Source organism: Acinetobacter sp. AYS6, from assembly GCF_025630795.1.
In the GTDB taxonomy this organism is placed as follows: domain Bacteria; phylum Pseudomonadota; class Gammaproteobacteria; order Pseudomonadales; family Moraxellaceae; genus Acinetobacter.
Genome location: NZ_JAOTNV010000008.1, coordinates 115,344 through 173,014, shown reverse-complemented (window position 1 = coordinate 173,014; position 57,671 = coordinate 115,344). Strand labels below are relative to the sequence as shown.

At 40.3% G+C, this 57,671-nt stretch carries 50 protein-coding genes and 1 pseudogene (1 of these 51 only partly in view); 25 read left to right on the top strand and 26 right to left on the bottom strand.

Features of this window, described 5'->3' with window-relative positions:
• The 6 genes and pseudogenes from OD757_RS13580 to lgt form a co-directional block, all read right to left on the bottom strand.
• On the bottom strand, positions 1 to 146 hold the beginning of the coding sequence (locus OD757_RS13580) for a DUF4105 domain-containing protein (protein ID WP_263032199.1). It extends 910 nt beyond the left edge of the window; the window shows 146 of its 1,056 coding nt (coding positions 1-146); it begins with the start codon at positions 144 to 146; its stop codon lies beyond the left edge, outside the window.
• 14 nt (positions 147 to 160) lie between these two features.
• Entirely contained in the window at positions 161 to 670 is a 510-nt protein-coding gene (locus OD757_RS13575) for a dihydrofolate reductase (protein WP_231761974.1), read from the bottom strand.
• A gap of 44 nt (positions 671 to 714) precedes the next feature.
• Positions 715 to 1,557, bottom strand: coding sequence for a thymidylate synthase (gene thyA, locus OD757_RS13570; protein WP_009393073.1), 843 nt, complete (start codon positions 1,555 to 1,557; stop codon positions 715 to 717).
• Between the two features lie 198 nt (positions 1,558 to 1,755).
• Positions 1,756 to 2,110, bottom strand: a pseudogene (locus OD757_RS13565) (hypothetical protein); the annotation flags it as partial.
• 11 nt (positions 2,111 to 2,121) lie between these two features.
• Positions 2,122 to 2,481, bottom strand: a complete 360-nt coding sequence (locus tag OD757_RS13560; RefSeq protein WP_263032198.1) for a hypothetical protein — start codon at positions 2,479 to 2,481, stop codon at positions 2,122 to 2,124.
• A 79-nt stretch (positions 2,482 to 2,560) separates the two neighbouring features.
• Complete coding sequence (gene lgt / locus OD757_RS13555; RefSeq protein ID WP_092707274.1) at positions 2,561 to 3,379, bottom strand: prolipoprotein diacylglyceryl transferase; 819 nt, start codon at positions 3,377 to 3,379, stop codon at positions 2,561 to 2,563.
• A gap of 93 nt (positions 3,380 to 3,472) precedes the next feature.
• Here lgt and OD757_RS13550 point away from each other — a divergent pair, with 93 nt between their 5' ends.
• On the top strand, positions 3,473 to 4,252 hold the full coding sequence (locus OD757_RS13550; protein ID WP_263032294.1) for an NRDE family protein: 780 nt from the start codon (positions 3,473 to 3,475) through the stop codon (positions 4,250 to 4,252).
• 47 nt (positions 4,253 to 4,299) lie between these two features.
• Here the strand turns inward: OD757_RS13550 and OD757_RS13545 are convergent, their stop codons facing one another.
• The 5 genes from OD757_RS13545 to OD757_RS13525 all read right to left on the bottom strand — a co-directional run bounded on the left by OD757_RS13545 (position 4,300) and on the right by OD757_RS13525 (position 10,631).
• Positions 4,300 to 6,633, bottom strand: a complete 2,334-nt coding sequence (locus OD757_RS13545) for a PhoX family protein (protein ID WP_263032197.1) — start codon at positions 6,631 to 6,633, stop codon at positions 4,300 to 4,302.
• Positions 6,634 to 6,842: 209 nt separating this feature from the next.
• Positions 6,843 to 9,023, bottom strand: coding sequence for a PhoX family protein (locus OD757_RS13540; protein WP_263032196.1), 2,181 nt, complete (start codon positions 9,021 to 9,023; stop codon positions 6,843 to 6,845).
• Between the two features lie 175 nt (positions 9,024 to 9,198).
• A complete protein-coding gene (gene tatC, locus OD757_RS13535; protein ID WP_009393233.1) occupies positions 9,199 to 9,969 on the bottom strand; it encodes a twin-arginine translocase subunit TatC in 771 nt (256 codons plus the stop codon).
• The gene (gene tatB, locus OD757_RS13530) at positions 9,966 to 10,400 is read right to left on the bottom strand and encodes a Sec-independent protein translocase protein TatB (protein ID WP_009393098.1); all 435 of its coding nucleotides are present in this window, start codon (positions 10,398 to 10,400) and stop codon (positions 9,966 to 9,968) included. The genes tatC and tatB overlap by 4 nt, the downstream gene beginning before the upstream one ends.
• Positions 10,401 to 10,412: 12 nt before the next feature.
• A complete protein-coding gene (locus tag OD757_RS13525; protein WP_004794775.1) occupies positions 10,413 to 10,631 on the bottom strand; it encodes a Sec-independent protein translocase subunit TatA in 219 nt (72 codons plus the stop codon).
• 253 nt (positions 10,632 to 10,884) lie between these two features.
• Here OD757_RS13525 and OD757_RS13520 point away from each other — a divergent pair, with 253 nt between their 5' ends.
• Positions 10,885 to 11,760 (top strand): AEC family transporter, encoded by an 876-nt coding sequence (locus OD757_RS13520; RefSeq protein ID WP_263032195.1) that lies wholly within the window; start codon positions 10,885 to 10,887, stop codon positions 11,758 to 11,760.
• Positions 11,761 to 11,952: 192 nt separating this feature from the next.
• Here OD757_RS13520 and rdgB read toward each other — a convergent pair whose 3' ends face one another.
• From rdgB to OD757_RS13485, 7 genes are all read right to left on the bottom strand, one after another.
• On the bottom strand, positions 11,953 to 12,579 hold the full coding sequence (gene rdgB, locus OD757_RS13515; protein WP_263032194.1) for an RdgB/HAM1 family non-canonical purine NTP pyrophosphatase: 627 nt from the start codon (positions 12,577 to 12,579) through the stop codon (positions 11,953 to 11,955).
• A gap of 174 nt (positions 12,580 to 12,753) precedes the next feature.
• Positions 12,754 to 13,341, bottom strand: coding sequence for a tetratricopeptide repeat protein (locus tag OD757_RS13510; protein WP_034678999.1), 588 nt, complete (start codon positions 13,339 to 13,341; stop codon positions 12,754 to 12,756).
• Positions 13,338 to 13,931 (bottom strand): methionine biosynthesis protein MetW, encoded by a 594-nt coding sequence (metW, locus tag OD757_RS13505; RefSeq protein WP_009393021.1) that lies wholly within the window; start codon positions 13,929 to 13,931, stop codon positions 13,338 to 13,340. The genes OD757_RS13510 and metW overlap by 4 nt, the downstream gene beginning before the upstream one ends.
• Positions 13,931 to 15,091: a homoserine O-succinyltransferase MetX gene (locus OD757_RS13500; protein WP_009393134.1), complete on the bottom strand. Its 1,161-nt coding sequence runs from the start codon at positions 15,089 to 15,091 to the stop codon at positions 13,931 to 13,933. Before OD757_RS13500 ends, metW begins: the two co-directional genes overlap by 1 nt.
• Before the next feature lie 83 nt (positions 15,092 to 15,174).
• On the bottom strand, positions 15,175 to 16,872 hold the full coding sequence (gene leuA / locus OD757_RS13495) for a 2-isopropylmalate synthase (protein WP_009393014.1): 1,698 nt from the start codon (positions 16,870 to 16,872) through the stop codon (positions 15,175 to 15,177).
• A gap of 458 nt (positions 16,873 to 17,330) precedes the next feature.
• Positions 17,331 to 18,014, bottom strand: coding sequence for a Fe2+-dependent dioxygenase (locus OD757_RS13490; protein ID WP_263032193.1), 684 nt, complete (start codon positions 18,012 to 18,014; stop codon positions 17,331 to 17,333).
• 107 nt (positions 18,015 to 18,121) lie between these two features.
• The gene (locus OD757_RS13485) at positions 18,122 to 20,410 is read right to left on the bottom strand and encodes a TonB-dependent receptor (protein WP_263032192.1); all 2,289 of its coding nucleotides are present in this window, start codon (positions 20,408 to 20,410) and stop codon (positions 18,122 to 18,124) included.
• Between the two features lie 414 nt (positions 20,411 to 20,824).
• On the opposite strand from OD757_RS13485, the gene tig reads away from it, so the two are divergent.
• From tig to OD757_RS13465, 4 genes are all read left to right on the top strand, one after another.
• The gene (gene tig / locus OD757_RS13480) at positions 20,825 to 22,159 is read left to right on the top strand and encodes a trigger factor (protein WP_009390782.1); all 1,335 of its coding nucleotides are present in this window, start codon (positions 20,825 to 20,827) and stop codon (positions 22,157 to 22,159) included.
• Between the two features lie 193 nt (positions 22,160 to 22,352).
• Complete coding sequence (clpP, locus tag OD757_RS13475) at positions 22,353 to 22,958, top strand: ATP-dependent Clp endopeptidase proteolytic subunit ClpP (RefSeq protein WP_003654845.1); 606 nt, start codon at positions 22,353 to 22,355, stop codon at positions 22,956 to 22,958.
• Between the two features lie 105 nt (positions 22,959 to 23,063).
• Positions 23,064 to 24,377, top strand: a complete 1,314-nt coding sequence (gene clpX / locus OD757_RS13470) for an ATP-dependent Clp protease ATP-binding subunit ClpX (RefSeq protein WP_005302193.1) — start codon at positions 23,064 to 23,066, stop codon at positions 24,375 to 24,377.
• A 152-nt stretch (positions 24,378 to 24,529) separates the two neighbouring features.
• Positions 24,530 to 25,246, top strand: a complete 717-nt coding sequence (locus tag OD757_RS13465) for a DUF2846 domain-containing protein (protein ID WP_263032191.1) — start codon at positions 24,530 to 24,532, stop codon at positions 25,244 to 25,246.
• Positions 25,247 to 25,270: 24 nt separating this feature from the next.
• Here the strand turns inward: OD757_RS13465 and OD757_RS13460 are convergent, their stop codons facing one another.
• From OD757_RS13460 to OD757_RS13440, 5 genes are all read right to left on the bottom strand, one after another.
• Positions 25,271 to 25,825, bottom strand: coding sequence for a DUF2059 domain-containing protein (locus OD757_RS13460; RefSeq protein WP_263032190.1), 555 nt, complete (start codon positions 25,823 to 25,825; stop codon positions 25,271 to 25,273).
• Between the two features lie 141 nt (positions 25,826 to 25,966).
• Positions 25,967 to 27,493 (bottom strand): fumarate hydratase, encoded by a 1,527-nt coding sequence (locus OD757_RS13455; protein WP_005302199.1) that lies wholly within the window; start codon positions 27,491 to 27,493, stop codon positions 25,967 to 25,969.
• Positions 27,494 to 27,720: 227 nt separating this feature from the next.
• Entirely contained in the window at positions 27,721 to 29,865 is a 2,145-nt protein-coding gene (pta, locus tag OD757_RS13450) for a phosphate acetyltransferase (protein ID WP_263032189.1), read from the bottom strand.
• A gap of 41 nt (positions 29,866 to 29,906) precedes the next feature.
• A complete protein-coding gene (locus tag OD757_RS13445) occupies positions 29,907 to 31,109 on the bottom strand; it encodes an acetate/propionate family kinase (RefSeq protein WP_263032188.1) in 1,203 nt (400 codons plus the stop codon).
• Positions 31,091 to 31,210 (bottom strand): hypothetical protein, encoded by a 120-nt coding sequence (locus OD757_RS13440; RefSeq protein ID WP_263032187.1) that lies wholly within the window; start codon positions 31,208 to 31,210, stop codon positions 31,091 to 31,093. Before OD757_RS13440 ends, OD757_RS13445 begins: the two co-directional genes overlap by 19 nt.
• A gap of 662 nt (positions 31,211 to 31,872) precedes the next feature.
• On the opposite strand from OD757_RS13440, the gene edd reads away from it, so the two are divergent.
• From edd to OD757_RS13415, 5 genes are all read left to right on the top strand, one after another.
• On the top strand, positions 31,873 to 33,726 hold the full coding sequence (gene edd / locus OD757_RS13435) for a phosphogluconate dehydratase (RefSeq protein WP_263032186.1): 1,854 nt from the start codon (positions 31,873 to 31,875) through the stop codon (positions 33,724 to 33,726).
• Between the two features lie 20 nt (positions 33,727 to 33,746).
• The gene (gene eda / locus OD757_RS13430) at positions 33,747 to 34,376 is read left to right on the top strand and encodes a bifunctional 4-hydroxy-2-oxoglutarate aldolase/2-dehydro-3-deoxy-phosphogluconate aldolase (protein ID WP_009390833.1); all 630 of its coding nucleotides are present in this window, start codon (positions 33,747 to 33,749) and stop codon (positions 34,374 to 34,376) included.
• 185 nt (positions 34,377 to 34,561) lie between these two features.
• Positions 34,562 to 35,920, top strand: coding sequence for a GntP family permease (locus OD757_RS13425; RefSeq protein WP_009390711.1), 1,359 nt, complete (start codon positions 34,562 to 34,564; stop codon positions 35,918 to 35,920).
• 17 nt (positions 35,921 to 35,937) lie between these two features.
• Positions 35,938 to 36,450: a gluconokinase gene (locus tag OD757_RS13420; RefSeq protein ID WP_009390752.1), complete on the top strand. Its 513-nt coding sequence runs from the start codon at positions 35,938 to 35,940 to the stop codon at positions 36,448 to 36,450.
• Positions 36,451 to 36,618: 168 nt separating this feature from the next.
• Positions 36,619 to 38,247: an NADP-dependent glyceraldehyde-3-phosphate dehydrogenase gene (locus OD757_RS13415; RefSeq protein WP_263032185.1), complete on the top strand. Its 1,629-nt coding sequence runs from the start codon at positions 36,619 to 36,621 to the stop codon at positions 38,245 to 38,247.
• 115 nt (positions 38,248 to 38,362) lie between these two features.
• Here the strand turns inward: OD757_RS13415 and OD757_RS13410 are convergent, their stop codons facing one another.
• Complete coding sequence (locus OD757_RS13410) at positions 38,363 to 39,628, bottom strand: glutamate-5-semialdehyde dehydrogenase (RefSeq protein ID WP_263032184.1); 1,266 nt, start codon at positions 39,626 to 39,628, stop codon at positions 38,363 to 38,365.
• A 299-nt stretch (positions 39,629 to 39,927) separates the two neighbouring features.
• On the opposite strand from OD757_RS13410, the gene OD757_RS13405 reads away from it, so the two are divergent.
• The gene (locus OD757_RS13405; protein ID WP_263032183.1) at positions 39,928 to 41,241 is read left to right on the top strand and encodes an alpha/beta fold hydrolase; all 1,314 of its coding nucleotides are present in this window, start codon (positions 39,928 to 39,930) and stop codon (positions 41,239 to 41,241) included.
• 55 nt (positions 41,242 to 41,296) lie between these two features.
• On the opposite strand, the gene OD757_RS13400 is transcribed toward OD757_RS13405, so the two are convergent.
• Positions 41,297 to 42,139 carry a class I SAM-dependent methyltransferase gene (locus OD757_RS13400; protein WP_263032182.1) on the bottom strand — a complete coding sequence of 281 codons (843 nt, stop codon included), beginning with the start codon at positions 42,137 to 42,139 and terminating at the stop codon, positions 41,297 to 41,299.
• A 327-nt stretch (positions 42,140 to 42,466) separates the two neighbouring features.
• Entirely contained in the window at positions 42,467 to 43,486 is a 1,020-nt protein-coding gene (gene nagZ / locus OD757_RS13395) for a beta-N-acetylhexosaminidase (RefSeq protein ID WP_263032181.1), read from the bottom strand.
• 192 nt (positions 43,487 to 43,678) lie between these two features.
• On the opposite strand from nagZ, the gene OD757_RS13390 reads away from it, so the two are divergent.
• From OD757_RS13390 to der, 13 genes are all read left to right on the top strand, one after another.
• Positions 43,679 to 45,862 carry a carboxy terminal-processing peptidase gene (locus OD757_RS13390; RefSeq protein WP_263032180.1) on the top strand — a complete coding sequence of 728 codons (2,184 nt, stop codon included), beginning with the start codon at positions 43,679 to 43,681 and terminating at the stop codon, positions 45,860 to 45,862.
• 137 nt (positions 45,863 to 45,999) lie between these two features.
• Positions 46,000 to 47,289 (top strand): glycosyltransferase family 4 protein, encoded by a 1,290-nt coding sequence (locus tag OD757_RS13385; RefSeq protein ID WP_263032293.1) that lies wholly within the window; start codon positions 46,000 to 46,002, stop codon positions 47,287 to 47,289.
• 24 nt (positions 47,290 to 47,313) lie between these two features.
• On the top strand, positions 47,314 to 47,865 hold the full coding sequence (locus tag OD757_RS13380) for a phosphatase PAP2 family protein (RefSeq protein WP_317619799.1): 552 nt from the start codon (positions 47,314 to 47,316) through the stop codon (positions 47,863 to 47,865).
• Between the two features lie 99 nt (positions 47,866 to 47,964).
• Positions 47,965 to 48,165, top strand: a complete 201-nt coding sequence (gene iscX / locus OD757_RS13375) for a Fe-S cluster assembly protein IscX (RefSeq protein WP_009390748.1) — start codon at positions 47,965 to 47,967, stop codon at positions 48,163 to 48,165.
• A gap of 113 nt (positions 48,166 to 48,278) precedes the next feature.
• Positions 48,279 to 48,710 carry a nucleoside-diphosphate kinase gene (gene ndk / locus OD757_RS13370; RefSeq protein WP_003654870.1) on the top strand — a complete coding sequence of 144 codons (432 nt, stop codon included), beginning with the start codon at positions 48,279 to 48,281 and terminating at the stop codon, positions 48,708 to 48,710.
• A 123-nt stretch (positions 48,711 to 48,833) separates the two neighbouring features.
• Positions 48,834 to 50,069 carry a 23S rRNA (adenine(2503)-C(2))-methyltransferase RlmN gene (gene rlmN / locus OD757_RS13365; protein WP_009390728.1) on the top strand — a complete coding sequence of 412 codons (1,236 nt, stop codon included), beginning with the start codon at positions 48,834 to 48,836 and terminating at the stop codon, positions 50,067 to 50,069.
• 15 nt (positions 50,070 to 50,084) lie between these two features.
• On the top strand, positions 50,085 to 50,885 hold the full coding sequence (pilW, locus tag OD757_RS13360; RefSeq protein ID WP_263032178.1) for a type IV pilus biogenesis/stability protein PilW: 801 nt from the start codon (positions 50,085 to 50,087) through the stop codon (positions 50,883 to 50,885).
• Positions 50,876 to 51,667, top strand: a complete 792-nt coding sequence (locus OD757_RS13355) for a helix-turn-helix domain-containing protein (RefSeq protein ID WP_263032177.1) — start codon at positions 50,876 to 50,878, stop codon at positions 51,665 to 51,667. The genes pilW and OD757_RS13355 overlap by 10 nt, the downstream gene beginning before the upstream one ends.
• A gap of 21 nt (positions 51,668 to 51,688) precedes the next feature.
• Positions 51,689 to 52,804 carry a flavodoxin-dependent (E)-4-hydroxy-3-methylbut-2-enyl-diphosphate synthase gene (gene ispG / locus OD757_RS13350; RefSeq protein ID WP_004698760.1) on the top strand — a complete coding sequence of 372 codons (1,116 nt, stop codon included), beginning with the start codon at positions 51,689 to 51,691 and terminating at the stop codon, positions 52,802 to 52,804.
• Positions 52,801 to 54,093 (top strand): histidine--tRNA ligase, encoded by a 1,293-nt coding sequence (hisS, locus tag OD757_RS13345; protein ID WP_009390769.1) that lies wholly within the window; start codon positions 52,801 to 52,803, stop codon positions 54,091 to 54,093. The genes ispG and hisS overlap by 4 nt, the downstream gene beginning before the upstream one ends.
• Positions 54,094 to 54,120: 27 nt before the next feature.
• The gene (locus OD757_RS13340; protein WP_263032176.1) at positions 54,121 to 54,819 is read left to right on the top strand and encodes a YfgM family protein; all 699 of its coding nucleotides are present in this window, start codon (positions 54,121 to 54,123) and stop codon (positions 54,817 to 54,819) included.
• The gene (gene bamB, locus OD757_RS13335; protein WP_204389103.1) at positions 54,819 to 55,964 is read left to right on the top strand and encodes an outer membrane protein assembly factor BamB; all 1,146 of its coding nucleotides are present in this window, start codon (positions 54,819 to 54,821) and stop codon (positions 55,962 to 55,964) included. Before OD757_RS13340 ends, bamB begins: the two co-directional genes overlap by 1 nt.
• Before the next feature lie 187 nt (positions 55,965 to 56,151).
• Positions 56,152 to 57,561, top strand: a complete 1,410-nt coding sequence (gene der / locus OD757_RS13330; protein ID WP_009390858.1) for a ribosome biogenesis GTPase Der — start codon at positions 56,152 to 56,154, stop codon at positions 57,559 to 57,561.
• Positions 57,562 to 57,671: the final 110 nt, after the last annotated feature.

The following is a 57,671-nucleotide window of genomic DNA, read 5'->3' as shown; positions in this document are numbered from 1 at the left end:
CGGCTACCTAACCAACCGAATGGTTGTTGAACCCAGAGCGCTACGCATACCCAAATACTAGAGAGCACAATAAACAGCGTGAATAGACTATGTAACAGCCCAAAAAGTAGAGCAATAATAAATTCACGTGTTCCGATATTGTGCATAAGCATCCATAGAATTATTTTTTATAAGTGGCAAACTCGAATGAAGTTCCTGATTTTTCATCAACTTGCTGTTCACTCGCAGTTTTATGAAATTCACTCGGTATTGTTGGGTAATGTGCATCACCTTGTACATCTAAGTCAACATGAGTGAGTTCAAGACGGTCTGCAATTGACAAAGTTTGCTTGAATATTTCACCACCACCAATGATGAACAATGCTTGTTTTTCGGTATTTTTTACATCTTCTAAAGCTGCATTTAAAGCATCTTCAATTGAATAGGCAATTTTAACACCGTCAAATTGCCAGTTAATGTCACGGGTAATCACCCAGTTCACACGGTTTGGCAGCGCACGGCCCATAGACTCAAGGGTTTTACGGCCCATCACGACCACACCGCCTTGGGTGATTTCTTTAAAGTGTTTTAAGTCGGCAGAAATATGCCATGGCAACGCATTGCCTTTACCAATACAGTGGTTTTTATCCATTGCCACAACGTGAACAACTTCTACATTTTGCCATGCCATAATCTTATTCTCTAAACCGTAACCTAATGAAATTTGAGTCGTCGTTATACTGCAACGGGTGCTTTAATTGCAGGGTGTGACTCATAACCTACAATTTCAATATCTTCAAATTTGAAATCAAATAAGTCTTTTATTTCTGGATTTAGTTTCAATTGGCAAAGCGGTAAAGGTTCACGTGTCAATTGAAGTTTAGCTTGTTCAAAATGGTTAACATAAAGATGCGTATCACCACCCGTCCAAACAAAATCACCGACTCCTAAACCGCACACTTGAGCAATCATATGGGTGAGTAGAGCATAGCTCGCAATGTTAAAAGGTACACCTAAGAACACGTCTGCACTACGTTGATAAAGTTGGCATGACAACTTATTGTCTTGTACGAAAAATTGAAAAAGCGTGTGACAAGGTGGTAAAGCCACTTGTCCAGCTTCATTCGGGTTCCAACCGGAAATAATTAGACGACGTGAGTTTGGATTGGTTTTGATTTCATTAATTAACCATTTAATCTGGTCAAAACCATCTTGGTTATAAGTACCATCAGCGTTTTTGGTTGCACCGAAATTACGCCATTGATGACCATAGACTGGACCAAGCTCATGTTCTGGACGGCCGAAACGAGCAGTTTGTTCTGCTGTTGCCCATTCGTCCCAAATTGAAACTTTATTATCTTTTAGATATTGGACGTTGGTGTCGCCTTTTAAAAACCAAAGTAACTCAATCACAATCGAGCGGAAATGAACTTTTTTTGTGGTGAGTAAAGGAAAACCTTTAGAGAGATCAAAACGCATTTGATGACCAAATACAGAACGGGTTCCTGTGCCTGTACGGTCGCCTTTGTCACCGCCATTATCAAGGATATGTTGTAGTAGGTCTAAATATGCACGCATAACACTCTCGAGTTCGGATTAATTCCATAAAATAAAAGGGAAAGATAGGTCAGATGATATATAAATACTCAAATGTATAAATACATAAATGTGTAAATACATAAATGTATAAATACTCAAAGATGATACCTGTTGTAGCTCAAGATGAAAATCTAAAAATCGTTCTCTGGCATTTCAAGAGGCGTAACTAGTCAAAACGTTTGGCACGATTTTGATAAATTGAAACAAGAAAAAAGCCAACCAATACAAAGCCTAAAGCTTGTATTGCAAGAATCCATTTATCCTGAACAGGAAGCAGATACATCAAAATAACAACGATAAAAATAGGATAGATTTTGATTAAAAGTCCAAAGCTCGATTTATATGATTTGTTATTTGAAATTTTGCTATTTAAGTAATGTCCAACTTGTAAACCAAAACCGAGAGTCAGGCTAACTACGGTATAAATAGGAGACAAGGGCTGAATTTGATTAGCTGCGTAAATTGCCCCACAAACGGCAACAATAAAGATGAGTTTGATGTGACGTGGTGCGTTGTACCAATAAGCCAACATGAAAACTAAACCTATTTCTTAAAAAGTGATTGAGGTGAAAAAATAAAAGCTGCTAGTGCCATAAACGCGATTCCTTGAACGCCCCAGATCAGCAAGTTCGGCATTGCTTTAACAAAAATAAGGGCAAACAAAAGGGCAATAGGGATCCAAGTAAATAGACGGTAGAGTAAACCAGTTGGGTTGCTTTGAGCGAAATGCAATTTAAAGTAACGACAGATTAAAAAAATTACGCCAGTTCCAGTAAACATCAGAATCGTATCTAAAGGTAAGGGCTGATATTGATAGAGTGCAATACAGATACCGAGAGTAATAATTAAAATCACGAGTTTTTTAAATGTTGGGACTTGCGTGTTAAACCAGAATTCCAGCATGGTGTATCTTCATTTTGGGAGAGTAAAAACTGTAGCATAAAAAAAGAAAAGAGGAGCCGAAACTCCTCTAATTTAGATATTAACTATTCTTTTGTGGACCCCAGTCATAAATTTTCTTTTGGTAGGCATACCACATCATCCAAAGGCCAATCAGCAGCATTGGAATTGTTAGAATCTGTCCTTTGGTCATCCAGCCAAACAGAATGAAACCTTGGTCGGCATCGGGCTGACGAAAGAATTCCATAACAAAGCGGGCAACGCCATATCCCATTAAGAATAGGGCAGAAACGGCCATACGTGGACGCGGTTTTGAACTAAACCACCACAAGATAATGAATAGAATTAAACCTTCACAAAGTGCTTGATAGATTTGTGATGGATGGCGGACCAGATGTAATGGATCTGTCGGGAAAATCATACCAAATGGATAATTTGGGTCAGTTACCGCACGACCATATAACTCTCCACCAATAAAGTTACCAATGCGTCCGAACATTAAGCCAGTCGGTACGCAAGGGGCAATAAAGTCGAGGGTTTGGAACCATGTTTTTTGGTATTTTTTACACCAAAATAACATCGCAACCATAACACCGAGAAAGCCGCCGTGGAAACTCATGCCACCTGTCCAGACTTGGAATAACCAAATCGGATTTTCGAGGAATTTATCAAACTCATAGAAAAGGACATAGCCGACACGACCGCCCAGAACAACACCTAGAGCACCATAGAACACCAGGTCGGAAACCATGTCCGATGTCCAGCCATCACGTTGTTTGGCACGGTAGGAAGCAAGCCCCCAAGCACATAAAAATGCCAATAAATACATGAGTCCATACCAATGGACTTGAAGAGGTCCTAGATGTATTGCGACCGGATCGATATTAGGATAGGTCAGCATTGCTGCTCCTTGATCTTACGTTTTGACAGATTGTAGCGGAATGATGTGAAAAATGTTGTACATTCAATGTGTAAAGATAGGGAACAAGAATCAATGTGTATTGTGGCTTTAGCATGGCATGTTTTGGATGATATGCCCTTGTGTCTTATGTCAAATCGGGATGAATTTTATCATCGTCCAACGGCTTTATTGCATCAGTGGGGACATACCCCCATTGTTGCAGGACAAGATTTGCAGTCAGGTGGCACGTGGATGGGCGTTACGCCTCAAGGTCGATGGGCTGTATTGACTAATTTTCGGGATGGGCGAGATCAAAAGTCTTATGAGACTTCTCGGGGGCATTTGGTTCAGGCTTTTTTAGAATCTGATTTATTGCCGATTCGATTTGCTCAACAATTAGAACAGCAGCAACAGAATTTTGCTGGCTTTAACTTGTTTATGGGAAATGCTGATCAAGCGGTCTATATGAGTAACCGTGGTGAAGCACCTCAAGTCTTAGCCAATGGAGTCTATGTCGTCTCAAATGGTTTGATGTCTGAACATTGGGAAAAAACTAAACATTTACGAACACGCTTTACGCAAGAGTTTTTACCTATGCTTCAGCATCAGACAGAAGAGTTAACTTTACAACATGCGGCTTGGGATATTCTGGAAGATGAGCGTAAGGTCACAACAGCATTGTTACCGAACACTGGCATTCAGCCAGAAATGGAAGAGTTATTATCATCCACTTTTATTCAAAGCCCTGTGTATGGAACACGCTGCTCGAACTTTCTAAGAATGACTAATAATGAATGGGTATGGTTGGAAAAGACTCAACAAGGTGAGCACAGCGGTCAAATTGTACAGCAGCAGATTCTTTTAAATCGATGATAATAAAAATGCCGATCAATGAATCGGCATTTTTAATCTTCTACGAATTAGCCTGCGATCACACCGCCATCTTTACGGGTAATCACAACAGTTGCTGAACGTGGACGTGCAGTTTTATTGCTTGGGTCTTTTTGAGTTGCAGGCCAATTACTATCTGGTGTTGCGTAACTTTTCGAGTCTTCACCAGGGTGTTGAACATTAATAAAAATAGCTTTGTGGTCAGGGGTCATGGCAATACCCGTAATTTCACATTGCTTTGGCCCAACTAAGAAACGGCGTAATGTTGAGTCTGTCACTTTAGCGCCGACTAGCGTTTGTTGGCCATTTGACGTAGTTGCAGCAGCACCATCACCAATTTGGCCCGGTAACGCAGCAAGCATCATACAGTTAGTCACATCGGTATATGCGCCATCATCTGTCTGAATCCAAAGTACACCACGTGGGTCGAACCACATCCCGTCAGGAGATGACAAATCATTGTTGTCTGTCAAACCAGATAAGTTGATGTTTGAAGCCATCGATGCTTCTGCACCAAATAGGTAGATATCCCATTTGAAGGTTTCAGCAGTAGTTTTGTCATCGGTTTCTTTAAAACGGATAATATGGCCGTTAACGTTACCCTTTTGCTCTTTAGTGCCGTTGTAGAGGTCTGTGTAGTTACGTGGGTTTGCAGCATCAGTTGCATAATCTTTACCACGGTTCGAGTTATTGGTGAGGGTGACATAGACTTCGCCGTTTACTGGATTGACCGTACACCATTCTGGGCGGTCCATTTTAGTAGCACCGACTGAGTCGCCAGCCAAACGTGCAAACGTCACAACGTCCGCTTGAGATTTGAATGGGTAAGTAGTGTTACTTTCATTTAAGCCATTTTTGCCGTAGGCAAGTTCAATCCATTGACCTGTACCATCGTTATTAAATTTGGCAACATACAATTTACCTGCGTTCATATATTTGTCGCCAGCCGCGTAGCCGCGATTTACATCTTTGGTATCCCAAACTGCGTTAGAGACGAATTTATAAATGTATTCACCGCGAGAGTCATCACCCATATAAAACGCTAAGGGCTGACCTGCTACAGCACGACAAGCACTGTCTTCATGTGCAAAACGACCTAGTGATGTTCTTTTAACTGGGTTTAGGCGGTTATCAAACGGATCAATCTCGACCATCCAACCGAACGTATTTGGTCCGTTGCGGTAGTCTTGTGTTGCCTGAGCGGCTTTTACATCAGCATTCCAGCGGTCATATAAGTCTTGTGATTCAACTTGTCCAATTGCTGTTTCCCAGCCGTAGCGTGAACTTACGCCTAAATAAATTTGTCGCCCTTGTTCATCAACGTTAGGAATTAGCTCACCATTTTTATCTTTTAAATAAATGACCTTGCCGTCTTTATCTTTTTTAGGAGCACCTTTTTCATCTTTCTCATACAGATAAGGTTCATCTTTTTTAACACCTAAACCGTAACGTTTTAATGCAATTTTTTCTGCATCTGTACGTGCATATTCATCGCTACCTGAACGTTGGAAATAACCAATAAAGTTTTCTTCGGTAGTTAAATAAGTGCCCCAAGGGGTATAACCGTTACCGCAGTTATTATGAGTACCACGAGTTTGACGACCCGCAGGTGAGAAACGAGTAGCAAGCAAACTAGACCCAGCAGCAGCACCTGCAAAATTCATCTCTGTTGATGCTGTAATACGGCGGTTAAAAATTGATTTTTTATCAATTACTACTTTTTGAGTTGTTGCATCTTTTTTGATGTGAACAATAGATACGCCATGCGCATTGGTCTCACGAATCACTTCATCTTCAGGGCGGCGTCCATTAACTTTTGTTGGACCTTTTGGGTGAAGGAAGGTCTGGTTGATATATTCGTGATTCAGCACCAACAAACCTTCGGCTGAAACACTTTCATCAAAGTTGTTTGTTGAAGCATTCAAACCAAAGAAGTGCATACCATCGTGGCAGTCACCAGAGCGGAACTGGAAGCTTGGGCCAGATGGAATATTATTGTCGTCCCATTCGCCAAAAGCAGGGTTGATTGAATCACCTAAAGCATAGATGACATTGGCTTCATAACCTTCAGGTACAGTCACAATATCGTTGTGGTTTTTTGCAACTGCCGTGAAAGTTAATTTTTCTGGTTTTTTATTTGGATCTACAGGTGGAATTCCACCATTGTTAGAACCTGAGTCATCATTGTTATCATTACAGCCTGTTAAAGTAGAGGCTAAAGTTAGAGCTACGGCACCGCTTGCAGCTTTAGTAATTAAACTACGACGACTTACATGTTGTTCTAAAATGTCACGAAAGTGGATATTGTCAGAAGTATTATTATCCAGTTCTTGGTCTTCATGATATGGCGTCAGCTCTGTCATGGGAAATTCCTAAGTAAGTAAATAAAGAGATTGTTCTAAAAGTCTTCATTAGCTTAGTTGGGTAGTGTGACGAGGCTTTGACGTTTTGATGATAGGTTTGTGAAATATTTGATCGTTTGGTTGAAAGTATAAGTCGATTTTTAAAATCGCGGATGATCTAAAATAAAAGAAACCTGCATAAAGCAGGTTTCTTTTTTAAAGAGTAGAAATTATTTTTTTACAACAGATGGAGCAATTGGGTCGGCAGTGATATAGCCAACTGCTGCTGCGAATTTGTTGCTGTAGTTGGTATTAATTGCTGTATCAATTTGCGCAAGTAAATCTGCACTGATACCAGTACGAACACCATTAGTTTCTTTATAGAAACGGTTCCATTCATCACCTGGATGTTGGAAGTTACTCATGATGTAAGTCCAACCGTTTACTTCATCAACTGCGTGTAGACCAGTTGACTCTGCACCTGCTGGTGTAGACAAGATACGGATCAGTTGCTTGGTATCAACATTGTAAGCCCATAAGAAGTTATTTAAATGGTTACCAGAGTCTTCACCGATAAATAACGTACGTAGCTTTTCAGAGAACTTCAAGTTGTCAGGGCTAGCAATCTGTTCTGGGTCAGCAGTGTTACCTAAGCTGTCAAAGCTAATGTCTTTACCTTTAATGAGAAGACTAGATTGGCTAGGTACCCATTCACTGTTAATTGCTACATTTGAGCTGTCTTTTTGGCCGCCTGTCAGTTTATGCTCCAAAATACCACCAGCCGTGATTTTCGGGAATTTAACGTTGTGCTCAGCAAGGTAACCACTACCACCTTCAACCATTGAATCAACAATGTTAGCTAAAGCTGAATATGCGCGTTTATCTGCAATATTTACAGTCGTACCTTCGTTCTTGGTCAATGCCATTGAAGCACCAACGTAGGCTGCGTAGCGGTGTGTCTCAAGGAAAGCCGCTGCAAGTTTAGTTTTGTCGCTGTTATCTTTAAGCTTGAGATAAACACCAGTTTTGCTCAAATAAGTAAATTTAAAACCTTGAGCTTCTAATTCTGCTTTTTGAGCAGCTTGTTGTAGTTTTAAACGATCTTTCGCAGCTTTTGCTAAAACTTGTTGTTCAGGTGTACCTTTATCTCCAGCATCAATAGCATCTTTTTCTGCTGTCGTTGCATCGCTTGGATATTTGGCAATTTGTAGAACCGATTCGAAAATATCAGTTCCTTTGATACCGCTCTTGATTAGGTTTTCAATCTCTACACTTGTTGCATGACCAAGCTTGATCCAAGAGATCTGACCAGTCGTTGTATCTGTAAGTACGGTTGTATATTTTGCAACGTAAAGTGTGCCGGCAGATAGGTCTTTCTCTTTATCTGCAACGAACATGAAGAGACCGCCATTGGTATAGTCATCACCCATTAATACAGTACGGTTATCTGGGAAAACTTGCACAAGCTCATGTGAAATACGGCCTAAACAGTAGTGTTTTGTCACACGACCCGTACCATCTGCATTTACGGTAATTTCTGGTAAATGACCGTAGTTATATGGGTTAGCCGCATTTTCATCACCATAGACATTTTTACTAAATGCTTTAAGTGTTGAAAGTGATTGACCTAACTTTTGGTTGAAAGCATCTGGCTCATATTCTTCACTAGAAAGGTGAGTTCCCCATGGTGACAAGCTTGCACCACAAGTAATCCATAAACCATGTGCACTTGAAGTGTCTACATTGTGATATTTAATTAAAGTCAAATGACCAGTTTTCGGGTCTTGATCTAAAGTAAGCACTGCAATCGGAGATGATAATTTACCGTACGTATCACCACCATTTTGGTCTTTTGATAAATATTCAAACTGAACGACATGGAACACTGGGTTACCAGTTACACCTAATGCTTTCTTATCTGCATCTGTAAAATCTTTGCCAGTCGCTTGTTTGAAGCTAATTAGAGAACTACCATCTGGACAGTCAGAGAAGAATTGACGCTCTTTGCCAGCAACTGATTTATCGATAATTGGCTTATTATTAATGTCAAAATAACCACCCGCGATAATCTTTCCGCCTTTACCATCAGGAACTTCGGTACCTGTTAAGAAGAATGGTTTGTAAGCCAGTTGGTATTCGGTTTTACTGCCATCTTCCCATGAAATAGCAAGCTTTGATGCACATGCTGTCGTTGCAATATCAGCTACAACTGAAGGAGCTGGCATTGAAGTGAACGTTGCATTTTTAAAGTTAATTGGTTTTGTTGGAGTTGTAACGTCTGAATCATCATTACTATCGTTACATCCTGCTAACGTTGCTGCCGTAGCCATCGCACCTAATGGAAGAAAAGGGATCCCCGTAAACCATTTTAAAATGTCGCGACGTGTTGGGTGGTTAGAAGCAGTTGTCATAATAAATCCGTAACTTTTGTGAGTATATTTGTTGAGTTGATTCTATGGACTGTAAATGACACTTTTCTTACATTTTTAAGTCACTTTGAAGACAGTTTATAGGTTCGTAGATTAAAAAGTGGTTGATATAAAAAAGCCTGAACTTTGTATTTCAGGCTTTTTTTGAATCATACTTTTATTCATCAGATTGAGCTTTTCTTTTCTCAAGAATTTTACCGAACAATAATCCAAGTTCGAAAAGCAACCACATTGGGATCGCCAACATCACCATAGAAATTGCATCTGGTGGGGTAATGAACATGGCTACAAAAAAGCATCCCACAATGATAAAACGCCTTTTTTCAGCAAGACTTTTTGTATTTACCACGCCTATTAAAATCAGTAGAAGCGTCGCGATTGGAATTTCAAAAGTTACACCAAAAACTAAAAACAGCTTTAAGCAAAAGCTTAGGTAGCTATTAATATCCGTCATCGGTGCAACAGTTTCAGGCGATACACTAATAAAGAAATGTAAAATTGCAGGAAGCGTAATGTAGTATGCAAAAGCAACTCCAGCATAGAACAAAACAATACTACCGATGAGTAATGGCAGCGCTAAATGACGTTCTTTTTGATATAACGCTGGGCGGACAAAAGTCCATATTTCATAAAGAATAAATGGCATTGCCAGCACAAGCGCGACAAATAAATTGAGCTTAAAAGGCGCCATAAAGGTTGCAGTTACATCTGTTGCAATCATTGAAGATGATGCTGGAAGTTGCAGCCTTAAAGGTTCAGATAATAATTGGTAAGTATTATTTCGAAAGGGCAATAAGCAAAAGAATAAAAATAATGTTACCCCGACAATCCTAAATAAATGACGTCTTAAAACGACCAAATGGTTCATGATTGGCATTTGGTCTAAATTTTCTTGCGTATTTACAGTCGTTGAAGGCAGTTGGTTCATACGGCAATCTTCAATTTAACGGGGGGTGTTTCTAAAGTGTCGCTTTGAGATGCCAAAGGTGTAAATTTGGCAAGAAAGGGCACTTCATAATGGCCCGATACAGGGGAGTACATCGTAGCCTGAGATATCGTTTCAGCTACCTCAGTTTTTTCTGAATTGTCTGAAGTAGTCTGTTTTTGTATTTCTTCAAGTTGTTGTTGTACTTTGCGTTCTAGTGCTTCAATGCGGTTGAGTTCTTCTTGCATTTCTTTTCGAAACTCAGAAAGACGCAACTCTTGATCAATCTCATTTTGCAAATTGGTAATATAACGTTTTAGGCGAACATACCAGCGACCAGCAAAGCGTGCGGCTTCCGGAAGTTTATCGGGACCTAAAACTAAAATTGCAATAATTGCAAAACAGAGTAGCTCTGTCATTCCTACATCAAGCATGGTGGAAAACCTTTAGCTTTTCACTGATGTGCTGTCAGGGGTTTTGACTTGGGCATCAATTGTACGTGGAGTATTCAGAGCAGCAGTTTCGTCTTCTTCACGAACTGATTTTTTGAAGTCTTTTACTGCACCACCTACATCTTTACCGATATTTTTTAATTTAGATGTACCAAATAATAAAATAACGACAATTGCAAAAATAACGACGTGCCAAATAGATAAACCGGCCATGATCTTATACCTCTTTTCAGTTTGCTTTATCTCAACAGGTTGCTATGACAACAATGTGACATTTATATGTCAGTTTTAAGACAATAGCTCTTGGTCAAAATCTCAAAAGACGGGTTTCATAAAGGATGTAGGCAGTTTTTTATTTTAGTAAGAGCTTAAAAAGAGAAGCTTAAATTACTTGAAAAGGAGAGTACATTTCATTTTGAAAAGGTGTAGCATAACAAACTGATTTTGATGGGTGAGAGGAGAAAACGTGGCGTTATTACTGCCAATATTGGCGTTCATCACTGGACTTCTGCTTGCCCAGACTTCTCTTTCAGAAACGATAAAACCTGTTCTTTCAGCTTGGCTTGCACGCTTGCTTATTCCAGTTGTGATTATTTACAACATGGTATTTTATCAGCCGGGTAGCTTGAGTTTAATGCTCTTTAGCTTCGGTTCAGCATTTCTTATTTTCTTTGCTTATTTAGCCTTATTTAAAGACAGATTATTAGCGCTTTGCGTAAGTTATACCAACATGGGCTGGCTCGGTTTTCCTTTTGCTATGGCTCTATTTGGGCCTGAAGCTACGGCTCCTATTGTTGCGCTCTATATTGGTATGTCTCTTTTTGGAAATGCATGGGCTGTGACTGCTGTAACAACTGCACCACAAAGTAAGCTCAACATATTAAAAAAAGTTCTGTCATCTCCACCGTGTATTTCAATTTTTTGCGCGCTTGTGCTCAGGCTTTTAGGGGCTCAACATATCGAACATCCAGCTATACATTGGGTGTATGAGGTTGCTAAGTTCGCAATGACTTTTGCTGGGATGTGTGTTTTGGGAATGTGGCTACGCCGTACTCGAGTGCATTTAAAAGACTTATTCTATAGTATGAAAGCTCAAGCATTTAAGGTGGTGTGTGGTTTTATTCTTTGCGGTTTAACTTATAGATTTCTGCCGATTCCAAATATAAGTCAGCACATTGGAGTGATGTTTTTAATGTTCTGTCTGCCACCAGCAGCCAATATTGTAGCGCTAGAAACACATTATCAAGGGACAGGAAGATCTGCGGCTTATATCGCTTCAGGGACGATTGTGAGTTGTGTGTGTATTGCGATTTATGCTGTGTTTTTACACATGTTCGTCTAATTAATTATTTAATTCTAACCCTACACTTGCTTGTGCGAAGGCGGCATGGATGCCGCCAGTTAGACTGTGGCACAAGGAAGTGCCATCAGTCTAACAAAAGATTTTTGCTTACTTTTCATCTTTGAAAAGTAAGGTTTGCCTATACAAAGTTTAATATGTTTTAACGCTGCATATTGTGGCCATGTGATCAGCTTATTTCTGCAAACGCTCTCTAAATAACTGCATCGCTTGTCCACGATGACTAATCTTATTCTTGTCTTCTTTAGAAAGTTCAGCGCTAGAAACTTGTAGCTCAGGCAACCAGAAGAGTGGGTCATAGCCAAAGCCATTTTCACCACGTGGCGCTTCTAAAATTTCTCCGTGCCAGATGCCTTGGAAAATTTGTGGTAGTGGATCTTCAGCATGTGTCACTAAAGCAAGTACACATACAAACATGCCTTCAATCACTTCACCATTTTTACGGTAGGGTAAAAGATCATTTAATAATTTGGCATTGTTCGCTGCATCGTCACCATGTTCTCCAGCATAGCGTGCAGAGTAAATACCAGGTGCGCCGCCTAACACAGGAACACAAATTCCAGAGTCGTCAGCCATAGCAGGCTTACCTGAAATTTTAGAGGCATGACGAGCTTTGATAATGGCATTTTCAATAAAGCTTAAGCCATCTTCAATTGCATCAGGAATATTAAGACGCCCTTGAGGAATAATTTCTACAGGTAACTTAAGCTGTTTAAAAAGTTTTTCAAACTCAGCGACTTTACCTTTGTTATTGCTGGCAAGAACTAAACTGCCCTGATCAAACCAATGTGGGGTAGACATAATAAAACCAAACTTTATAGCTAATATCGAACGTGAGTTATGTTACGTGTTTTTTAAGAGGGGATATAGAGGGAAATAAATAGAATATAAAATGAGATATCCTAAACTAAAGCCACCTTGTAGAGCATACAAGGTGGCTTTAGTCGAGTAAGGTTTTTTACGGATGAACCGTTATTATTGTGCTTGAATCCATTTGTCTGCACGGTCACGTGCGGTACGGATTTGTTCTTGAGTTAAGTTCGCCGCTAGAGCAGTTTTCTTACCTTCAGATAGGCTAATCACTTTATTGTCGAGCATGCCATCACGAGTAGAAAGCTCATACCACTGGTAAGCACCTACGTAGTTTTTCTTTTGCTCTTCCATCATCGCGAGATTGTAGCTTGCACGGTTATCACCATTGCTTGCTGCTTTTTCAAAGTATTTACGAGCCATGGACTCATCTTTTCTAACACCAATACCGTCGGCGTACATACGACCCACGTTTAATTGAGCTGGTGATAAACCTTGATCAGCTGCTGCTTTAAACCATGCGAAAGCTTGTTTCTCATCTTTTTCTACATCTTTACCATATTGGTAGTGTGTACCAAGGTAAAATTGCGCGCCTGCTTGACCAGCTTTTGCAGCTTTCTGAAGGTCACTTACCCCCATTGTAGAAAAGCGTGCAGCCTGACTCGCAACCGATTGTGGCTGGGCGATATAATCTGCATGAGCCTGCATACTTAGCAGTCCTGCAAATAGTGTGCTAAATAATGTCTTTTTCATAGTGCACTCACTCGATAAATAGCGACTTCACCAAACAAATTAGGAACATGTTTGCTTAACAGGCTTCCCTGCTGATTTCCATTGACGGCGAGTCGATTAATAATTTGTATCTGATTTTCCACACACAGTGCTTCGAAATCTTTAAATGTACATAAATGAATATTGGGGGTGTTATACCACATATATGGTAGAGCATCCGATACAGGCATCATTCCTTTTAATGCAAGAAAAGACCGAGTCTTCCAATGCGCAAAGTTTGGAAAAGTAATAATTGCCTGTTTACCCACACGCACCATGTCTCTTAATAAAACATCGGGTGCATCTACGGCTTGCAAAGCCTGTGCCATCACCACATAGTCAAAAGACTGGTCGGCAAAACGGCTCAAACCGAGATTCAAATCTTGTTGAATAATATTTAACCCGCGACTGACGGCAATTGCAATCTTTTCTTGATCAATTTCTAAACCATAAGCACGAATTTGATGCTTTTGGCTCATATGAGCGAGTAATTCACCATCACCACACCCTAAATCGAGTACGCTTGAGCCGGGTTTAATCCACTTTTCTGCCAGTTGTTGATCAATACGCATTAACTTGCCTCCAGTGATGTCGATTTTAAGTGTTCTTCACCGCCTAAGAAAGCGCGCATGGTTTTAACATACAGTGGAATAGGGAATAAAAACGAGTCATGACCTTGTTCTGCATCAATATCTAAGTAACTTACAGGCTTATGATTGGTAATAAGTGCATCTACAATTTCTTGAGAGCGACTTGGGGCAAAACGCCAGTCTGTTGTAAAAGAGACAATCAGGAACTGACATTTGGTTTTACCCATCGCTTCCGTTAACGAATGATTATATTCACGAGATGGATCAAAATAATCTAAAGCTTTGGTCATGATGAGATAAGTATTGGCATCAAAGTTACGGCTAAACTGTTCGCCTTGATAGCGTAGATAACTTTCGACCTGAAACTCGACATCAAAACCGTACATAAATTTGCCTGACTTTAAATCACGGCCAAATTTTTGTTTCATGGCTTCTTCTGAAAGATAGGTGATATGGCCGACCATTCGAGCCAAAATCAGGCCACGTTTCGGGTAACTATCATTCTCTAAATAACGACCATGATGGAAGTCTGGATCAGACAAGATTGACTGTCGCGCAACTTCGTTAAATGCAATATTTTGTGCTGAAAGCTTTGGCGCACTGGCAATAATCACACATTTTTGTAAGCGGTCAGGATAATCTACTGACCATTGTAGTGCTTGCATGCCCCCTAATGATCCACCAACAACTGCATACCAGACATTTACACCTAAACGGTCAGAAAGCATGGCCTGAGTTTTGACCCAGTCGCGTACCGTAACTAATGGGAAATCTGGTCCATAAGGACGGTTATCATTTTCAGGATTTGGTGATGTTGGGCCAGTTGAGCCGCTACATCCACCAATATTGTTGAGCGAAACTACAAAGAACTTATTTGTATCGATTGCCTTACCCGGGCCAATACAGCTATCCCACCATCCAGCTTTTTTATCATCTTCGTGGTGATATCCCGCTGCATGATGATGTCCGGAAAGGGCATGACAGATTAAAATGGCATTTGATTTATCTGCATTTAAAGTGCCGTAAGTTTCGACCATTAACTCAAAACGTGGCAAGACACGGTCACATTCAAGATGTAATGGTTCTTCAAATTGGAACTTTTGCGGAGTGACTAACCCCACTGAATCAGCTGGAAAAGACACGGGAACATTTCGCCTTTTAAATCTTTCAGGAATAAAAAGAAAGGATACCAAGCTAGGTATCCTTTCCAAAGTCTTTTTTTTAATTAAACAGCGGCGGCAACCACCTGATCTGTACTTAAAACGCCTTGATCAATCAAACGGTTAGTACATGCAATAATTGCTTCAATGGATGAGGTGACTGTATTGTCATGAACACCAGCACCAAATGAGCCTTTACCTGTACCTTTAACTTGAAGTTCAATTAAGGTTAATGCTTTCGCATTTGCACCTGAACTAATACTACGTTCTTCATAGTTCAACACATCAATTGGTAACTGAAGTGCATTTAAGAATGCAGAGATTGGCCCATTACCTTCACCGCGAAGTTGTTGAGTTTCACCTTCGACATCAACATCAAGTTCGATGATCTGAGTACCATTAATGTCAGATAATCTGTAGTTTTTGACTGTGTAATGATGGTTTTTCACATCAACATAAGTGTCTTTAAACAAGGTCCAGATTTCTTTAGCATTAATTTCTGTACCATTATCATCAGCATATTGTTGAACAACCTGACTGAACTCGATTTGTAAACGACGCGGCAATACCACGTTGTAGTTTGATTCTAATAAGTAAGCGATACCGCCTTTACCAGACTGACTATTTACACGAATAACTGCATCGTAATCGCGGCCCAAATCTTTCGGATCGATTGGCAAGTAAGGCATATCCCAGATTTCTTCGTTTTTCTGGTACTCAAAGCCTTTTTTAATTGCATCCTGATGTGAACCAGAGAATGCAGTAAATACCAAGTCGCCTGCATATGGATGACGAGGGTGTACAGGTAAGCCAGTACATTCTTCAACCGTTGCAATCACTTCATTAATGTTAGAGAAATCTAACTCAGGTGCTACACCTTGGGTGTACATGTTCAATGCAATTGCTGCAACGTCAACGTTACCTGTACGTTCGCCATTACCAAACACACAGCCTTCAACACGGTCAGCACCTGCCATAATTGCAAGTTCTGATGCCGCAATACCACAGCCGCGGTCATTGTGGCAGTGAACAGAAATGATCACGCCATCACGACGTGCCAAATTACGATGCATCCATTCAATTTGGTCTGCATACACATTCGGTGTAGAAACTTCTACAGTCGCGGGTAAGTTTAAAATCACTTTATGGTCAGGACGTGCATCCCAGATTTCTGTGACCGCATCACAGACATCTTTAGCGACTTCTAACTCTGTTGCTGAGAAACACTCTGGGCTGTACTGGAAAATCCAGTCAGTTTGAGGATATTGCGCCGCATACTCTTTCACTTTTTGAGCAGCATTAATAGCTAACTGTTTTGCACCATTAACATCTACATTCAACACCTTTTGACGGAAGGTTGGAGAGTTAGAGTTATAAATATGCACAATCGCTCGTTTAGCACCAGCCAAAGATTCGAAGGTACGTTCAATTAAATGATCACGTGCCTGAACCAAAACTTCAATGTATACGTCATCAGGAATGTGATTTTCTTCGATCAACATGCGGGTAAAATCGAAGTCGATTTGAGATGCAGAAGGGAAGCCGATTTCAATATGCTTAAAACCGATTTTTACAAGCATTTTGAACATTTTGAATTTTTGTTCCATGTCCATGGGTTCAAAAATTGCTTGGTTACCATCACGTAAATCGGTGCTCATCCAGATTGGCGCTTTTGTAATTTCGTTATTTGGCCATTGGCGATCTGGTAAATCCACTCGTTGGTACATACGGCGGTATTTTTTGCTTGGGTCAGCCAACATCATGAGAAAACTCCTTGTCTCGTAGCGCAGTTGCTCTGGATATATTTAAAAGGCAACGTCTCTACAGTTATATATGGTATTTAATTAAGAAAAATAAAAGGCAATTTCGAAGTGCTGCTTTAAAAAGCAGACAAAATTTTTATACGCGCGCTTGGCGCAGCATCAGGAGTTGCGGATGATGTCTTGCTTGAGTAGGCTGGGCAAACAAGTAATTCGTTTTCATCTCTAGACCGTGAATAATAAGTTTGATGGTTTGCTGGTATGTTTATCATTTAGATATATCACATCTAAACAATGATTACACCTTGTGCAAAATTCTTATAATAATTTTAATCTCAGAAATTAGAAAATAATTTTCTAATTTTGCGCAATTTTACAATTTTGAGAAAATAATTTTCATATTTTTGCTATATTGAGGTAAAAGAAATTGCTTGATCTCAATAAGTCAAAAATAAATGTAATTATAGCTCTGACCACATTCGAATTAAATTATGATAAATATTGGTGAGCTTCATGACTTCTGGATAGTTATCACCATGTGCTTTACGCAGTTCCCGAATACTTTCATCTAAGTTAAATAAAAGATGGCGTTTACTATCATCGCGTACCAAACTTTGTACCCAGAAAAAAGAAGCAAAACGAGTGCCTGAGGTAATGCTGCTGACTTCATGCAGGCTGGTCGATGGATAGAGCACGACATCACCTGCGGGTAATTTAACTTCGTGATAACCATAAGTGTCTTCAATAACGAGGTCACCACCTTCATATTCATCAGGTTCACTTAAAAATAGTGTACAAGATAAATCGGTACGGAGCTGCTCAGAAGTGCCACGGATAAGGCGAATTGAGTTGTCTACATGGAAACCAAAGCTTTCATATTCATCATAACGATTAAAAAGTGGTGGAATAATTTTGTGGGGTAGGGCAGCAGCCTGAAACACTGGATTTTGCCAAATTGCTTTGATGACAATATCACTTAAATGATGTGTAAGTGGGTCTTGTTCTGAGAGTTGCTGATTTCTTTTAACAGAAGCAGACAAGGTGCCCGCTGTCACTTTTCCACCTACCCAATTTGCGTCTTTCATGAGCTTACGAAACTCGGCAACTTGCTCTTTACTTAAAACATTAGGGATATGATGAATCACAGCAAACACCTTTTAAAATAAATACTTCATTTGTAAAAATAGCCTCGTCACGAGGCTATTTTATATGAACTTTAATTAATTCCATAAAAGTATTATGGAATTTAACCTTAATACTTAAAGTTAATTGCTAAGACAGCATTACGGCCATTACCTTCAAACGCGTAGTGAGCTGCATGTGCACTAGTGAAATAACGCTTATCAGAAATATTATTGATATTAAGCTGTAAATTTACGTTCTTGTTAACATCGTATTTAGCCATCGCATTATAAATAGTATAGGTTGGTAAGTATTTTGGAGCAGTTGTATTCACAAAAACTTGATCGCGGTATTCAACACCTGCACCTAAAGTCAATTGAGGCATAACTTTATATGTTGACCATAAAGTCGCGCTATTTTTAGCTACGAATGGAAGAGGTTTACCTTCCTGAGCAACGGCATTGTATGCAGCCTCAGTGATTTCGCTATCTAAATAGCTATAGCCTGTAGATACATCCCACTTGTCAGTAATCTTTCCGTTCAAGCTAATTTCAAATCCATCAACTTTACTTTTACCTGCATTGGCAGTCGTGTTAGGGTCGATTTGGATACGTGTATTTTGCTTTTCAGTACGGAAAACTGCTGCTGTTAAATTAGCACGGTTATTAAATAGGTCCCATTTAGTTCCTAATTCAAAAGTGCGCGCTTCTTCTGGTTTTAGATCGTTTGCGCTCGCGCTTGCAGTACCTGAGTCGCTAATAGAATCTGAACCTGTATCACCTTCAGCAAGCACACCTACTGGGTTTGCTGACGTAGCATAGCTTAAATAAATACTACCATCTTCTGTTGGTTTAAAAACTAAACCAGCTTGGTAAGAGAAGTAATCTGTATCACTTTCAAGTTTATCGCCAGCTTTATGAGGTGTACGTCCACCTACGTCCTTATTATATTTTTTCTCAGTTTCAAACTTATCCCAACGAACACCTACATTAAGTAACCATTGTGGATTAAATTCAATACTATCTAAAGCATAGACGCCTACATTATGACTACGAGTGGTTGATTGTGCTGTAATAGCTCCACGTGTGTCATAGAATGCACCATTTCCTGGATTATTTAAACTCGTACACCAGCCATTTGCTACAGCAGCGGCTGAAGTACAGTTTTGAATGTTGCTGTCTAAAATGGTTGAGGTGGTTTCACCTGCAGCATTAGTAAATGTATGTACTCCTTGATCAGTTTCTTGGAAGCTCCATTCAGTACCGACATTAAAAGAATGTTTTAATGTACCAGTATTAAATTTACCTCTCAAAGAAAGTTGATCGCTATAAGCATCACTATCCAAAATACGACTTAAAGCACGACGAGCGATTGTGCCTCTGTAAATATTACCCTTAGAGTCATCAGCATTGGTGTAAACATAATCAGATTTAGATTTGTTGTAAGTCGCTACATTTGACAAGGTAAGGTTTTCATTAAAATCATGTTCTAATTTAAACGTACCAATATGGTTTTCACGTTTATCAAAATCACGTGCTTTCCAGCCATAGTAGGTACCCGCTTTTACATCAACAGGCTTACCATTACCAGGAGTTACAGTAACTCCAGCAGGAGGAGTCGTTGGATTTGCATTGTTAAAAGGAATACCTGCATCAGGTTCATCATTACTACGTAAATAGTAGTAGCTCAGTGTTCCGCGAGTTGCTGTATCTAGGCCAAATGCCAGACTTGATGCAATACCAGCACGAGCATATTCAGCACCGTTGCTCTGACCAGCCTTTTCATTTTCATGGCCCATGATAACTACACGACCGGCAATGCCATTACCAAAGTCTTTGTTAGCATCGAGTTGGATATGACGATAGTTGTCAGTACCACCTTGGACACTGCCTTGGTAAACGTCACCTTCATGAGCTACTTTAGGGATTAAGTTAATACTTCCACCCACGCTACCACCACCACCAAGCGCAGAAGAAGAGCCTTTAATGACTTCAACTTGTTCGATGGCAAACATGTCGCGGCTTTGTGAAGTTGTATTGCGAACACCATCAACATAAATAGAAGATTGGCCGCTATAACCACGAATGTAAGGCATATCTGTAAACGGGGTACCGCCTTCACCTGCACCTAATGTAATCCCTGGTTCGTAGCGTAAAGCTTCGAGTAGAGTATTAGAGTTTGTATCTTTAATTAACTTTTGAGAAAGAATCGAGACTGATTTTGGTGTGTCTTTGAGTGGAGCTACGAATTTAGAATTTGCTGATTGATCTACTTTTAAAGATTCTTCTTGAGTCGCTTGAGTATGAATCGTTGGTAATTGTGAAATTGCTTCTTGTGCCATGGCTGTTGTTGCGATCATTGATAGTGATGAAGCTATCGCAGAAGAAACAATTTTTTTACGTGTTCTAATCAAAGACATGACGTCAGGACTCTAAAACTAAAAGGTTATGCGAATAATAATAATTCTTATTTATATGTACAGTTTGTGTTAATTGGATTTGCCAATTGAATTGTGAAGATAAAGTGAATGATTAAATAGGGGATTGTACTTTTATGTAGCTAATCTACTGATTCTTGGTGATTGTTTGTAAAAGCGATTAAATTTTGATTTTGATTGTAATTTTAGATTTATGAAGAATAACTAAAAAATTAGTTTTACTTAAGGTGTTATGAAAAATATTTAAAGAATCATAAAATTACTGTGAAATTTACGAGAATAATGACCTTAACTTAAATGAAGTGGTCGGTTAATTTTGTATATCTCGAAAGTTGTCATATAATACAGCACTTTTAAAAAAACTGTTCCTACTCACTAATTTTTATCGAGGAAGCCATGCAAGTAACGACTGAAGCGGTTTCGGGCGTTGCCCGTCGTTTAAATGTTTCTGTACCGACGAGCCGTATTAACGAGCAATTTGAAGCTCGTTTGAAACGCACTGCCAAAACTGTGAAGATCAACGGCTTCCGTCCAGGTAAAGTGCCTGAAAACGTTGTTCGCCGCGAATACGGTGCGGGCATTTATCAAGAAGTTGTAAATGACATCATTCGTGATAGCGTTTTTGAAGCAATTCAACAAGAGAAAATCAATGCGGTAGGTATGCCGAACATTGATAAAGTTGAACATAAAGAAGATGCTTTAGTTTTTGAAGCGACTGTAGAAGTTTATCCAGAAGTTACCGTACAAGCATTCGACGGTTTAGAAGTTGAACGTAAAACAGCTGAAATTAAAGATGCTGACGTTGACGCTATGATCGAAAACTTGCAAAAACAACGTCAAACTTGGGCTGTTACCAAGGGTATGGCGAAAAAAGACATGCAAGTGACTTTTGACTTTGAAGGCACTATCGATGGTGAAAAGTTTGAAGGCGGTTCTGCTGAAGACTTTAAACTCGTATTAGGTTCAGGTCGTATGATTCCTGGCTTTGAAGATGGCATCATTGGCATGAAAGCTGGCGAAGAGAAAGTAATTGATGTTACTTTCCCTGAAGACTACCAAGCTGAAAACTTGGCTGGTAAAGCAGCTCAGTTCAAAATCACTGTAAAGCAAGTTGAAAAATCAAAACTTCCAGAAATTGATGCTGAATTCTTGAAAATCTTCGGTGTAACTGAAGAAGAAGGCGTTGAGAAGTTAAAAGCTGACGTTCGCAAAAATATGGAACGTGAAGTTCGCAATGGTTTACGTAACCAAGTTAAACAAGCTGCTTTTGATGCACTTGTTGCTGCGAACGAAGTTGAAGTTCCAACTGCAATGGTTGCTCAAGAAATTGACCGTCAACGTCAACAAATGGTTCAACAGTTCACTCAACAGTTCGGTGGTGCAGGCGCTCAATCTTTTGACAAGAGCATGCTTCCTGATGAATTGTTCAAAGAGCAAGCAGAACGTTCTGTTAAGCTTGGCGTATTGGTAAGCAAAGTTTTAGCTGACGCTAAACTTGAAGTTGACCAAGCTCGCGTTGATGCTTACATCGACGATATGGCTTCTTCTTACGAAGATCCAACTGAAGTGATTGAATACTTCAAAAATGATGCTCAACAACGTGCTCAAATCGAAGCAGTTGTATTAGAAGATCAAGTTGTTGATCACATCTTAGCTGCTGCTAAAGTGACTGACAAAGCTGTATCTTATGATGATTTATTAAAAGAACAACAAGCTCGCCGTATGGGCTAATCTTTTAAGAGGTCAGAAAAAGGCGCTTTAGGCGCCTTTTTTGTTTTTCAATATGTGGTTAATTTGAGTGCGACATTAAGTACTTAGGTATAAATAATATAATATTTCAGTGCGAACCTTTTGCAATTTGAGAAATTATCCCGCATATTGTTGCCATAGGTTAAGTCACAAAAAATTTAGGAATAAATAACGTATGTATGTTCCAACAATTGAAAATGCTTTAGTTCCTGTTGTGGTTGAACAATCTTCTCGCGGCGAACGTTCTTTTGATATTTATTCACGACTTTTACGTGAGCGCGTCATTTTTTTAACAGGTGAAGTTGAAGACAACATGGCAAACCTAATTGTTGCCCAAATGTTGTTTTTAGAAGCTGAAAATCCTGATAAAGATATCCACCTTTATATCAACTCTCCAGGTGGATCTGTGACAGCAGGCATGGCTATTTATGACACAATGCAGTTTATTAAACCTGATGTCGTGACATATTGTATGGGTCAAGCTGCTTCAATGGGTGCATTCTTGTTAAATGCTGGTGCTAAAGGCAAACGCTATTGTCTAGAAAATGCCCGTGTCATGATTCACCAACCATTAGGTGGTTTCCGCGGTCAAGCATCTGATATTGAAATTCATGCGCGTGAAATTCTATTTATTAAAGAACGTTTAAACCGCTTAATGGCAGAGCATAGTGGTCAAGACTACGAAACCGTTGCTCGTGATACTGACCGTGATAACTTTATGACAGCACAGTCTGCTAAAGAATATGGTTTGGTTGATCAGGTGCTAAGTAAGCGTCCATAAGGACCTTCTTATATAAATAACTTGAGATGTTGAAAAAGATCTCCATTTAGTTATTTATGCAGTGCATCTTGCCCTAATATTTAAGATTCTATTTGTGGAGTGAATATGTCCGAACATCCTCAAGGACAAAAACATTGTTCATTTTGCGGTAAAACGCAGTCTGAAGTCGGGAAACTGATTGCAGGTGAGGACGCATATATTTGTAATGAGTGTGTGGATGTCTGCTTAGACCTTGTACAAACCAGCCAACAGGTTGAAGCAGGGGACTGGGCGAGTAAGGCATTGCCAAAACCACATGAAATACGTGCTGCGCTTGATCAATATGTAATTGGTCAAGATCTTGCCAAAAAGACATTATCTGTTGCGGTTTATAACCATTATAAACGCCTAAAAGTTGGTCATAATGGCCATGTGTCAAAAGAAGTAGAAATTGCTAAAAGTAATATTCTATTAATTGGACCTACAGGTTCGGGTAAAACTTTACTTGCGCAAACATTGGCTCGCCTTTTAGACGTTCCATTTGCAATGGCAGATGCAACGACATTAACCGAAGCTGGTTATGTCGGCGAAGATGTTGAAAATATTGTACAAAAGCTTTTGCAAAAAGCAGACTATGATGTAGAGAAAGCTCAGAAGGGCATTATCTATATTGACGAGATTGACAAGATTACTCGTAAATCTGAAAACCCGTCAATTACGCGTGATGTTTCTGGTGAAGGTGTACAACAAGCATTGTTAAAAATGATTGAAGGTACAGTGGCTTCTATTCCTCCGCAAGGTGGACGTAAGCATCCGCAACAAGAGTTTATCCAAATTGACACTTCGAATATCTTGTTTATTTGTGGTGGTGCCTTTTCTGGTTTGGAAAAAATTGTACAGCAGCGTCAAGAAAAAGGCGGTATTGGTTTTACAGCTGACGTTAAAAACAAAGATGAAACCAAAAAGCTTGCTGAATTGTTCCGTCAGGTTGAGCCAACTGACTTAGTGAAATTTGGTTTAATTCCAGAATTCATTGGTCGTTTACCAGTGATTGCTACACTTGAAGAGTTGGATGAAGAAGCATTAATGCAAATTTTGACTGAGCCAAAAAATGCATTAACTCGCCAGTATCAATATCTTTTCACCATGGAAAATGTTGATCTGATCTTTGAAGATTCTGCATTACGTGCTATCGCTAAAAAGGCACTTGAGCGTAATACGGGTGCACGTGGTCTACGTTCTATTATGGAGAACGTACTGCTTGAAACCATGTACGATTTACCAAGTCGTACTGACGTTGGGACAGTCATTATTAATGAAGCAGTCATTAATGGTGAAGCAGAACCTGTTTATAAAGCAGAGCGTCAACCTAAAGAAGCTGCAACGCATGAAAGTGTTGCTAAGGCAGATTTAAAAGTTATTGATTCGAAGTCTGCATAGATTTCATTCATCTAAAAAGCATGAATCGCTCTGGTGATTCATGCTTTTTTTGTTTTCAATTTATGTGCGCGGTGTTAATCTTAAAAATACAAAATACGCATAGTTTTGCGTTGTAAAAAATAAATCAAAAACAAAACGCTTTGAGGGATGCCATGCGTTATTTAATCGTATCTTTGTGCTGTGCCGGACTGTTTGTGGGCTGTCAAAGTTCATCTCATTTAGAAAAAAATTCGGGTGAATTGACTGCAACCTTACCCAAAGTTGATGTTGAAAAAGAACCAGGCTTATTTGATCAATATCATGTAGGCGGTTTTGCTGTAGGTGGTTGGGTTAATCAAAAATTGGGTCAGACTTTTGCTCCAGTCAAACCACAAAATCAACAAGCTGCTGTAGTTTATCTTTATCGACCAGACACGAAATGGAACCGTCAGGAAATTGCAGCGATAAATCTCTTTGTGAATGGCAAACGCATTCCGAGTCTATTACATAATCATTATTACTGGATTGAATTGCCGGCAGGAACTTATCGACTTTCTGCGAGTCGCCCTCTACTTGGTATTCATTTTCAAGAGCCGAAATATATTGATATTACTGTTGAGGCGGGCACCTCTTATTATTTGAAATATGATGAAGAGAACAAAATGGACCGTGGTGAACACACTGGCCCATTTATGTTAATGCAGGATAATATTGGTCGTAGAGAGATAGCATTTACCGAGCTTAAATCTTCTAGCTACAATTTTGTCGCTGAAGATGCGTCGGGTAAGATTCGACATAAGCCACAAGAATTAAAACCAGCCAAATATGATGAAAAATCAGATGTACATCTGATTAAACCATTTAAATTATGGAATCCTTTAACTTGGTAAACCTTTCCAAAAGATAAAGAAAAGTTAAGTCTTTTCTTTATCTTTCATGAGTGGGGCAATAATTTTAAGCATCTCTTCTTGCATATGATCTCGTGCTTTAGGGTCATTAAAGGTCTGCTGTCCCAACTCCATCATATATTCTGAAATTTGGCCCATAATCTGTACGTTTTTACGTGTAATTGATTGGCCTTCTGGGGTTTTTAAAAATTTCAAATTTGCCTGAATTTCTTCTTCAGAATATGTCTTTAAGTAAATATCCTGTAAGGCTTGGGCAGTTTTTGGATTGCTAATGAGCTGATTGCTCGAATCTTTTAAAAGAGAACCTAACTTCTTCGCGGCCTCTTTTTCTTTGGGGCCTAAAGTTTTGATACCCGTAATATTAGTAACGATTTGTTCTGCCTGTTGATCATAGTAAGGCGTTAATTCATTAATTGATTCTTTAAGTAGGTAATCAATTTGGCTCATTTGCATGAGTTCTTTAACTGAACTTAATTTGGCAGGAGAGGCAAATAAGCTTGTGGTAATACAGCTTAGGCAGAGGCTGATTGAGAGATTTTTAAGAATAGGGCGAATAGTCATGAAATGACCTATATTCAATATATGGCGAGAGAGTGCATTTATTAATAGCACAGATTGAAGAAGTAATTGTTACAATTCTTTTCAGATTTTAAAATAAAAAAAGAATGCAAAAAAAAGCACCGAATTCGGTGCTTTTCTTGATTAGCCAGCTGCTGCATCGACTACTGGAATTTTACCAATTTTCGCTTGCCAGATTTTTGGAGCTACTGCGTGAATTGAAGTACCGTTTACATCAACTGCAACAGAAACAGGCATATCTTCAACTACGAATTTGTAGATTGCTTCCATACCTAAGTCTGCAAACGCAACCACTTCAGCTTCGCGAACAGCTTTAGATACGAGGTAAGCCGCACCACCAACTGCCATTAAGTAAGTTGCTTTGTTGTCTTTGATCGCTTCAATTGCTGTAGGGCCACGATCAGCTTTACCAATCATACCGAATAAACCAGTATGTTCTAATACTTTACGTGTGAATTTATCCATACGTGTTGCAGTTGTAGGACCAGCAGGACCAACGACTTCATCACCCACTGGATCAACTGGACCAACGTAGTAAATAAATTTACCTTTAAGATCAACTGGTAATTCTTCACCGTTATCGATCATTTCAACCATACGTTTGTGTGCAGCATCACGACCTGTGTACATTGTTCCGCTAAGAAGTAATGTATCACCCGGTTTCCAAGAATCCATTTCTGCTTGAGTAATGGTATCAAGGTTTACACGCTTAGATTGTGAAGAGTCCCAAGTTACTGAAGGGTAGTCTTCAAGTTTTGGTGCTTGAATATGAGCTACACCTGTACCATCAAGCTGGAAGTGAGCATGACGAGTAGCAGCACAGTTAGGAATCATACCAACTGGTTTACCAGCAGCATGACATGGGTAATCTTTGATTTTAATATCAAGAACAGTCGTTAAACCACCAAGACCTTGAGCACCAATACCAAGTGCGTTTACTTTTTCAAAGATTTCGATACGAAGTTCTTCGATTTTGTTCTCTGGTCCACGGCGAAGTAATTCGTCCATGTTGATTTCTTCCATGAGTGCTTCTTTAGCAAGCATCATGGCTTTTTCAGCAGTACCACCAATACCAATACCGAGCATACCTGGAGGACACCAGCCTGCACCCATAGTTGGAACAGTTTTAAGTACCCAGTCAACAATCGAGTCAGATGGGTTAAGCATTGCAAGTTTCGATTTGTTTTCTGAACCGCCACCTTTAGCAGCAACAGTAATATCTACTTTGTTACCCGGAACGAGTTTGTAGTGAATTACAGCAGGGGTATTATCTTTTGTATTTTTGCGACCAAATGCTGGGTCAGCAAGTACAGATGCACGAAGAACGTTGCTGTTTTCAAGGTAACCTTGGCGAACACCTTCGTTTACCGCATCGTCTAAGCTCATTGTTAAATCAAATTTAACATCTAAGCCCACTTCAAGGAAAACGTTAACAATACCAGTGTCTTGGCAAATTGGACGATGACCTTCCGCACACATGCGAGAGTTAATTAGAATCTGTGCAATTGCATCCTTTGCGGCTTTGTTTTCTTCGCGATCATAAGCACGGCTCATCGCTTGGATAAAGTCTTGCGGGTGATAGTACGAAATAAACTGTAGGGCGTCCTTGATCGATGTAATCAAGTCATCTTGTTTGATAATCGTTGTCATACCAGAAAATCTCTTGAGCGGGCTGTTAGCTAGCGGGCTAAATTATATGATAAAAAGACAGTGTTGTGGGAGATTGGTTGATCTTTTGACCGAAAGTCGCATAAGAAGATATTGAAGTGATTTAAATGCCAGAAATCGGAAAATTATTTATTTTTAAATGACTAAAATAAAAAAAGCCATTTGAGCGGACATCAAATGGCGAGAGGTAGTAAAGGTGAATTTATTAATTATTTGGCAGCGGCTTGCTGTTCTGCCTGAATTGCGGTTAATGCAATGGTAAAGACGATGTCATCTACCAATGCTCCACGAGACAAGTCATTAACAGGCTTGTTTAGGCCTTGCAGCATTGGTCCAACGCTCACAACATTTGCAGCACGCTGTACTGCTTTGTAAGTGGTATTACCCGTATTTAAATCTGGGAAAATAAATACATTTGCACGGCCAGCAACGCGTGAGTCTGGTGCCTTTTGACGTCCCACACTTTCAACTGAAGCTGCATCGTATTGAAGTGGACCATCAATCAGTAAATCAGGACGACGTTGCTGAGCAATTTGAGTTGCTTGTTGTACTTTTTCAACATCAGCACCTGTTCCAGAAGTGCCAGTTGAGTAACTGATCATGGCAATACGTGGGTCAATTCCAAATGCTTTAGCCGAATCAGCCGACTGAATTGCAATTTCAGCAAGTTGCTCTGCTGTCGGGTCTGGGTTAATTGCACAGTCACCGTAGACATAGACTTCATCTGGTAAAAGCATAAAGAAGATTGATGAAACTAGTGAATAATCAGGGGCTGTTTTGATGAGCTGAAATGCTGGGCGAACTGTATTTGCCGTAGTGTGTACCGCACCTGAAACTAAACCGTCGACTTGATCTAAAGCTAACATCATGGTGCCAAGCACTACGGTATCTTGAAGCTGTTCTTTCGCTTGAAGCTCGTTGAGTTTACCTTTACGTAGCTCAACCATTGGTGCAACGTATTGATCACGAATACTATCAGGGTCAACAATTGCCAATTCAGCAGGTAATTCAATACCACGTGCTTTTGCAACGTCTTGTACTACATCTGGTTTAGCCAGCAAAATACAGTCAGCAATACCACGTGCCTGACAAATTGCCGCAGCTTGAATGGTGCGCGGTTCATCACCTTCGGGTAGAACAATTCGTTTTTTCGCTGCAATCGATTTTTGCACCAGTTCGTGACGGAAAGCCGATGGCGACAGGCGAGGGATAGCTGCATTGTTGCTGTGCTGTTTAAGCCATTCAACATCAATATGACTTGAAACAAATCGGGTCACTTGCTCAGCACGTTCAGTATCGTCTGTTGGAATTTCATTACCAAAATTAGATAAACGCTGAGCGGTTTCGAGTGTATTTAAACGGGTATGTAAAATCGGCAATCCTTGTTTAATCGCACTTTGACAAAACTCTAAAAGCTCAGGTGCTGGTGCTTCTCGTTCTGTAAGCACCAAACCAGCCAAAGGAATACCATTACTAGTTGCTAAACTACTTGCGAGTAAAACATCGGTACGCTCAGATGCACTAATAATCAATTCGCCTGCAATGAACTTATTCAGTTCATATTCAATGCTTGAAGCAATTAAACTCGAATGCAAAATACGACGGGTTTTCGCTTCACCTTGATGTACCCATTGCCCATCAATGACATTTGCAATATCGAGAGTTCTTGGTACGCTTAGCGTGTTACTAAATGGAACCAGTCCAATGATTGGTAAATCGCTAGAGCCAAAATAACGATTATATTTTTGCAGTTCGGTCGTAAATTTTGCGATGTCTTCAGTCGGTCGTAACGATGGATCAAACGCAACAGGAATTTGTGCTGTTTCTTCAGTTAATCCACGGGTACGCATAAAGAGTACACCAGCAGTACGATTTGACGCTGCTCCACCGAACTGGCGTAAATGAGCATCTACTTTTTCTGCGGCTTTTTTCGGGTTTTGAATATCTGCTGTACTGACCAACACGACTTCTGCATCAAGCGCTTGTGCAAGACTTGCGTTGAGCTCACTGGCGAAGTGGTCTTGTCCGTTAGGTAATAAGCCTTCCACAATAATGACATCGTGGTCTGCTGCAACGCTACGGTGGAGGCTGACAGCTTCTTCAAGTAATTCATCTACTTCCCCAGCGGCAATAAGCTGAGTTAATTTTTCATGCGAAATAGATTGAACAGTTTTACTTTGAAATAAATGACCAAATAATGAAGTGGTTCGGTCAAGATGCTCTTGGTCTTCTTGAGAAAATGGTTTTAAAAAGCCAGCTTTAATCCCGTTGCAATCAAGTGCGTAAATCATGCCTAAACAGGCAGAGGTTAAGCCAACCCCTTCGCCTGTAGGAATCAATAAAATTGTATTCATATAATCCTATAAATAAATATCGAGTTTTCGCTGAGCTCTAATTAAGCAAGGCTTGCTACAGATGCTGTATTTTCTGCCGCTTCAACAACTTGACGAGTTTCTTTGGCAATACGACCTTCTTCATCTGTTGGAATGACCCAAATTTGTGGTCCTGTTCCATTGTCGATTCGGCCTTCAGTGCCACGTTTTAGGTTGTTGTTTTGATCTTTATCAAGCTGCAAACCAAAATGAGGTAAATAAGCTAAGGTTTTTTCACGAATATAAGCTGAGTTTTCGCCAATACCACCTGTGAAAATTAAACCGTCTAAAGTTGGTAAGCCACAGCTTAGTGCAGCAAGTGATTTTGCTAGGCGATAGCTAAACACTTCAATAGCAAGACAAGCATCTTCATTGCCAGTTTCAGCAGCTTCAATCACTGTACGCATGTCATTAGACAGTTGAGATAAACCTAGTAAGCCACTTTCGTTATTTAAAACTTTATCAATTTTTGCTAAATCCCAACCGAGATTTTTCGCAAGAAAGCTATGTAAGCTTGGGTCGACATCACCACTACGTGTTCCCATCACTACGCCTTCAAGTGGAGTAAGGCCCATAGATGTGTCAACACTTTGTCCATTCCACACTGCGCAAGTTGAGCTGCCGTTTCCTAGATGCGCTGTTAACCATCCACCTTTTTTCAGATTGCCTGCAAGCTCACTTGCTTTGTCAGACACATAAGCATGGCTTGTACCATGGAAACCATAACGGCGGACGTTGTGGTCAGTATATAAAAACTTAGGAATTGCATAACGGTATGCATGCGGTGGCATGGTTTGATGGAATGCAGTGTCAAATACGGCAACTTGAGGTAATTCAGGAAATAGACGTACGGTTGCGTCAATACCAATTAAATGTGCTGGGTTATGAAGCGGAGCCAAAGGCGTTGCTGCACGAATACGTTCAATAATTTCAGGAGTGAGTAATTCTGCTTTGGTTAAACTTCCACCGTGTACAACACGATGTCCGATTGCTTGCGGTTTGTAGTTAGCAAGACGTGCAAGTAAAGTTTCTAAAGCTTTGGCATGGTCAGCATAAGGAATTGAAAGTTCAAGTGGTTCACCACCAACTGTAACTCCCTTAATACGAGCATCAGCTGCCCCCAAGTTTTCTGCTAAACCGTAAATGCGGTCTTCACGACGCTCTGAAACCAGCGCGTATTTAATAGATGAAGAGCCGCAATTGATAACTAATACTGATATAGCCACGTTGAAATACCCAAGTCCTGATTTAAAATAGTTTTCCTAACTTCCTGTTCAAGATGTATTATTTTTCGATACAGATTGAACGGGTTGTCATGTTTTAGCATGTGTTGTTTTTCTGTCCAAGATAGACTTTAGCCCATTAGACTTAAGCACTATCGACCATTAAATTATTTCTAACTAATATTTGTCCAGTATAAAGCTTAACCACTGTATTCATGGTTTTTTTGTAGAAGAATTAAACAGTTTTTTGTATATATTTATAAAAATTAAATTTCTATTTAATGTAATTTTCAAATATTTGGTATAAATTTTTTTAGGAAAAATATGTGCTGTTATTTTAATCAAACTTGAGCGGTATATTACAAATAATATACGTAAGTTAAATTAAGATTTAATAGGTAATATGTAGGTTAAAAAGAATAAATTATAAACATTTTTAATATAAGAATGAGCGCGATTAAATAGATATTTATGCATTTATAAAATAGTTATTATTACTTTGATATTATGGGAATTTTATCATATTTACTGATGCTTAATTGAGTTGTGAATATAGTCTAAAATAAAACTAGTCTCTTGCTTATAACTTAAACATTATTTGTCTTTAATACTCATGCTTAAGAGGTTAACACTGCGCTGATAAGGGCTTGCATGTCGCTTTTTGCCTTAATAATATTGTTCATCCCTTTTCTAAATGATCGTCAAATATATCATTTGGTCTATTTTTTTATTTTCCGGCTTATCCGGTTGTACAGGAGCGTCCAGCATGGACTTGCCGAACCCTATATTGGCAAAAGTTACCGAACGTGTCATCGCACGTAGTCAAAAAACTCGTTCTGCATATTTACAACGTATTGAACATGCACAAGGCAAATTTCCTGCTCGGGGAGCGCTTTCATGTGCCAATCTGGCTCATGGTTTTGCCAGCATGGAAGATAATGAAAAATTAATTATTAAAGTAGGGCGTGAGCCCAATATTGGCATCGTATCTTCATATAACGAAATGCTTTCGGCACACGCACCCTATAAAACATTTCCAGATTTAATTAAAACAGCTGCTCGTGAAAATGGCGGGGTGGCACAGTTTGCTGGCGGTGTCCCAGCAATGTGCGACGGTATTACCCAAGGTAATGCGGGTATGGAACTGTCATTGTTCTCTCGTGAAACGATTGCGATGAGCACAGCGATTGCATTGTCTCATAATATGTTTGACGCAGCTTTGTGTTTGGGTGTCTGTGACAAGATTGTGCCGGGCTTGCTGATTGGTGCTTTGCAGTTCGGTTATTTACCTACTATTTTTGTGCCAGCTGGCCCAATGACTAGTGGGCTATCTAACGATGAGAAAGCTAAAATTCGTCAGCAATTTGCAACGGGTCAGGTTGGCCGAGATGCTTTACTCGAAGCTGAGTCAGCTGCTTATCACGGACAAGGGACTTGTACTTTTTACGGTACAGCCAACAGTAACCAGATGCTGATGGAAGTCATGGGCTTGCATTTGCCAAGTGCTGCATTTGTTCATCCTCATACACCATTACGTGATGCGCTTACCGCAGAAGCTGCAATTCGTGTACTTGATTTAACAGTTGAGCGTGGAAACTATACGCCGATTGGTCATGTCGTTGATGAAAAAGCCATTATCAATGGCATCGTGGCATTACTCGCTACAGGTGGTTCAACGAATCATACTTTGCATCTGATTGCGATTGCTCGTGCAGCTGGCATCTTGATTGACTGGGATGACTTCGATGATTTATCTGCTGTTGTTCCTTTGCTTGCAAAAATCTATCCAAATGGTAAGGCCGATGTAAACCATTTCCAAGCTGCGGGTGGTGTTGCTTTCCTCATTCGTAACTTACTTGAAGCTGGCTTATTGCATAACGATGTAACGACGGTGGCTGGTAAAGGTTTGCAGCATTACACCAAAGAACCAAAACTGATTGATGGCAAGCTCACTTGGGTTGATGGTGTGGTTCAAAGCCTTGACGACAAAGTTTTACGTAGCATTGATGCGCCATTTCAACCAGATGGTGGCTTACGCTTAATGCAAGGTCGCCTTGGCCGTGGCGTAATCAAGATTTCTGCTGTTGCGCCAGAGCATCGTAAAGTTAAAGCTCCGGCAATTGTGTTTGATTCTCAAGAAGCAGTGCAAGCTGCGTTTGATCGTGGTGAATTACACCGAGACTTTATTGCAGTTGTTCGTTTCCAAGGTGCTCGTGCGAATGGTATGCCTGAATTGCATCGTTTGACGCCTGTGTTAGGTGTTTTACAAGATCAAGGTTTCCACGTTGCTTTAGTGACTGATGGTCGTATGTCTGGCGCTTCAGGCAAAGTTCCTGCGGTGATTCATTTATCTCCAGAAGCATTATTAAATGGGCCGATTGCTAAAGTTCAAACAGGCGATATGTTGGTTATTGATGCTGAGGCAGGCGTGCTTGATGTTGAGATAGATGAACAGACTTGGCAGTCGCGTCCTGTTGCACAGCCAGAACATCAGGCAGAAAACGAAGTTGGCTTTGGCCGTGAATTATTTGGTGTGTTCCGTGCTGCTGCTGCGCCAGCTGAACATGGGGCATCTGTATTTGGTGCATTGGTTGGTGAAAATTCACCAGAGCAGATTTGAATCAAAGGAACTGAAAAATAATGATTAAAATTGAAGATATCGTCAAATTAGGTCCAGTCATTCCCGTATTGGCATTTGATTCTGCTGAACAAGGTGAGGATGTATCACGTGCTTTACATGCAGGTGGTGTAAAAGTCCTTGAGATTACGTTACGTACTGCCGCTGGTCTTGCTGCTATTGAGCGTGCAAGCCAGTTGGCAGATGACATTGTGGTCGGTGTAGGTACGATTACCAAACCAGAACATTGTGCTCAAGCTAAAAAGGCAGGTGCTCAATTTGGTGTATCGCCTGGTTTAACTAAAGATTTGCATTTGGCTGCACAAGATGCAGGCTTGCCTTTATTGCCTGGTGTGATGACACCAAGTGACCTGATTCAGGCAATTGAATTGGGTTATGACATTGTGAAGTTCTTCCCAGCTCAACAGGCGGGTGGCGTTGAGATGCTAAAAGCATTTTATGGTCCATTTCCAAACTTACGGTTTTGTCCGACTGGTGGAATTACTGCAGAGTCAGCACCGGATTTCTTAAAGCAACCTAATGTAGTTTGTGTGGGTGGTTCATGGTTAACACCTAAAGCTACTGTAGCTGCACAAGACTGGGCGGAAATTACTCGCTTGGCACAAATTGCGAGTCAGTTGAGAGCACTATAGATGTAGTCGATATTTATAAAAAATGAAGTGCATTTTATGTGCTTTAAAGGCTGTATTGATGTGACCAGTTTGTGCTGGTCACACCTAAATATAAAAATTTAGTGTCTTAACAGTAGGAATTACTGTGGTTGAAGACCTTTGTTTAGGCAGTGTGTCTAAATAATTATTCCAAGGAGAAGTGTCCCATGGAGACGGTTCAGGGTGGCATGTTACTGATCTACACTGTAATCGCGATTATTGCTTTAGTGGTCATGATCGCGAAGTTTAGAATTTATCCATTTCTGGTTCTTATTATTGTTTCACTTGGTTTAGCTTTAGCTGTTGGCATGCCAATGGGCGATATTGTTAAGTCATATGAAGCTGGTACTGGTAAAACCCTAGGCCACCTTGCGATTGTAATCGCACTAGGAACGATGCTCGGCAAAATGATGGCTGAGTCGGGTGGCGCAGAGCGAATAGCAATTACTTTAATTAAGTGGTTTGGTGAGAAAAATATTCACTGGGCCATGATGTTTATTGCCCTTATTGTTGGTCTTCCCGTATTTTTCGAAGTAGGTTTTGTACTTCTTATTCCAATTGCATTCAATATTGCCAAACGTACAGGCAAGTCCTTACTAGTTGTTGGCTTACCGATGGTTGCTGGTTTGTCGGTTGTGCATGGCTTAATTCCCCCACATCCGGCAGCATTACTTGCGGTACAGGCCTATCACGCTGATATCGGTAAAACGATTGCTTACAGTTTGTTGGTGGGTATTCCAACTGCCATTGTGGCAGGGCCATTGTATGCACTTTGGATCAATAAATATGTCAAATTGCCTGAGAACAATCCATTGTTTAAGCAATTTGTTGAGGCAGATAAGAAAGAAACCCGTGAGCTACCAAGCTTTGGAATTACCTTATTTACGATTATGTTGCCTGTCGTATTAATGTTGATTGGAAGTTGGGCTGATCTATTCTTTGCACCAAAAACTTTCGCTAACGATTTACTACGTTTCATTGGTACTTCTGATATTGCATTGCTCATTGCCGTACTGGTTAGCTTTATTACCTTTGGTACAATGCAGGGCTTTAATCGTGAACAGATTGAAAAGTTCTGTGGCGGATGTTTAGCTTCTATTGCCGGAATCATGTTGATTGTAGGGGCTGGCGGTGGCTTTGGCGGCATTTTACGTGACAGTGGTATTTCTAATGAAATCGTCTCTACAGCCTTAAAGGCAAATTTGTCGCCGTTATTATTGGGTTGGTTTGTTGCAGCATTGATTCGTTTGGCGACAGGATCGGCTACGGTCGCTATGGCTACTGCTTGTGGCATTGTTGCTCCAATTGCAGCCACGGCAGGTGTTGCGGTTAGACCAGAACTTTTGGTACTTGCCACAGGTTCAGGTTCATTAGTTTTCTCACATGTAAATGACGCAGGATTCTGGTTAATCAAAGAATATTTTGGTATGACCGTGGGGCAGACACTCAAGACTTGGTCAGTATTGGAAACGATCATTTCGGTGTTGGGTTTATCTTTCACGCTACTGCTTAGCACTATTTTATAATTAAAGGTGAGTAATCCATGATTGTGATTGCAATGGGTGTCTGTGGAACAGGTAAAACCCTAATTGGTGAATTGTTATCAGAGCGTTTGGCTTGTGAGTTTCTTGATGGCGATACGCTTCATTCAGCTGCAAATAAAAGTAAGATGAGTCAAGGCATACCCTTAACTGATGAAGACCGCTTGCCATGGTTACAAGCAATTCGTCAGGTCATTGAAACTAAACAGAGAGATGGTGAAACAGCTGTATTTACATGCTCATCTTTAAAGCGGATGTATCGCGATATTTTAAGAGGGCAGGACCAGAATGTTAAGTTTGTCTACTTAAAAGGTTCTTATGAGTTATTACAGCAACGACTTGCAGAAAGATCAGGTCATTTTTTTGACCCAGCGTTGCTACAAACACAGTTAGACACATTAGAGGAACCTGATGTGAATGAAGCAATTGCTATTGATATTGCTCTCACACCAGAACAGATCATTGAACAAGTTATCCAGAAGCTAGGGGTGACTGATAGCGTGTGTCGGGGGTAAATTCATCTAGAAAGGTTATCAACGCTTTAAGATATTCACCTTGTGGTTTACGGTTCAAGCAAGGTGAGTACGGATAATAATAGTGATATTGACCCGAATAAAACCTGATTACAGTGGCGAGTTCGGGGAATATATAAAAGACATACGAATAATAAGGTATTAAGAAGAATGAATCAGTTAAATAATCTACAACTTAAATTCCCAGTAGTGGACAGTATTCCTGAAAGTGTGTGTCTGCCCTCCCAAATTCATCAGCGTGTCTCACTAGTGGATGGTGAATTAAAGCTATGGGCTGGTGCAACCAAGAAAACATTATCTCCAATCTGGATTCAGCAGCCTGACGGTAGCCTACAGCAAGTTGAGCTTGGTAGTTATCCAGTCATGGGTGAAAAAGAAAGCGATGAAGCACTAGAAGCAGCGGTAAGGGCTTACAATAATGGTCGTGGCGAATGGCCAATGATGAAGGTTGGTGAGCGCATTGCCTGTATGCAAAATTTTATTCAGCGCATGGTGGAGCAGCGAGATCTAATTATTAAGTTGATCATGTGGGAAATTGGTAAAAGCTTGGCGGATTCAGAGAAAGAATTTGACCGTACGATTACCTACATGCGTCAAACGATTGATGCCCTGAAGGATTTGGATAATGCCAACTCCCGCTTTGTAATTGCTGAAGGTACGATTGGTCAAATCCGTCGTACTCCACTAGGTGTCGTGTTGTGTATGGGACCATACAACTACCCACTGAATGAAACCTTTGCGACTCTGATCCCAGCCATGCTAATGGGTAATACCATCATTTTTAAACCACCTCAATTTGGGACCTTGTTGTTTGAACCGTTACTAGAAGCGTTCCGTGATTCATTTCCAAAAGGTGTGATCAATACCATTTATGCGCCAGGCTCTCTGGTAGTACCTCATTTACTGGCATCTGGGCAAATTAATGTACTGGCACTGATTGGTTCTAGTAAAGTAGCTGATCACTTGAAGAAGCAACATCCTAAATCTCACCGTCTGCGTGCAATTTTGGGGTTGGATGCGAAGAATGCAGCTATTATTTTGCCGGATGCCGATTTGGATCTAACAGTGAAAGAGTGTCTGTTGGGTGCATTATCGTTTAATGGTCAGCGTTGTACCGCACTCAAAATGTTGATGGTACATCGCTCAATAGCTGATGAATTTGTTAACCGCTTAACGGCTGAACTGGCCAAACTTAAAGTGGGGATGCCTTGGGAAAAAGGTGTGTTTATTACTCCGTTACCAGGTATGCACCGTACGACCTACATGACTGAAGTCATTGAAGATGCTGTGGCTAAGGGGGCAAAAGTAGTTAATCCGGGAGGCGGTGAATTCTGCAAAACGATGTTCTATCCAGCTGTAGTTTATCCAGTGACTGAAGGTATGAGGCTGTATCGCGAAGAACAGTTCGGTCCTGTGATACCAGTCTCTGTTTATGATGACATCGAAACTGTGTTGGAATATGTCACTACTTCTGATCATGGGCAGCAGGTGAGTATTTTTGGTAGCGACCCTGAGCAAATTGGTCATTTAGTTGATCCGTTGGTCCATCAGGTTTGTCGTGTGAATATCAATTGTCAATGTCAGCGTGGCCCTGATGTATTCCCGTTCGGTGGTCGTAAAGATTCTGCGGAAGGTACACTGTCTGTGCATGATGCACTTCGTGCATTCTCGATCCGTTCAATGATTGCTGCTAAACAGACAGATGATAGCAAAGGCATGTTGGCCTCTATGGTGTCTGAGCACTATTCTAAATTTGTGAATACCGACTTTATTTTCTAATAAATATATGAATAAAAAAACCAGCCTACGGGCTGGTTTTTTTATAATTACTTATAACTTGAATAATAAAAAACGCCTGATATTAGTCAGGCGTTTTTTATTAAAAATAGATTGATTATTGACGAATTTGACCGTCTCCCAACACAATCCATTTTTGAGAAGTTAAACCTTCTAAACCAACAGGACCGCGTGCATGAATTTTATCTGTAGAGATACCAATTTCTGCACCTAAGCCATATTCAAAACCGTCAGCAAAACGAGTTGATGCATTAATCACAACTGAGCTTGAATCTACGCGGGCCAAGAATTGACGTGCCAAAGTGTAGTTTTCAGTCACGATTGCATCGGTGTGATGTGAACCATATTTGTTGATATGGTCAATTGCTTCATCAATCCCGCTAACAACTTTAACAGCAAGAATTGGTCCTAAATATTCGGTATACCAGTCTTCTTCTGTCGCAGGTTTTACAGAAGCACCCAAAATACGACGTGTTTCTGGACAGCCACGTAACTCGACTTGTTTTTCAGCATATAGTTCAGCAATGCGTGGTAAGAAAACATCTGCAATTTTTTCATCAACGAGCAGAGTTTCCATCGCATTACAAACGCCATAACGATGTGTTTTGGCATTTAAAGTAATTGGTAAAGCTTTTTGTAAGTCTGCCTGCGCCTCAACAAACACGTGGCAGTTACCATCAAGATGCTTAATGACCGGGATACGTGCTTCATTGGTGACGCGCTCAATTAAGCTCTTACCACCACGTGGAACAATGACATCTACATATTCAGCCATAGTAATAAGATGACCAACAGCTGCACGGTCAGAAGTCTCAATAACTTGCACTGAATGTTCAGGTAAGCCAGCAACTTTTAAGCCATGCTTAATTGCTTCAGCAATTGCTTTATTTGACTCTAATGCTTCTGAACCGCCACGCAAAATAATAGCATTACCAGATTTAATCGCTAAAGATGCAGCTTCAAGTGTTACGTTTGGACGTGATTCGTAAATCATCCCAACAACACCTAGAGGTACACGCATTTTTCCAATTTGAATGCCGGTGGGGCGGTATGCAAGATCAGTAATTTCCCCAATTGGATCAACAAGCGCGATCACATCTTTTAGACCTTGCAACATTCCTTTAAAACGTGCGGGCGTAAGTTCAAGACGATCAAGCAATGCGCTGTCGAGCTGATTGCTACGACCTTTATCCATGTCGATTTGATTCGCTGCTAAAATTTCTGCCTGATTATTTTCTAAAGCAGTATAAATAGCAGAGAGCGCATGATTTTTTAGTGAGGTCGAAGCACTTGTAAGGACGCGAGAGGCCTGACGTGCTTGATGCCCAACTTGTTGCATATATTGTTCAATTGAGTCTTGCATAGCATTTTTTAATCATTTACCAATGAGTAAGATAGTAGCAGTCAAATGCGGAACAATGAATGGCTTTTTATCAAAAATGTGACCGCTATAAAAAAACATTTAAATATTTTGCAAACTATTAGCGACTTAAACAAGATGAGCGGTCATTTGAGCGATTGCGTATATTTCACACAATTGTTTAGAATGTTATTGTGCAATACAAACTAATACAAATTTTAAAGTTTTGTGCATAAAAGATTACGTGTTCAAGAAGGAACTCTTGCAGCATAAAAAAATTACAGCAAGGAGGAAGCAAGGATATGAATTCCATTATTCAAATGGATTCGGAGATCAACCAAGCTTATGCCGGTTTTGGCTTTTTCGATATCTACCATAGAGATAGTTTTAAACAACCTGCTCGTACTACATGGATTGACGGCTGGAAAATTGAATATATGGCAATTGCCGACCCAAAAACGATTCACAATACGCCAATTGTGATTGTGGGTGGTGCTTTCCAGAATTTTAATTCTTATAAATATTGTGTTGAACAATTGTTTGAAAGTGGGCCGGTCATTTTAATTGATTTACCTTCTATGGGCGCAAATCAGCAAATTACTAATCGGGATACGGGCGTATCTGCGGGTATTTTAGAGCTACCTGATTTATCTAAAATGTTGGGGCGCTGGTTAGATATTGTTGGACTACAAAAAGTTTCTGTAATGGGAATGTCTTTGGGGTCAGTAATCGCATCTTGCTTTGCTTATCATCGTCCAGAATTAATGGACCGCATGATTTTGATGGGTGTCATGCAAAAGACCCGAAAAAGTTGGCGAATGATTTTGGAAGAGTCGCTCAAGCTCATGCAAGAAAACCGCATGGAAGAGTTTGGGCAAGCTGTAATTTTATATTTAGTTAATCATGCAAAATTAGATAAAACCCGTATGTCACCAACAGCCAAAAAATTATTTTTTAGGCAAATGGCTGAGTTTACGGGTACTGAGCGAGAACGTTATGAAATTAACTGTAATCGTCTTTTACGTTTAACAGATGTACCCATTCCAGAGTGTAAAACGTTAGTTGCAGCAGGGCAGTACGATAGTTTTACTCTACCTCATGAAAATGCGAACTTTGCTTTGCAGTGCCCAGATATGGAATTTGCTCTTATTGCAAATGCGGACCATGTACCTCAGTTGCAGCGTCGTAAAGAAACCATGAGTTTGTTCACTTCATTTTTAAAAGGTGAATCTATCCAGAATTTGGATGGCATTATTCCTATGACACGTGAACAAATGCAAAACATGGAACGCCGAGGGGAAGAGCGAGTTCGGGTTTTGCGGCCAAAAACTCAACTTACTCATCGAGAGTTTGATGTACAGGTGCCTGTAAAGATTGTTGATGTCACATTCTTTGGTATGTATTTAAAAATGGATAATGTTTCGCAGCTTGAGTTTGTGAATGAACATCCGCGTGACTTGGCACTGCATTTAGAAGATGAAGAAGGCACTTTTGCAATTGAATGCTTAATTTTTGAGAGTACAGTTCAAGGTATTCGAGCTCTATTTAAACATGGTAGTTTTGAACTTGCTGATCGTTTAAGCCGTTTTATTGCTCGTCAAAAACAAGCAGTTTAATAGTATAGTTATAGATGGAAGCTCGTTTATTTCGAGCTTCCATTTTTTATATTGGTTATTTTATTTGCGCGTGAATGGTCCAGACCAAGTCACCTAAATGCTGCTCATGACTATCTTGAGAAGCTTGTCCAAAGAAAATTTGTGGTTGTTCCACGCTAACTTGATCGAACTCTGTATCTTTAAAAAAGTCTTCAACTTCTTTGGGGCTTTTGAAGTGAAAACTAAACGAGCTTCGAGACATTAATTTCAATAATTTACTGCTATTCCAGATGATGCCGGCAAGTTTGTTTTTAACTGGTTCAGGGTAGAGGTCAGTTAAATAATGAAAATTTTTAAAAGAAGCGCCATAGTGAGCAATCGATTGAATCAGCTGTTTTAATAAATCTTTATCAAAATAATTAATTAAACCTTCACTAATTACAACCAGTGGGCGGTTCGGGTCAAATACTTCAAATGCTTGTGAAAAAGCTTCTGTAAATAAATCAACTGATAAAACTTCAGGTGCATTTTTTTCAATTTGCTGTAACGCATTTTGTTTGGTTTGTGCCATATCGGGTAAATCAAGCTCCCGATAGGTAATTGAAGGGTAATGCTGTCTAAACCACCAGCCACGTGGAGACAGGCCACATGCTATTTCTAGAACTTGTAAATCAGGATTTTCTTGAATGAGTTGTTCTAAATGGTGATCAAGCATGGTGTGACGTTGTTTGAGCGTCGTGCGCATGCTACCACCCACATATTTCTCAGCCCAAGATTCTATCGGATGAACCAAATATGCCAGTGATTTGCCTTTAGTTGTCGCAAGTGCTTCATGAGAAATCCCCATTTGATACCAGATATAGCCCGTATAGTGGGCTGTAAAAGAGATGTGGCGGTGTTTTGAAAGTTGTTGTGTCATTCGTCCTGAACTCGATTTATTGTTTTTGTATGATCTTCATTAATTATAAAAATGAAGAATTTTTACTGTATTGATGTTGAATGAACCTATACATGACGGAGTCCTGTCAATTAGGTCCACATTCTGGGATGAACTTTCAGTTAGAGTTACTTTTCTTTCGGGAAAAGTAACCAAAACCATTGTCATACGCAAAACCTGTTCACTTTCTGCATCTATCAAATATATTGAAGCAATCAATATCCTTCAGCAGATGAGCAGGTTGCGTATGACTTAACCGCGTATCAGATAGTGAATAGGTTTTTGTAGTCAATTAAAATTTTTACTAACTTAAATCGAACTTTTAAACTCTTCAATGGCTGTTTTGACAGCTTGCCACTCATTTCCAAGCGATAAAGTTTCACCAATCTGAATTTGTGGAATTTGGCCACGCATGCGCTCTAAACGCTCTTGGTTTGGTAGTTCTAAATCTGTAATACCTTCAAGTGCTGTACATGCTGCACTACGGTCATTACATACAAGCCCCATGTCGCAACCAGCTGATAGAGCTGCTTGAATACGAGCATCTGCACCGCCTGCTACGCAAGCAGCTTGCATACTTAAGTCGTCAGAGAAAAGTACACCATCAAACTTCAAACGGTTGCGTAGAACTTCTTGAATCCAGAAAGGTGAGAAGCCTGCTGGATTTGGATCGATCTGATCATAAATTACATGTGCAGGCATGAGCGCATCAAGCTGTGGCATGAGCTTAATAAAGCTTTGCATGTCATGGTTATAAATTTCGTCATAGCTACGGCTGTCGATTGCAGCTGCAACATGAGAGTCGGCTTTCACAGAACCGTGGCCCGGGAAATGTTTGCCCGTGTTTGCCATGCCAGCTTTTTTCATGCCTTGCATAAATGCGCCTGCAAGCGGGGCGATGTCCTCAATATTTTTAGAGAAACCACGGTCACCAATCACGTCACTAATTGCATTAAGGTCTAAAACGGGTGCAAAACTAAAATCAATACCGACTGCAAGGACTTCTGTTGCCATTAACCAACCGCACTGTTCAGCCAGCTCAAGTGCTTTTTGAGGTTGGGTAATATAGAGTTCACCGAAACGACCCATGGCTGGTAATAAAGTAAAACCTGATCTTAGGCGCTGAACTCGACCACCTTCTTGGTCGACTGCAATTAAAATATCTGGACGAATTTGACGCATATGGTCCGTTAATGCGCGGACTTGTTGTGGAGATTCAATATTTCGTGCAAATAAAATCATGCCACCGACTTGCGGAGCGCGTAATAGTTCAATATCTTCTTGAGTAAGTTCTGTGCCGGCGATGTCCAGCATCAATGCGCCAATCATATTGGTTCCATTTGAATTTTGATTGAAAAACAATAAGCGAATTTTGCAATGTTTTGCTACATTTTGTCAGTACAGAATATGATAAAACTACACGGTATAAACAATTTAGTTGGTTAAGATTTTGAATCTGCTTAGTTCATATCGAAAACAGAGCGTGTAAGATAGGAATACCCAAGGAAGTATTAAAAATTTATGAAACTTCAAACTATAGCTTGTGCAGTAGCGATCGCGACTGGCGGTTTATTCTTCTCTCATACGATGAATGAAGCGAGAGCAGCAACCAATACTGCTGTGGTTTCTCAATCGATCCAGCCAACGCAAGAACAGGCTTTGGTGGCTCGCCAACTGGCAACTTTAGTTGATCGCCAACATTATTTGAATATGCGTTTAGATGCGACGACATCAAACCGTATTCTCGATATGTATTTAGATAGCCTTGATCCGGATCACTCACTATTTTTAGACGCTGAAGTTCAAAATTATAAAAAACTATATGGTTCAAATTTTGGTGCTTCATTAAAAGCGGGGAACTTAACTGGTCCATTTGCAATTCATCAGCAATATCGTGAACGCTTAAAACAATTTTATGAGTTCATGTTGACTGAGTTAAAACAACAGCAAAATTTAAAACAGCCAAATAGCTATATTGAAGTTGATCGTGAAAAAGCGCCGTATTTTAAAACGTCTGCTGAGCAACAAAATCACTGGCGCAAAATGTTGGTTTCGCAGTTAATCAACTTAACGATTAGCCGTGAAGAAGAGCAGGCGAAACAAAAGGCGCTTAAAGAAAATCCTTCACTTGCTGATGGTCAAGACTTAACTGGTCCAGAAGATTTAACACCAGCTCAGACCTTAACTAAACGTTATACGCGTCAGCTTGAAAGAATTAGTCGTGTGAAAAGCGATGATGTGTTGGACAAAACATTAAATGCCATGTTGGCGACTTATGATCCACACAGTAACTATTACCCGCCAATTGATGCGATAGAACTGAATCGTCAAACCACCTTGCAACTAGAAGGTATTGGTGTTTCGATTCGTCCAGAGCGTGGCAATGAAGATTACACCAAAATTGAAACCATTGTAGAAGGTGGTCCTGCAAGTAAGTCTGGCCAAGTGAAATCAGGAGATCGAATCGTTGGTGTCGCCCAAGAAGGCGAGAAAATGATTGATGTGGTTGGTTGGACAAGTTCTGAAATTGTTGGACTCATTCGTGGTAAGCGCGGAACTAAAGTTACGTTAAAACTTCTTGGCGCTGGTGCATCAATGAGTCAAGCACGTAATGTGACCTTAGTGCGTGATGTGATTCAAGAAGAAGATGCTGGTGTTCGTTCACGTACAGTTGAAGTGACACGTGATGGTAAAAAGCATGTGTTGGGTGTGATTGAAATTCCATCATTCTATTTTGACTATCGTTCACGTCGTGCGGGTCAACAATACCGTTCAGTTTCTGAAGATACTGCCAATGCCTTTGAAGCGTTAAAAGCGAAGAAAGTAGAAGGTATTATTATCGACTTGCGTAATGACCCAGGTGGTTCATTAGAAGAAGTTGCACGTATGCTGGGTCAAGTGATTAAGTCAGGTCCAGTGGTTCAAATTCGTGATGGTAATGGCAACGTAAGTGTTTTTGAAGACAATGATGGTGGTCAGCAAGTTTACACAGGTCCACTCGCTGTAATGGTGAACTTGGCATCTGCATCTGCAAGTGAGATTTACTCTGCTGCAATCCAAGACTATGAGCGCGGTATTATTATTGGTAGCACAACGACTGGTAAGGGTACAGCTCAGGTGCAACTTGATACTCTGGCATACGGTCAAGCGACTTTAACTCAGCGTAAGTTCTACCGTATTACAGGTGGTAGTACACAAAATAAAGGTGTAGTGCCAGACATTAAACTCGTCGATATCTATAACGAAGAGTTTGGTGAGCGTAAATCGAAGAATGCATTGAAGTGGGACACAATTCCTACAGCACCATTTAAACGCGAAGGCTCTGTGCAACCTTATGTGGCAAAGTTGTCTCAATTCTCTGAACAACGTGTTGCTAATGATGCTCAGTTTAAATATTTAAATAAACGTACTGCGATTGCTAAAGTTACGAGTGATCAAAAGCAAGTCGTACTTGATATTGATAAACGCCGTGCAGAATTACTTGCTTTAGAGAAACAAACGTTAGATGCAGAAAATGAACGCCGTGCAGCAAGTGGTCAAAAACCTTTTGCAAACTGGGAAAGCTATCAAGCGTCATTAGATGCTCTAGCTGAATCTCGCGCTAAAATGAAAGCATCACAGCGTCCTGCATTACCAGAAGAAGAAACTTTTGTGACTGAAGCTGCAAATGTACTTATGGACTATGCAAAATTGCAAAATCGTTAAGCGTTATTAAGTTTTAAGAGAAAAGCATACTGTCATCAGTGTGCTTTTTTTATTTTCATGTCAGTAAACTGTCATGCATTTATCATCAAAATGTCAAAAAAACTGCTTAATCTTTAAGCATGAAAATAAATACATTGATGGATGGCGCTATGCAAAGCTCATACGCGACAGCACTATTAAAACAACAGCAACTTCCTGAAAGCTTCCAATTCTTTTTTAAACAAAAGCAGCAGCTATCTAATACGCATTCACTGCATGATTTGGTTCGCCCGCGTTTAAAAATTGCGATTGTTACCGAGACATGGCCACCTGAAATTAATGGTGTGGCTCTTTCATTATTACAACTATGCCAAGGTTTACAAAAACAGGGGCATAAAATTCTACTAATTCGCCCAGAACAAAAAGCCAAGTGCCATGACTTTACACCAGAGCAAGAATGTCTGGTGATGTCGCAAGCTATTCCGAAATATCCGACTTTACAGTTTGGCTGGCCACAATATTTAAAAGTATCGAAAGCTTTTGAAAAGTTTGTACCAGATGTGGTTCACATTGTGACAGAAGGGCCGTTAGGTTTAACTGCTATGCAAGCTGCTAAGGCAAAAGCTATTCCGGTTTCTAGTGGCTTTCATTCACCCTTTCAAGATTTTAGTCGATTTTTTGATTTGGCTTTTTTAGTTAAACCGATTCAAAAATACCTATGCTGGTTCCACAATAATACGCAAGTGACTTGTGTACCGAGTAAAGATACACAAGAAGCATTACGAGGTTTCGGTATTACTTGTCCACTGGTTGTGGTGGGGCGCGGTGTAGATACCACAAGATTTTCACCAAAGCATCGCTCTGAAAATTTGCGAAAACAATGGGGTGCCGATGAGAATACTCGCGTTATGCTTTATGTCGGGCGTTTATCGCCAGAAAAAGAAGTGCAAGTACTCATTGAAAGCTATGCCAGCTTACAAACTGTCCAGCCACATAAAACTAAGTTAGTGATTGTGGGAGATGGCCCAGATTTTGCTCGCTTAAAATCATTGCCTGAAGCGAAGGATGTTATCTTTACCGGAAGTCTAAGAGGTCAAGATTTAGCGGCAGCCTACGCGAGTGCAGATGTATTCGTATTTGCGAGTCAAGTTGAAACGTTTGGTAACGTAGTTTTAGAGGCGATGGCAAGCGGTTTACCAGTTATCGCGTATGATTATGCATGTGCACATCAATATTTAACCCATGGTGTGAATGGCTGGTTAAGCCCACTTGGACAAAAAAGCCACTTTATACAACAAATTTATCAGCTTCCTTCATTACAACAACTTAGAGAAATGGGCGTACAAGCCTGTCATAAAGTACAGCAAAGCGGTTGGCAACTTCCGGTTCAGCAATTGGAGCAGGCATTTTATCAGGTAGTGAAGGAGCCCTCGGTGGACTTCACCTAAGTATCCTAAAATAGGAGAATGACCATGAAACTTAAGAATGCAAAAATAAAAATACTCGATTTAGATTTGAGAGGTTGTTTATATCTTAATAATTTCTCTCACTCCCAACGTGTTGCCCTTTTTTTCAAAATCATCAGCCGTGTCGGTGATGGTCCATTTTGGTATCTAATGCTGGCAATCGTGTGGGGCATGCAAGGTATCAACTACAGCTTGCAAATCATTTACTTGTTATTAGGTGGTTCTGTTGGCACAGCAATCTATAAATTCTTAAAACATAAAACAACGCGACCTCGTCCTTATCAAGTGCATCAGGTGATTGTGCTCGGTGAGAGACCACTTGATCACTTTAGCTTTCCATCTGGTCATACACTTCATGCAGTCATGGTGACAATTGTGTTGGGTTATATCCAGCCAGCTCTGCTTGCAGCCATGTTCCCATTTATGGTGCTTGTAGCATTGTCTCGTATGGTGCTTGGTCTTCATTACCCAAGTGATGTGATTGTCGGTGCGCTCATTGGTGCGGCGGTTGCAAGTATGATTATTTTTGCAGCTCCGCTATTGAACATCGCTTTATAAGTATCGGTAATTTTTATCAGCTTAAGCTATCGATTAGGTTTGTGGATTTGCTAAAGTACACAGTTCGTGATTTAGCAGATTAAACAGATAGGAGCCGCTATGGGCTTACGTTGGACAGATACGATTGATATTGCGATTGAATTGTCAGAAGCACATCCAGATGTTGATCCGCAATGGATTCGTTTTACCGATTTACATGCATGGGTGTGCGCATTACCAGATTTCAATGATGACCCAAATAAATCGACAGAAGGATTGCTAGAAGGGATTCAAATGGCCTGGATAGACGAAGTTCGCTAAAAACAGTAGAAAAAATCGCAACTTTTACACATTCAAAGCTGATTATTGCCTATGACATCGGTATAATGCGGCAAATTTTTTAAAGTTTAAATCTTAAAATAAAGGAGCCACTCATGGCTATTGAACGTACTTTGTCTATCGTAAAACCTGATGCAGTGTCTAAAAACCACATCGGTGATATTTTTGCTCGTTTTGAAAAAGCGGGTTTAAAAATTGTTGCGACTAAAATGAAACACCTTTCTCAAGCTGATGCTGAAGGTTTCTATGCTGAGCATAAAGAACGTGGTTTCTTTGGTGACTTAGTTGCATTCATGACTTCTGGTCCAGTTGTAGTATCTGTTCTTGAAGGCGAAAATGCAGTTCTTGCACACCGTGAAATCTTAGGTGCTACAAACCCTAAAGAAGCTGCTCCTGGTACGATCCGTGCTGACTTCGCTGTAAGCATCGACGAAAATGCTGCTCACGGTTCTGACTCAGTTGCTTCTGCAGAGCGTGAAATTGCTTACTTCTTTGCTGACAACGAGATCTGCCCACGCACTCGTTAATCGAAAGCATTCAAACCAGATAAGTGGTATACTACTTATCTGGTTTTTTTATTCTCTCAAGAGAATATTGTTTGATTCTTGAACAATATCTTCAGTTTTTTGACATGGTTTAGGTAAATACACATGAGTTCTGCAGAGGTCGTTTCATCTGAAAATCTTGATGGACAGCAGCAATCTTCGTCCACGCTGGTCATGCCTGCTGCCGAAAATAAAGTGAATTTACTCGGCATGTCTCGTACTGAATTAGAAAAATTCTTTGAAGATATTGGCGAGAAGAAGTTTCGTGCTGGACAGGTCATGAAATGGATACATCAATACTTCATTACTGATTTTGCTGAAATGACCAATATTTCAGGGAAGTTGCGTGCGAAGCTTGAACAGATTTGTGAAATTAAGGCTCCTGAAGTCGTTCACCGTCACTATTCAAAAGATGGTACACGTAAGTGGGTTTTTCGTGTGGGCGATGGTGCAGGTTCTTTAGTTGAAACTGTATTAATTCCTGCCGAAGATAAAACAGGCTTGCGCAAAACTTTGTGTATTTCGTCACAAGTGGGTTGTGCATTGGACTGTTCTTTTTGTTCAACGGGTAAACAAGGTTTCCAACGCGATTTAACGCCAGATGAAATTATTGGACAACTCTGGATGGCAAACTATTCTTATATGGAAGAAGTGCCCGTTGCTGAGCGCGAGCGTTCAGTGACCAATGTTGTGATGATGGGTATGGGTGAACCATTGCTCAACTATGATGCTGTATTAAGCTCAATGCAAATCATGCTTGATGACTTTGCTTATGGCATGTCTAAGCGTCGTGTGACTTTATCAACATCAGGTGTTGTACCTAAAATTGATCAGCTTGCAAAAGACATTGATGTTGCTTTAGCAATTTCTTTACATGCACCAAACGATGAATTACGTAATGAATTAGTGCCAATTAATAAAAAATATCCATTGGCTCAGTTGATTGCAGCATGTCAGCGTTATATTGCCAAAGATGGTAATGAAAGTACGCGTAAACATGTCACTATTGAATATGTGATGTTAGAGGGTGTAAATGATCAGCCTGAACATGCACAGCAAATGATTAAATTATTAAAAAACCTACCAAGTAAAATTAATTTAATTCCATTTAACCCGTTCCCGCACGCACCATATGGTCGCTCAAGCCGAAATCGAATTATCTCGTTCCAAAAAACTTTGTCTGATGCTGGATTTGTGTGTACGATTCGTCAAACACGTGGTGATGATATTGATGCTGCATGTGGACAGTTAGTCGGTCAAGTGGCCGATAGAACTCGTCGTGCTGAACAGTGGCAGAAGAAAGTCACACAGCGTCAAGAGATTTTGCGTACACAGGGATAAAATTGAGGGCAGGCTTTGAGTACTCCAAAGTTAAAAACGGTATTATGTATGGGGGTTGCAGTTGCATTTCTGGTAAGTGGTTGCCAGACAACGCATGTGCAAAAGAAAGACCCAGAAAAAGCGGTAAAAGTGCGTACACAACTTGCTGCTGAACATATCCGTTCGGGTGACTTGGATTCAGCAAAGCGAGCTCTTGATCAAGCTTTAAGTGTAGATAGCCGCGATGCAACGGCAAACATGATGATGGGTATTTTACTACAGCAAGAAGGTAGTAAGCCGAACTTAGAAAAAGCAGAACATTACTTTAAACGAGCAATTTCATCTGAACCAGATAATGCTCAAGCACATAATAACTATGGTACGTACTTGTATCAAATGGAACGCTATAATGATGCGATCGAGCAATTTCGTATTGCTGGCACAACATTAGGTTATGACCAACGCTATCAGGCGTTAGAAAATCTAGGGCGTATTTATTTAAAATTGGGTGATGTTGCGAATGCTGAAAAAACATTCAAACAAGCACTCCTTGCTAACCGCGACTCTTATATTTCAATGTTAGAGTTAGCGGAAATTTTTTATTTGCAGCAGCAGATTCCGGCTGCTACACAAATGTATGATCAATATGTTCGTACAGTGGGGCAGAAAAATCAGGGTGCAAGAGCACTTTGGATTGGTGTAAGAGTGGCTCGAGCCAATGCGGATAAAATGGGAATGCAAGCGTTAGTAAATCAATTACGTGCCTTGTTCCCAGAAAGTCCAGAATATCAACGTTATTTGCAATTACAGTATAGTACTGAGGCCGTATGGAAATAAATCCTAATTCACAGCAGCCAACTGGCTCAAGCTTACCGACTTCTGCTTTAGGAAATATTCAACGTCCTGGTGAGTATTTACGTCAAATTCGAGTTGCTCAGAATAAAGAGTTAGGGCAAGTTTCTTCAGATCTAAACATGCCGGTTAAGACTCTAACCGCTTTAGAGCAAGATGATTATAAGTCATTGCCAGAAGCGACTTTTATCAAGGGTTATTACCGTTCATATGCAAAATATCTAAACACAGATGCGACGGCAATTATTCAGCGCTTTGATGAGATTTATGCAAATGATACTGGCCTTTTACCGAACCATGCCTTAAATAACTCACCGATTAAAATCATGGGTAAACTCCCTGGTTCTAATAGTGACCGTAATAAGAAATGGTTGAAGCGTGCACTTCTTGCAATTGTCGTTATTGCTGTTGTGTCATTGATTGTTATGGGTATTCAAAAATGGACTTCAAAGAAAGAAGATGCTGATTTACCTAAAGTAAATCAATCTAATGTTGAAGTTTTACCTATGAAAGGAAATGCGACCTCAACAGTGGGCGATCAATTGGTGCTAAACTTTAACCGACCAACTTCTGTTCATATTGTTGATGCAACAGGTAAAGTTTTGGCGACAGGCCGTCAGTCATCAACTTTAACCTTAAATGGTGAGTCTCCATTTCAGATTCGTCTTGATGATGCAACTGCTGTGTCATTAAGTTTAAACCAAGAACAGATTTCATTGTCTCCATATACGGTAAACGGTAAAGCTGAATTCCGTTTATCCCGCTAATACCATGAGTTGAGCGATACAATGATAGAGAACCCAATTAAACGTCGACCAACACGTAAAATCCGTGTTGGTTCGGTGTATGTCGGTGGCGATGCACCTATTAGCGTGCAAAGTATGACAAACACTGAAACTTGCGATGTTGATGCAACCGTTGCTCAGATTGAGCGTTGCGTTGATGCAGGTGCTGATATTATGCGTGTTTCGGTCCCATCTATGGAGGCTGCTGAGGCATTTGGCGCAATTCGTAAGCGCGTTTCAGTACCATTAGTTGCCGATATTCATTTTGACCATAGAATTGCCTTAGCAGTTGCAGATTATGGTGCAGACTGTTTGCGCATTAATCCGGGGAATATCGGGTCAGACCAGAAAGTTCGTGAGGTTGTTGCTGCGGCACGTCATCACGGTATTTCAATGCGTATTGGTGTGAATGCGGGTTCTCTAGAAAAAGATTTACAGAAAAAATATGGCGAGCCTACTGGGCAAGCACTTCTTGAATCAGCTTTACGTCACATTGATATTTTAGACCGCCTTGATTTCCATGAGTTCAAAGTTAGCGTAAAAGCCTCAAATGTGTTTTTAACCATGGATGCTTACCGCTTGCTTTCTCAGCAAATTGATAATCCATTACACCTTGGTGTTACCGAAGCGGGTATTTACCGTACGGGTACTGTGAAATCAGCAATTGCCCTTGGTGGATTATTGATGGAAGGGATTGGCGATACAATGCGTATTTCGCTTGCTGCCGAACCAGAAGATGAGATCAAGATTGGTTTTGATATCTTAAAATCACTAGGGCTTCGTTCTAACGGAATTAACTTTATTGCCTGTCCGAGTTGTTCGCGTCAAGAATTTAACGTTATTCAGGTGATGCAAGCTTTGGAAGAGCGTTTAGAAGATATTCGTACTCCAATGGATGTGTCAGTGATTGGTTGTAAGGTAAATGGCCCAGGTGAAGCAAAAGAAGCCGATATCGGGGTCGTTGGGGCAGCGCCTCGCTCATTGGTTTATCGTAATGGTGAAAAAAGCCATTTAATCGATACCGATCAATTGGTTGATGAGATCGAAACAATGGTTCGTCAACGTGTCCAAGAGCTTGAAGAAGCTAAATCTAAAGAAATTATTCGTAGTTCATCATGAGTTCAATTGTCGCAATCAAAGGTTTTAATGACGTTTTGCCAACGCAAACAGTAGCGTGGAGACGTCTCGAGCAACATTTAGCATCTTTAATGGATGCTTATGGATATCAACAAATTCGTTTGCCGATCGTTGAACAAACGGGTTTATTCAAACGTGCTATTGGTGATGCTACTGATATTGTTGAAAAGGAAATGTATACCTTTTTCGACAAAGGCAATCCACCTGAGTCATTAACCTTACGTCCGGAAGGTACAGCAGGTTGTGTTCGTGCTTTGGTTGAACATAACTTGTTGCGCGGTGCTACGCCACGCGTGTGGTATATGGGACCTATGTTCCGTTATGAAAAGCCACAAAAAGGGCGTTATCGTCAATTCCACCAATTTGGCGTGGAAACTTTCGGCGTTGCGACTCCTGACATTGATGCTGAGTTGATTATGTTGACCGCACGCTTATGGAAACGTATGGGTGTTGCGGATAAGGTTCAACTTGAGTTGAATACTTTAGGTGAGACTGATGAGCGTACAGAATATCGTAATGCATTGGTTGCTTTTTTAAACGAGCATAAAGATGCGTTGGATGAAGATTCTCAGCGTCGCTTAACAACAAATCCACTGCGCATTTTGGACTCTAAAATTGAATCTACTCAGAAAATTTTAGAAAATGCACCGAAATTGCATGACTTCTTAAAAGAAGAGAGTTTGGATCACTTTAAGCAGTTACAAGATTATTTGACTGCTGCTGGCATCCAATTTGTAATTAATCAAAAGCTGGTGCGTGGCCTAGATTATTACAACAAGACTGTTTTTGAATGGACGACTACGGCACTCGGTTCACAAGGTACAGTATGTGCTGGTGGACGCTACGACGGTTTAGTTGGCCAGTTAAAAGGTAAGCCAGATCAATCTGTACCAGCAGTTGGGTTTGCAATGGGTATGGAGCGTTTATTGCTTCTGCTTGAGCAAGTTGAACAAGCCGAAGTGATTCGTGATTGTGAAGTCTTTTTGGTTGCAGAACCTGCTTATCAAACGAACGCTTTGATTTTAGCGGAACAATTACGTGACCAGCTTGAAACTGCAAATAGCAGTATTCGAATCAAAACAGGTTCACAAGGCAGCATGAAAAGCCAGATGAAAAAAGCTGATCAGGCTGGAGCAATCTTTGCTTTGATTTTAGGGGAACGAGAGTGGGATGCACAGCAGCTTGCACTAAAAGAGCTAGCAACAGCTGAACAGACACAAGTCGCAATTGCTGACCTCGTACCATTTTTAATCCAAAAATTTACAAAATAAACTAAACATCTGGAAAAGGACAATCACATGAGCTTAAGTGATGAAGAACAATTCGACAGCTTAAAGTCGTTCGCCAAAAAATATGGTTCTGCCATGATTAGCGGAATTCTCATTGCGTTGATTGCCTTTTTTGGATGGACATACTGGCAAAAAAGGAATTTGGCAACTAGCCAAGTAGAAACTGCAAAAGTACAGCAGTTAATGGATGAGGCAAATGCGAGTGCCGATAATCCTAATGCCTTAAGTTCAGTAACTGCATCGGCTGATAAAATTGTAAAAGATGATATCGATTCTGTTCAGGCCATACAGACTCAGTTTGTATTAGCAAAATTAGCCTATGAAAAACAGGATTATGCTGCTGCCGAAAAAGCTTTAAAGAAAGTTGAAAATTCAAAAGTTAAAGATGAAGGTTTGATTCAGGTTGTAAAATTGCGTTTAGCAGATGCACAATTGGCGCAAAACAAATATGATGAAGCACTAAAAACTCTGTCTGGTAACGTCGATCCTGCATTTAAAGCAACGGTAGAAGAGTTACGTGGTGATATCTTTGTTGCGAAAAAAGATGTTGATTCTGCTAAAAAAGCGTATCAGGCAGCGTGGAATTCGTTACTAGAACGTAAACAAGAGCGACAAATTTTACAAATTAAACTCGAAAGTGTTGGCGTTTTAGTTGAAGATCCACAGATTGAGCGCCCAATTTTGGAAACACAGGTGGAAGAGTCTTAATGAATCAGAAATTCAAACTGCCTTTGGCAATTGCAATCGCATCGGCTGTACTGGTGGGATGTTCGAGTAATAAAGTAAAAGAAGTTAAACCTAACCCGTTACCGAAATTGACCGAGTCGAAAAAGACCTTAACGCCAGTTTTTTCGCGTAGTGTTTCTTCTACTGATAAGGCTGATCCATTACGTTTGCAACTTGATGCAAGCGACGGTGTGGTTTTCACTCTTGATCCAAAAGGCGAAGTGGCTGCATATCGTGGTAAACAACGCATTTGGGAAAAGAAAGTCAGCAAATTAGGCTTGAGCTCTGGTGTTGAAGCTGCTGAAGGAATTGTTGTTGTTGGTAATAGTAAAGGGCAACTCTTTGCACTAGATCAGGCAACAGGCGAACAGAAGTGGACTGCACAGTTATCTGGCGCATTGCTAAGTCCGTCATTGGTTCAATCTGGACGTGTGATTACCATTGCGAATGATGGTACTGTATTTGCGCATGATGCTGCTTCAGGCCAACAAGTTTGGGCTTATAAGTTACCAAATGTTCAATTTAGTTTGCGTGGTCAGGCATCACCAGTGAGCCTTGATCCTCGTACTGTATTAATTGCATCTGCGAATGCGTATGTATATGCAATTGATACCATTAGTGGTATTCCACGTTTCCAACGGCGTGTTGCAGTCAGCGAAGGTCGTTCTGATATTCAACGTTTGATTGATATCGAAGGCGATCCTACGGTAGCTGGACAATATATGGTAACAACCAGTTTCCAAGGACAAGTGACTGTAACCGATCTTGCTTCTCAACGTGTAGTTTGGAGTGAAGATTCGAGCAGTACTAAACGTCCAGAAGTTTATGACAACAAAGTATTTGTCTCTTCAACAGATGGTAAGTTAACAGCTTACGATTTAGCAACTGGTGAAAAAATCTGGGAAAATGATAGTTTGTTAAACCGTCATTTAAGTAATCCAGTTGTGCTAGGACAAGATCTTGTTGTTGGTGATTTAGATGGTGTATTGCATCTTGTTGAGCCGTCAACAGGTAAATTAATTGGTCGTTCAAAAACAAGTGGTGAAGTTAACACATTACGTGTTATCGAGAATCAACTTTATGTTTCGACTAGAAAAGGCGATTTAAGTATTTGGCAGAATCGTTAATTTCGTTCGCTTGTGCTAAAATAAGCGCTTAACAAATTATGCTGTTAAAAATATCGGGGTGTTTGAATTAAATCAGTTCAAAGCCCCGTCTTTTATTATGGTCATCTCTGACCTTAAAATATATCTCCTGTACTGTTTTTAATGCTCATGCCATGAGATATGGCTGGTCTTGAATTAAGGTTATTGTATGAAACCCGTTATTGCGCTCATTGGTCGTCCGAATGTCGGAAAATCAACGTTATTTAACCAGATTACCAAGAGTCGTGATGCACTTGTAGCCGACTTCGCGGGCCTGACTCGTGACCGTAAATATGGTGATGCGACTTATCAGAATAAGTCTTTCATTGTTGTTGATACTGGCGGTATTGGTGAAAATGAAGGCGGTATTGATAACTACATGGCCGAGCAGTCAAAAACAGCGATCAATGAAGCAGATATCATCATTTTTGTGGTAGATGCGCGTGCTGGCTTATTGGCTTCCGATGAGCAAATTGCACGTGAACTGCGTACTTTGGGTAAAAAAGTTTACTTGGTTGCCAATAAAGTTGATGGTGTCCATGCAGAAGCTGCATTGGTTGAGTTCTACAAACTTGGTATGGGTGAGCCCTTACAAGTTGCTGCCAGCCATGGTCGCGGTGTACAGCAAATGCTTGAGGACGTCTTGGTAGATGTACCTGAAGATGAAAATCCAGAAGAGCATGACAAGGCAACAGGCTTACGTTTAGCGATTATTGGTCGTCCGAATGTGGGTAAATCGACTTTGGTCAATCGTTTGCTGGGTGAAGACCGTGTAGTTGCATTTGACCAACCTGGTACAACTCGTGATTCGATTTATATCCCATTTGAACGTGATGGTCGTCAATATACTCTCATTGATACAGCGGGTGTGCGTCGTAAAGGTAAAGTTGATGAAATGATTGAGAAGTTCTCAATCGTGAAAACACTACAAGCGATTAAAGATGCGCATGTGATTGTGGTGGTGTTGGATGCCCGTGAAGGCGTAGTTGAACAAGATTTACATTTGATTGGTTACGCACTTGAAGCTGGTCGTGCCATGGTGATCGCCATTAACAAATGGGACAACATGACTGAATACGATCGTAAACAGTGTAAGTTGGATGTTGATCGCCGATTTGACTTTATCCCTTGGGCGAAAGTTCATTTAATCTCGGCATTGCATGGCACTGGCGTAGGCGATATGTACCCAACCATCCACCGTGCTTATGATTCATCGCATTTAAAAGTTTCACCTGCGAAATTAACCCAAATCTTAAATGATGCGACTGAAGCGCATCAACCACCGATGATTGGTGGCAAGCGTATTAAAATGCGTTATGCGCATATGGGTGGACAAAATCCACCAACGATCGTAATTCACGGTAATAAAGTCGACAAAACCCCAGCAGATTATCGTCGTTACCTTGAGAATGTGTTCCGTAAAGTTTACAAACTCGAAGGAACACCAGTACGTGTCGATTTTAAAACGTCGGAAAACCCATTTGAAGGACGTAAGTCACAAGTGGATGAGCGCGTTGCAGCACGTAAACGTCGTTATGTTCAGAAATTCAAAAAAGCTGAGAAAAAGTTTAAACGTTAAGTTTTTTAAAATTCAAAAACCCAAAGTCTTCTTTGGGTTTTTTATTGCAAATAAATGAGCCTGTGCCAAGATTTATGAAAAAGTGTGAATGATAAACGTAATTTTTTGTA

Bases quoted from the DNA above. Each gene is read 5' to 3' on its own strand.
- OD757_RS13415 (WP_263032185.1), top strand. From the start codon at position 36,619: ATGAATCAGTTAAATAATCTACAACTTAAATTCCCAGTAGTGGACAGT.
- nagZ (WP_263032181.1), bottom strand. From the start codon at position 43,486: ATGATTGGCGCATTGATGCTGGACATCGCCGGCACAGAACTTACTCAA.
- OD757_RS13510 (WP_034678999.1), bottom strand. From the start codon at position 13,341: ATGAAAAAGACATTATTTAGCACACTATTTGCAGGACTGCTAAGTATG.
- thyA (WP_009393073.1), bottom strand. From the start codon at position 1,557: ATGCGTGCATATTTAGACCTACTACAACATATCCTTGATAATGGCGGT.
- OD757_RS13405 (WP_263032183.1), top strand. From the start codon at position 39,928: ATGAATTCCATTATTCAAATGGATTCGGAGATCAACCAAGCTTATGCC.
- OD757_RS13385 (WP_263032293.1), top strand. From the start codon at position 46,000: ATGGATGGCGCTATGCAAAGCTCATACGCGACAGCACTATTAAAACAA.
- tatB (WP_009393098.1), bottom strand. From the start codon at position 10,400: ATGCTTGATGTAGGAATGACAGAGCTACTCTGTTTTGCAATTATTGCA.
- hisS (WP_009390769.1), top strand. From the start codon at position 52,801: ATGAGTTCAATTGTCGCAATCAAAGGTTTTAATGACGTTTTGCCAACG.
- ispG (WP_004698760.1), top strand. From the start codon at position 51,689: ATGATAGAGAACCCAATTAAACGTCGACCAACACGTAAAATCCGTGTT.
- OD757_RS13355 (WP_263032177.1), top strand. From the start codon at position 50,876: ATGGAAATAAATCCTAATTCACAGCAGCCAACTGGCTCAAGCTTACCG.
- OD757_RS13390 (WP_263032180.1), top strand. From the start codon at position 43,679: ATGAAACTTCAAACTATAGCTTGTGCAGTAGCGATCGCGACTGGCGGT.
- ndk (WP_003654870.1), top strand. From the start codon at position 48,279: ATGGCTATTGAACGTACTTTGTCTATCGTAAAACCTGATGCAGTGTCT.
- rdgB (WP_263032194.1), bottom strand. From the start codon at position 12,579: ATGTCTACCCCACATTGGTTTGATCAGGGCAGTTTAGTTCTTGCCAGC.
- clpP (WP_003654845.1), top strand. From the start codon at position 22,353: ATGTATGTTCCAACAATTGAAAATGCTTTAGTTCCTGTTGTGGTTGAA.
- OD757_RS13465 (WP_263032191.1), top strand. From the start codon at position 24,530: ATGCGTTATTTAATCGTATCTTTGTGCTGTGCCGGACTGTTTGTGGGC.
- OD757_RS13460 (WP_263032190.1), bottom strand. From the start codon at position 25,825: ATGACTATTCGCCCTATTCTTAAAAATCTCTCAATCAGCCTCTGCCTA.
- lgt (WP_092707274.1), bottom strand. From the start codon at position 3,379: ATGCTGACCTATCCTAATATCGATCCGGTCGCAATACATCTAGGACCT.
- OD757_RS13540 (WP_263032196.1), bottom strand. From the start codon at position 9,023: ATGACAACTGCTTCTAACCACCCAACACGTCGCGACATTTTAAAATGG.
- bamB (WP_204389103.1), top strand. From the start codon at position 54,819: ATGAATCAGAAATTCAAACTGCCTTTGGCAATTGCAATCGCATCGGCT.
- pta (WP_263032189.1), bottom strand. From the start codon at position 29,865: ATGAATACAATTTTATTGATTCCTACAGGCGAAGGGGTTGGCTTAACC.
- der (WP_009390858.1), top strand. From the start codon at position 56,152: ATGAAACCCGTTATTGCGCTCATTGGTCGTCCGAATGTCGGAAAATCA.
- OD757_RS13440 (WP_263032187.1), bottom strand. From the start codon at position 31,210: ATGCTAAAACATGACAACCCGTTCAATCTGTATCGAAAAATAATACAT.
- OD757_RS13455 (WP_005302199.1), bottom strand. From the start codon at position 27,493: ATGACAACGATTATCAAACAAGATGACTTGATTACATCGATCAAGGAC.
- rlmN (WP_009390728.1), top strand. From the start codon at position 48,834: ATGAGTTCTGCAGAGGTCGTTTCATCTGAAAATCTTGATGGACAGCAG.
- eda (WP_009390833.1), top strand. From the start codon at position 33,747: ATGATTAAAATTGAAGATATCGTCAAATTAGGTCCAGTCATTCCCGTA.
- OD757_RS13485 (WP_263032192.1), bottom strand. From the start codon at position 20,410: ATGTCTTTGATTAGAACACGTAAAAAAATTGTTTCTTCTGCGATAGCT.
- OD757_RS13400 (WP_263032182.1), bottom strand. From the start codon at position 42,139: ATGACACAACAACTTTCAAAACACCGCCACATCTCTTTTACAGCCCAC.
- OD757_RS13410 (WP_263032184.1), bottom strand. From the start codon at position 39,628: ATGCAAGACTCAATTGAACAATATATGCAACAAGTTGGGCATCAAGCA.
- tatC (WP_009393233.1), bottom strand. From the start codon at position 9,969: ATGAACCAACTGCCTTCAACGACTGTAAATACGCAAGAAAATTTAGAC.
- OD757_RS13560 (WP_263032198.1), bottom strand. From the start codon at position 2,481: ATGCTGGAATTCTGGTTTAACACGCAAGTCCCAACATTTAAAAAACTC.
- OD757_RS13525 (WP_004794775.1), bottom strand. From the start codon at position 10,631: ATGGCCGGTTTATCTATTTGGCACGTCGTTATTTTTGCAATTGTCGTT.
- metW (WP_009393021.1), bottom strand. From the start codon at position 13,931: ATGCGTATTGATCAACAACTGGCAGAAAAGTGGATTAAACCCGGCTCA.
- leuA (WP_009393014.1), bottom strand. From the start codon at position 16,872: ATGATGTTGGCTGACCCAAGCAAAAAATACCGCCGTATGTACCAACGA.
- clpX (WP_005302193.1), top strand. From the start codon at position 23,064: ATGTCCGAACATCCTCAAGGACAAAAACATTGTTCATTTTGCGGTAAA.
- OD757_RS13380 (WP_317619799.1), top strand. From the start codon at position 47,314: ATGAAACTTAAGAATGCAAAAATAAAAATACTCGATTTAGATTTGAGA.
- tig (WP_009390782.1), top strand. From the start codon at position 20,825: ATGCAAGTAACGACTGAAGCGGTTTCGGGCGTTGCCCGTCGTTTAAAT.
- OD757_RS13545 (WP_263032197.1), bottom strand. From the start codon at position 6,633: ATGACAGAGCTGACGCCATATCATGAAGACCAAGAACTGGATAATAAT.
- edd (WP_263032186.1), top strand. From the start codon at position 31,873: ATGGACTTGCCGAACCCTATATTGGCAAAAGTTACCGAACGTGTCATC.
- OD757_RS13420 (WP_009390752.1), top strand. From the start codon at position 35,938: ATGATTGTGATTGCAATGGGTGTCTGTGGAACAGGTAAAACCCTAATT.
- OD757_RS13575 (WP_231761974.1), bottom strand. From the start codon at position 670: ATGGCATGGCAAAATGTAGAAGTTGTTCACGTTGTGGCAATGGATAAA.
- iscX (WP_009390748.1), top strand. From the start codon at position 47,965: ATGGGCTTACGTTGGACAGATACGATTGATATTGCGATTGAATTGTCA.
- OD757_RS13550 (WP_263032294.1), top strand. From the start codon at position 3,473: ATGTGTATTGTGGCTTTAGCATGGCATGTTTTGGATGATATGCCCTTG.
- OD757_RS13340 (WP_263032176.1), top strand. From the start codon at position 54,121: ATGAGCTTAAGTGATGAAGAACAATTCGACAGCTTAAAGTCGTTCGCC.
- OD757_RS13425 (WP_009390711.1), top strand. From the start codon at position 34,562: ATGGAGACGGTTCAGGGTGGCATGTTACTGATCTACACTGTAATCGCG.